We start from the raw sequence: 56,862 nt of genomic DNA, 5'->3' as shown, positions 1-56,862 counted from the left end.
GCGGCCATGCACGCAGACCTGGGAGGTTCAGTTCGTGGGCGTAGCGCGGGGAGCCGATCGCCGGGTTGCGGCCGATCCTCTCGTAAGCCTGCGACAAGGCATCGATGAAGCCCAGCGCGGCCTGCGCTGCGTCTTCGCTCAAATAGTGTTCGATCGCCTCGTCCACATCCAGGTTGGCCCGCGCGCGTGGCACGGCCGGCTTGGATTTCACCGACGGCTGCTCGACTTCGACCCGCCGCGTGCGCGATCGCGCAAGGCGTCGAAGTAGGCCGCATCGGCCGGCGCAGCCGCGGGCGAGGCCGCCCCTTCCAGCAGCAGGTTGCGAAGTTCGAGGCGGTCTGCATCCTTGCGGATCAGCTCTCGCACGTATTCGCTGCTGGTGCCGTAGCCGCGCTGCACGACTTGCTCGTCCACGAAGGACTTGAGCGAGTCGGGAAGCGAGATGTTCATCGTGCCCATGGGGCGTCATCGTAGTCGTTTTGCCAAATTTTGGCAAAACGCGTCGATCCACCGTTCGCACTCTTCGAGACCCGACCGAAGGACGCCTGACCAGAATCTGACCATTTAGTGTAACTAAAGTATACAATCGCTACTTCAGATAACGACGGTCGGGTCGACGGGCCTGAATCTTTCCGAGGAGTGACTGTTGACCCATCTTCCACTGGATCGCGCGCGCTCGCCGCAGACGAATTTCGCGCCCGCTGTGACCTGCCTTCAGTTCGATGACGAAAGCGCTGCGTGTGCCCATCGTTTGGCGCAGCTGACCGCCGCTCCTTTGCCATCGGTTCTGTTCGGCGTCTTCGCAGGCATGGTCCACTGGTTGACCCAGCAACCCGATTTGCGGGTCGCCGTTGCCACGCAGGACGCGACGGGCAGCGCCCTCCCCGTGCGCTTCCGGGTCGACGACGCCATGGATTTGCGCCAACTCGCCGCACAGGCCGTGGACGCGCTGCGTGGCGGCAACGAGCACGCCGCGTTGCTGCCTGGTGTCTCCGGTCCAGCGCATCCACCTGGCACGTCGAGCCCGCGAGCCATCTTTCACTTTTCGGCGGACGCGATGGAGACCGGGGGATTGACCTTCGACCTGTTGCTGCACGCATCGATCACGCCTCGAGGATTGCAGCTGAGCGGCCACTACGACAGCGCTGTGCTGGATCGAGCCACGGTCGATCGCTGGCTCCAGATCTACCGCTCGGCCATCGTGCGGTGGGCTTCCGATGCGCATGCGGAGATCGACCTCGCCGCGGCCTTCTCCCTCGGTGAAAGCGACCGCGCATTGCTTGCGTCGTTCAACGCCACGTCGGCAGCGCAGGAGCCTGGACTGCGCATCGAGACACTGATCGCGCGTCAGGTGGCCGCAACTCCCGAGGCCATCGCAGTGACGGCGGCCGGTGGAGTGCAATTGAGCTTCGAGGAGCTGGCCCGACGGGCCAATGGGCTCGCGGCTGTACTCAAGGATCATGGCGTCGGTGCCGGCGACCTCGTCGGCCTGTCCTGCGACCGCAACGAGCACATGCTGGTGGGGCTCTTTGGCATCTTGCAGGCAGGCGCCGGCTATGTGCCGCTGGACCCTTCGTTCCCGGCGGATCGCTTGACCTTCATGACGGAAGACGCGCAGCTGCGCGTGATGGTGGTGGATGCATCGACCGAGGGTCTCTGGTCCGGCACGTCGCTCGCCGTCGTGCGTGCAGACGAAGTCACGCCCAGCGCGACCCGGCCGGCGCCCCACCACGACGCCGAGGCAGTCGCCTACGTCATCTACACCTCGGGCTCCACGGGCCGACCCAAAGGGGTGCGCGTGCCGCATCGCAGCGTGTGCAACCTCCTGTCGAGTCTACGCAGCGTGCCGGGAATCCGCACCGACCACGTGACGCTCGCGGTGACGACGCTGTCGTTCGACATCGCCGTGTCCGAATTGCTTCTGCCGCTGACTGTCGGCTCGCGCATCGTCGTTGCCGACAAGGTCCAGGCCATGGACGGGTCGCTGTTGCGGTCGCTGGTCGAGCGAGAGCGAGTGACCTTCATCGATGCCACGCCATCGACCTGGCGCCTGCTGCTTGCTGCGGGCTGGCCCGGTTGCGCGGACATGCTCGCGATCTGCACCGGCGAGCCCTTGCCGCCGGACCTCGGCCGCAAGCTGCTGCCGATGGTGCAGCAGCTCTGGAATGGCTACGGCCCGACCGAAACGACGGTTTGGTCGAGCTTCCATCGGGTCGAGCAGGTCGACGGGACTGTGCCGATCGGGCGTCCGCTGGCGAATACGCAGTTCCACGTGCTCAATGCAGCGCTGCAAGCGCTGCCGGTCGGCGTTGTCGGCGAACTCTTCATCGGTGGCGCCGGGGTGACGCTTGGCTACCTGAATCGCGCCGACCTCACGGCCGAGCGCTTCCTGCCGGATTCCTTCAGCAACGAGGAAGGCGCCCTGCTCTACCGGACCGGCGACCTGGGCCGCTGGCGTGCCGACGGCGTGCTGGAGTGCCTGGGCCGCAACGATCACCAGGTCAAGATCCGGGGCTACCGCATCGAACTCGGCGAGATCGAGAGCGCCCTGTCGTTGCACGCCGCGATCGACCAGTCGGTGGTGATCGCACGCGAGGACCAGCCCGGCAACGTCCGCCTGGTGGCCTACTTCACCTCGAAGCGGGCACCGGGCATAGAGGCGCTGCGCGCGCACCTCGCGACGCGGTTGCCGCCCTACATGGTCCCGAGCGCGTTCGTTGCCCTCGATGCGCTTCCCCTGCTTCCCAACGGCAAGCTCGATCGCCGCTCGCTACCGGCGCCGCCGACGGCGCGCCCCGAACTGTCCGAGCCCTATGAAGAAGGCCGAAGCCCGACCGAACGTCACGTGTGCGACGTCTTCGCAAGGTTGCTGGGCATCGACCAAGTCGGTCGCACGGACAATTTCTTCGACCTCGGCGGCGACTCGATTCTGGTCTTGCGCGCGTTGGCCGAGCTGCAGAAGACCAGCGCGCAGCCGCTATCGGCCAACATGTTCTTTCAGCAGCCGACACCGGAGGCCCTCGGAGCGCACCTGGATGCCGGCACGTCCGCGCAACCGTCCATCAGGCCGGAGCCGACTCGAGAGAAGCCCTCCTCCGGCAACGATGAGCCCATCGCACTCATCGGCATGGCGGGCCGCTTCCCCGGCGCGACCAGCGTCGAGCAATTCTGGGACAACCTCTGCGAGGGGCGCGATTCGATCAGCTTCTTCGACGACGCCACGCTCGATCCTGCGGTCAAGGCGGTGCTGCGGGACAACCCCAACTACGTGCGAGCGCGCGGCGTGATCGACGACGTCGAGTGGTTCGACGCCGCCTTCTTCGGCATCAACCCCAAGGAGGCGGAGCTGATGGATCCACAGCAGCGTCTGTTTCTGGAGATCTGCTGGGAGTGCATGGAGCGCGCGGGCTACACGCCCGATCAGTACCCGGGTCCGGTAGGGATCTTCGCCGGCATGAACAACGCCACCTACTTCTTGAACCATGTGCAGAAGCAGCCCGACAGGGTGGACGAGTTCGGCGCGTTCCAGGTCATGCTCGCCAACGAGAAGGACTACATCGCCACGCGCGTGGCGCACCGCTTGAACCTGACCGGGCCTGCGATCGCCATCCACACCGCGTGTTCGACTTCGCTCGTTGCCGTCGCCCAGGCTTTCCACGCGCTGCGCGCGGGTCAATGCGACGCAGCATTGGCCGGCGGCATTGCGATCACCTGTCCGCCGCGCAGCGGCTACCTCCACGAAGAGGGCGCCATGTTGTCTCCCGATGGCCACACGCGCAGCTTCGACGAGCGGGCGCAGGGCACGGTGTTCAGCGACGGTGCCGGCGTGGTGATGCTCAAGCGGCTGAGCGACGCGCTCGCTGCCGGCGATCCGATCTACGCGGTGCTACGGGGCGCCGCCGTCAACAACGATGGTGGCGCCAAGGCCAGCTTCACGGCGCCCAGCATCAACGGTCAGGCCGCCGTCATCTCGGCCTCGCTCGCGTCGGCCGGCGTGGACGCCCGAAGCATCTCTTACGTCGAGGCGCACGGCACGGCCACCCCCATGGGCGACCCCGTCGAGATCGAGGGCCTGACGCGGGCGTTCGCACGCCACACGTCCGACACCGACTTCTGCCGCATCGGGTCGGTCAAGAGCAACGTGGGCCATCTGGTCACGGCAGCCGGGGTTGCGGGGCTGATCAAGACCGCCCTGGCCTTGCACACCGAGCGCATCCCGCCCACGGCGCATTTCACGCGACCCAATCCCCGCATCCGCTTCGAGACCACGCCCTTCAGGGTCAATGACAGTCTGCATCCCTGGCCGCGCGTGGATGCGCCCAGGCGCGCCGGCGTGAGCTCCTTCGGCGTCGGCGGCACCAACGCCCACGTGATCGTCGAGGAGGCGCCATCACGTGCCGACTCGGACATCTCGGCCGCGCCTCAGCTGCTGGTGCTTTCGGCCCGCACGCCCACGGCGCTGGCTGCGGCCCGCACGCGGCTGGCCGCTCACCTCGAGGCGCATCCCCGCATCTGCCTGCCCGATGTGGCCCACACGCTGCGCGTCGGTCGCAAGACCTTCGCCCATCGCGCATGCGTCGTCGCACGGTCACCCGCCGAAGCGGCCGCCGCGTTGCGCGCCGCAGACGGATCAGGTGGCTTCAGTGGAACAGCGGCCACATCCAGACCCCAGCCCGTCCTCCTGTTTCCTGGCCAGGATCCGCAATACCACGGCATGGGCCGCGCGCTGTACGCGCAGGAGGCGGTTTTCCGCGCCGCCTTCGACGAGTGCCACTCGGCTTTCGAGCGCGTGCAGGGCTTCGACCTCCGGGCGGGCGTGTTTTCCGATGCCCCTGCGGCGCCCTCTTTCGCGCAGGCAGCGACCTTTGCGATCGAATATGCGCTCGCGCGCCAGTTGCTGGCGCTGCAGGTGAAGCCGGCAGCCATGCTCGGCCACGGCGTCGGCGCTTTCGTTGCCGCGGTTCTGGCCGGCGTGATGCAGCTCGACGATGCGGTCAAGCTCGTGGAGCTGCGCGCCGACTCGATGCACACGCGGCGCACCGAGATCATGCTGTCCGTATTCCAGCCGGTCGCGGAGCTGTCGGGAATGCTGCCGGAAGGCGTTTCGCTGGCTGCCGGCAACGGTCCCACGGGCTGCCTTGTGGCCGGACCGATCGATGGACTCGAGCGCCTGCGTGCATCGCTCGAAGCCCAAGGGATCGAATCCAGACTCTATTTGGCATCGCGCGCCGTTGACCTGACCGGCGCCGCCGGTACGCCTTGCGAATCGCAATCGCCCGACATCCGTCTGTCGCCCCCCAGTCTGCCGCTCTATTCGACATTGACCGGCAGACTCCTGACACCCGAGGAAGCCATCGACCCCAGCTACTGGGTCCGCCATTTGCGCGAGACGGTGCGCTTCTCGCCGGCGCTGTCCGAGGTCACGAGCCATCTCGGGCATCCGTTGTTCATCGAGATCGGTCCGCACCACACCGTGCCGACGCTGAGCAGGCTTCGGCCCACCGACGAGGCTCCGTCGCCCGCCATCGCCTTGCTCGGCCACGGACCCCAGGACGAATGCAGAGCCTGGCGCCTTGCCGCTGGCCGCATCTGGGCAACCGGTGCAGAGATCGATCTCGTCGCGCTCGATGAGCGTGCAAGCAAGCATCGCGTGGTGTTGCCTACCTATCCGTTCGAACGCCATCGCTTCTGGCTCGACACGACCGCCGCCGCGAAGACGCCGCTCGATCTGCGCTCAAACGATCCTGCGCCAGTGGCCGTAGCGCCAGCTGCGGAGGCGACGCAGGATCCGGCAACTGCAGCCGTACCTGGCCACGACAGCCTCCTGCGGCAGGTTGTGGAAGGTCAGATGCAGTTGATGCAGCAGCAACTCACGATGCTGGCGGCGTTTCCCCGGAGCGGGGCTGGCCCGGGCTGAGGTGTGGCGTGCGGATCGCGTCGGCCACGGCCTCGATCCCCGAATCGCTGAGGTCGGCTGCCGCGACCCGCGCGCGCTGCGGCCATCGGCCGAAATGCCGCGCCTGCGACCGCTCGTAGTGCGGGTCGTAATGCAGCGCCATCAGCTCCGCGAACAGCGGCTCCAGCGCGCCCTCGCGTGCCCATTGCTGCCAGCGCTCCACCACCGCCTTGCCCTGCAGCTCCTTGAGCTTGCCGAGCTGGCCGGTCAGGGCCTCGCGGTCGTCGCCGAGGTAGGCGTAGTCGCGCAGCAGGTAGGCCAGCCGCGCGGCCGGGTCGGCCTGCACCTCGATGCACTCGGACTCGCGCATCCGCGCCACCAGCGGCAAGGGCACCGACAGCCGGCCGATGCGGGCGCTTTCGCCCTCCACATACAGGGGCCGCGAAAGATCCAGCGCATCGAAGCAGGTCGCGATCCGGGTCTCGAACTGCTTCTGCGACGGCTGCGGCACGCCGGGCAAGGCGCCCAGCAGCGAGCCCTTGTGGCTGGCGCAATGCTCGAGGTCGAGCACCTGCTCGCCGCGCGCGGCCAGCGCCTGCAGCACGCGGGTCTTGGCGCTGCCGGTGGCGCCGCAGATCACGCGCAACTGCAGCTGCGGGCAGGTCGACTCGATCTGCGCCAGCACGTGATGGCGAAAGCTCTTGTAGCCGCCGGCCAGTTGCTGGGCATCCCAGCCCACCAGCCGCAGCCAGGTCACCATCGAGCCGCTGCGCAAGCCTCCACGCCAGCAATAGACCAGCGGCCGCCAGTTCGCGGGGCGGTCGGCGAAACGTTCGCGCAGGTGGCGCGCGAGATTGGCGGCGACCATCGCGCCGCCGACCCGCCGGGCCTCGAAGGCGCCGGTCTGCTTGTACAGGGTGCCGACGATCCGGCGCTCCTCGTCGTCGAGCACCGGGCAGTTGATGGCGCCCGGAATGTGGTCGAGCGCGAACTCGGCGGGCGAGCGGGCGTCGATCAGGGTGTCGAAGGCGTGCATGTCCGCCACGCGCGTCGGCGGGCGGTGCCGCTTGTCGTCCTCACGCATAGGCCGGCCCCAGTCCGCGCCGCAGCCGGGCGCTCGCCATGTCCACCAGCGCGACCAGGCCGAACATCGCGATCAGCACGGTCATGGCCTGCTGCTGCTGGAAGATCGACAGGTGGAAGTAGAGCAGCTGGCCCAGGCCGCCGCCGCCCACGAAGCCCAGTACGGTGGCCATTCGGATGTTCATCTCCCAACGATACAGTGTGTAGGCCACCCATTGCGGCAGCACCAGCGGCAGGCTGCCGTAGCTGAAGGCGGCGACCGCGCCGGCGCCGCTCAGCGCCAGCGCGCGTTCGGGCTCGCGCGGCGCATTCTCCAGGCTCTCGGCGAACAGGCGGCCCAGCACGCCGGTGGTGTGCAGCGCCAGCGCCAGGGCGCCGGCAAAGGGGCCGATGCCGGCCGCCAGCACCATCAGGGCGGCCCACACCAGCTCGGGCACGCTGCGCAGGAAGTTGAGGGCAAAGCGGCACAGCTGGCGCAAGGCGAAGCCCGAGCGGCCCGAGGCCGGCAGCGCGAGCAGCGCGCCGGCCGCCGCCGCCAGCAGCGTTCCGAGCGCCGACACCGCGAGCGTCTGCAGCGCTCCCCACGCGGTCTTCGACAGAAAGGCCGGAGAAACGTCGGGCGGGAAGAACTCGGCGATGAACCGGCCCATGAGGGACAGCGACTCGGCCGTGAACAGCGCGCCGTAGTCGACCGCGAGATAGACGAAGCTCGCGGCCACGGCGGCCAGCACCAGGGCCGTCACGGCCCAGCAGCGCAGGCAGCGCGGCGGCGAAGCAGCCATTGCGCTCATCCCAACAGCCTCCGCAATGCGTTGCTCAGCGCATCCGCGAGCAGCACCAGCACCAGGAACACCCCCAGGATGCTGCTGGCCTCGCCGCCGTTGAGCATCTTCATCGACTGGTCCATCAGCTGGCCGAGGCCGCCGGCGCCCACGAAGCCCATTACCACCGAGGCCCGCACCGCGCATTCCCAGCGGTACACGGTGTAGGAGGTCAGCTCCTGCGCGCAGTTCGGCAGCAGCGCGTAGAACAGGGTCGACAGCCGGCCGCTGCCGCTTTCGAGCAGCGCCCGCGCCGGCGCCGTGTCGGTCGACTCGAGCACCTCGGCGTACACCTTGCCGAGCATGCCGCCGTAGGTGATCGCGAGCGCCAGCACGCCGGCCGCGGGACCGAGGCCCAGGGCGCGCACGAAGATCAGCGCCCAGACGATCTCGGGGATCGCGCGCAGCATCATCAGCACCGAACGTGCGAGCTGCCGCAGCACCGCGCCGCGAACGCGGCCGGGTCCCGGGCCGATGCGCGACACCGACAGCGCGCGGGTGGTCACGAAGGCCAGCGGCGCGCCGATCAGGAAGGCCAGCGCGGTGCCGGCCGTGGCCATCGCCAGGGTCTCGAGCGTGGCCCTGGCCAGCAGCGCCAGGAAGGCGGGCGCGGTCTCCGGCGGCAGGAAGCCGCCGAGGAAGCCGCCGATCACCTGCAGGTGGCCGGCACCGAACAGGGCCGAGGGATGGAACTCCGACAGCTGCAGCAGCGGCCAGGCGATTGCCAGCGCGGCCAGCCCACCGACCAGGCGCCGGCGCGCCGCCGGGTCGCGCAGCGTTCGTGCGTCCGTCATGCGTAGAGCGCCTTCAGCATCGCCGGGTCGACCTCGCCGACCGGCCGGTCGAACACCACCCGCCCTTCGCGCATGCCGACGATGCGCGGGAACCAGCGCAGCGCCAGGTCGACCGCATGCAGCGAAGCCACCAGGGTCGCGCCGCTCGTCTCGCTCTGCTGCACCAGTTGCTGCAGCGCGGCGTCGGCCAGCGTCGGGTCGAGGGCCGACACCGGCTCGTCGGCCAGCAGCAGCGCCGGACGCTGGTACAGCACGCGGGCAATGCCGACGCGCTGCAGCTGGCCGCCCGACAGGCGGTCGCAGCGCTCGAAGAGCCGGTCTTCGAGCGCCAGCCGCGACAGCGCCTCGTGCGCCCCCTGCAGGTCGGCCGGACGCAACAGCGAGCCGAGCGCGCGCAGCGTCGACCACTGGCCGAGGCGCCCCGCGAGCACCGCGGTCACGACGCGCAGCCGCGGCGCGATCGGCGGGGCCTGGTGCACGGTCCCGATGCGCGTGCGCAGCCGGCGCAGCGCCGGTGCCGGCAATTGCCACGGCGACTCGCCGAGCACCCGGACCGCGCCCTCGCCGGGCCGCAGCGCGGCGCCCAGCACGCGCAGCAGCGTGGTCTTGCCGGCGCCCGAGGGGCCGATGACGGCGAGCCGTTCGCCGCCGCCGGCCGCCAGTGAGACATTCCTCAGCGCGCGGTGGCCGTTCGGATGCACCAGGCCGACCGCCTCGAGCGCGAAGCTCACGCGGCCGGTCCGGCCACAGGCCGCAGCCGCATCACTTGACCAGGCCCGCCGACTTGGCGGCCGCCTCGATGCCGTCGTAGTTGGACGACTGGGTCGGGATGAACTTGCTGGCCCGCTGCAGATCCATGATCTCCTTGTGGGCCGGGTTCGCCGGGTCGAGCTTCAGGAAGGCCTCGGTCAGCTTCTTCGTCACGACCGGGTCGAGGCCCGGGCGCACCGTCCAGTTGTAGTCGTAGTAGGTCGGCGTGGTCGCCAGCACGCGCACCTTGGCCGCGTTCGGATTCTTGTTCTCGACCAGCTTGTCCCAGACCGAGGCATTGAGCACGCCGGCCTCGGCCCGCGACGCGGCCACGAAGGCCACCGTGGCGTCATGCGCGCCGGAATAGGCCACGGTCTTGAAGTCCTTCTCGGGATCGATGCCGGCCTGCAGCAGGAAGTAGCGCGGCATCAGGCTGCCCGAGGTGGACGACGGCGCGCCGAAGGCGAAGGTCTTGCCCTTGAGGTCGGCCAGGGTCTTGGCGCTGCTGTCGATCGGAACGATGAACTTGCTGGTGAAGACCTTGTCTTCCGCGCGCTGCACGATCGGCACCGCGCCGCCGTTGGTGCGGATGCGGGCCTGCACGAAGGTGAAGCCGCCGAGCCAGGCGAGGTCGAGCTTGTTGGTCGCCAGCCCTTCGACCACCGCCGCATAGTCGGTCACGGCGGTGAACTGCACCTCCATGCCGGTTTCCTTCTGCAGGTAGTCGCCCAGCGGCTTGAACTTGCGCTGCAGTTCGGTCGGTGCCTCGTCCGGGATGGCGGAGACGCGCAGCACCTTGACCTGGGCCAGGGCGCCCATGGCAAAAGCGGACAGGGCCAGCACGAGGGCGAGGCGGGAGAGTGTTTTCATGGGGGGTGCGAAGCAGGCGCCTCGGAAAGAAAGTCGACAGCCTTCGATTGTAGAAAGACGCAAGCGCGGGCCGCTTCGATAATGGGCCTCCGACCGATCCGCGCTACACCCATGACCGACATCCGCCCCCCCTCCCCCGTCAACCCACTGGCCCCGCTGCGCCTCACGAGCTTCTCGCACGGCGGCGGCTGCGGCTGCAAGATCGCGCCCGGCGTGCTCTCGCAGATCCTCAAGAGCGGTGCCGGCGGCCTGATGCCGCCGGAGCTGATGGTGGGCATCGAGACCGCCGACGACGCCGCGGTCTACCGCCTCAACGACACCCAGGCCCTGGTCGCGACCACCGATTTCTTCATGCCGATCGTCGACGACCCGTACGAGTTCGGCCGCATCGCCGCCACCAATGCGATCAGCGACGTCTACGCCATGGGCGGCAAGCCCATCATGGCGCTGGCGCTGGTCGCGATGCCGGTCAACCAGCTGCCGCTCGAAGCCATCGGCGAGATCGTGCGCGGCGGCCAGGACGTCTGCCGCGCGGCGGGCATTCCGATCGCCGGCGGCCACACCATCGACTCGGTCGAACCGATCTACGGGCTGGTGGTCATGGGCCTGGTCGACCCGGCCCACGTCAAGCGCAACGCCGACGCGCGCGCCGGCGATGTGCTGGTGCTCGGCAAGCCGCTGGGCGTCGGCGTACTGTCGGCGGCGCTCAAGAAGGAACAACTCCCTGACGCCGGCTACCGGCAGCTGATCGACAGCACGACCCGGCTCAACACGCCCGGCATCGCGCTGGCGGCGCTGCCCGGCGTGCACGCGCTGACCGACGTCACCGGCTTCGGGCTGGCCGGCCACACGCTGGAGCTCGCGCGCGGCGCCGGCCTGACGGCCGTGATCGAGTGGTCGAAGGTGCCGCTCCTCGATGGCGTGGAAGCGCTGGCCGCCAGCGGCTTCGTCACCGGCGCCTCGGGCCGCAACTGGAGCGGCTACGGCGCCGAGGTCGACCTCGCGGCCGGCCTGCCGGCCACCGCGCAGGCGCTCGTGAGCGATCCGCAGACCTCCGGCGGGCTGCTCGTGAGCTGTGCGCCCGAGGCGGTCGATGCCGTGCTGAAGATCTTCCGCGACGAGGGCTTCGGCGCCGCGGCGGCGATCGGCCGCACCGAAGCCGGGCCCGCGCGCTTGCGCGTGCTGGACTGAAGCGGCACCGCCAGCAGCGCGCAGGCGCTGGCCACGAACCAGACCAGCGGCCACCCCTGCGATGACAGCAGATGCGGAATCGTCAACGGCGTGAGGAAGCAGATCGCGAAGACGCTCGTGTTCGCCATTCCCAGGGCCGTGCCTGCGCGCGCGGCGCCCGCGAGCACCGCGAGCTCGGTGTAGGCCACCCCGTGCCAGGCCGAGACGCAGACGCCGCAGGCCGCCAGCAGCAGGAGCCAGGCGATGCGCAGGGCCGCGGAGTCGCCGGCCATGCCCTGTTGTCCGGCCCAGGTCGCCGCACCCAGCACGGCAAAGAGCAGCACGCTGAGCACACTGCATCCGTGCAGATAGGCGGGACGATTGCCGTGCCGATCCGTCCAGCGGCCGCTCCAGACGCGCAGCGCCATCGCGCCGACCTGCACCGTGGTCATGGCGGCGGTGATCGACGCCAGCCCCAGGTGGGCAAAGTCGTGAAGAAAGACGGTGCCGAAGGACAGCACCGCGAATTGCGGCGCACAGAGGATCCCGATGCCCGCGACCAGGCGCCAGACGCGCGCATCCCGCAGCGGACTGGCTGGCCTGCGGGCAGGCGCCGCCGTCGCGGTCGACGCTGCACGGGGCGCGGCCGGCGGCTCCTTGATCCACGCCCATGAGAGCAGCGCGCCGGCGCCGCACAACAGCGCCAGCAGCCCGTACAAGGCCGTGAAGCCGAGGTGCAGCGCCACCATCGGCAAGAGCAGCGCGCCGACGCCGCCGCCCAGCGGCACGGCCGTCTGGCGGATGCTCATCGCCAGCCCGCGCTCGCCGTCCGCGAACCACGTCATCACCGCGCGGCCGCTGGCACCGTTGACGCTGCCGCCCAGCAGCCCGACCAGCAACAGCCCGGCGCCCAGCCAGCCCAGGCCGGGCACGTGCTGCGGCGTCGGGGCGGCGAGGAGCGCCATCGCCAGCAGCGCCAGCGCCGTGCCGCAGAGGCCGGTCAGCAGCACCGGGCGATCGCCCCAGCGGTCGGTCAGCAGGCCCCAGGGCAATTCACTGACGGCAATGCCCAGGCCCATCAGGCCGAGCACCAGGCCGAGGCTTGCGTTGTCGAGCCGGTAGCCGCTGCGCATCCACACGGCGGTCATCGGGATCCCGCTGAAGGCGACCGAGAAGGCCGCGTTGGCGGCCACCCCGGCGGCCAGTACTTTCCAGCGATGAGAAGCGGACAGAAGAGGTTCGAAGGACATCGTGCGCCGCAGTGTGCGGCGTTCGAAGCGTTCTGAAAATCAGATAATATTCAAGCAATCGTCCCAAAATTCAGGATTGTCATGGCCCCCGTCATGTTCGACCTCGAGGTCCTGCGCAGCTTCTCCACCGGGATCGCGCTGGGCAGCTATGCGCGCGCCGCCGACAAGCTGGGGCGCTCGACCTCGGCCGTGAGCGCCCAGCTCAAGAAGCTCGAATCGCAGGCCGGGACCGCCCTCTTCCGCAAGGCCGGGCGCGGCCTCGAACTCACCGACGCCGGCCAGACCCTGCTGGCCTACGCCCACCGGCTGCTCCAGATCAATGACGAGGCGGCGGCCGCGATGCGCAGCGTCGATCTGCAGGGATGGGTTCGCCTGGGCCTGCAGGAAGACCTGGGCGAGACGCTGCTGCCCGGCGTGCTCGGCCGCTTTTCCCGCGCGCATCCGAAGGTGCGCATCGAGGCCTGCGTGGCGCGCAGCGCGGACCTGCGCGAGCGCCTGGATCTGGGCCAGCTCGACCTCGCATTGGTGTGGGAAGTCGGCGGCCGGCAGCCGCTCGCGCACGGCGAGCGGCTGCTGCGCCTGCCCTTGCAATGGCTCGGCCCGAGCGCGCCCGACGCGCGCGAGGCGCCTTGGTGGACCGAGCGCCGGCGGCCGCGCAAGGCCCCGCCGCTCGAAGCCCTGCCCCTGGTGCTGCTCGATGCGCCATGCCCGCTGCGCGACATCGTCACGACGGTGCTCGACCGCGCCGGGATTCCATGGCGCCATTCGTTCAACAGCGCCAGCCTGGCGGCACTCTGGGCCGCGACTTCGGCCGGGCTCGGACTGTCCGCGCGGACGCCGCTCGGGCTGCCGCCGCACATCGCCGTGATCGACCGTGCCGGCACCGACCTGCCGGCACTGCCGCAGGTCGCGCTGGCGATGTACCGGGCGCAGGCGCAGCCCGATGCGCCGGTGGCCCGCCTGGCCGAGCTGCTGCGCGAGGCGGTTCAGTCCGCCGTGCCGGGCGCCTGAGCGGCGGCGACACCGAGCCGCTTCGCGAGCCGCACCAGATTGCCGCGGTCGATCCCGAGCGACTTCGCGGCCGCGCTCCAGTTGGAGCCGCTGTCGGCCAGCGCCGATCGCACCAGTTCGCTCTTGAGCCGGTCGACCGCGTCGCTCAGCGGCTCGCCCTCGCGCAGCCGGCGGCGCCCGGCGGCCGGCGTGACGTCCCGGGCCTCGGGCGCTGCCGTGGGCCGAGCCGCTTGCGGCCCCGCCTCCAGGTCGAGATCCTCCGCCGTCAGGCTCAGGATCCGCAACCGCTGCGGATGGCGCGCCCGCGCCTTCAGCACGCTGCGCCCGAGCAGGTGCTCCAGTTCGCGCACGTTGCCCGGCCAGCCATAGGCCAGCAGCGCGGCCTGCGCGCTGGCGTCCAGCCTGGCGGCGCCGAAGCCGAGCCGGGACCGGTTCTCTTCGAGGAAGAAGCCGCTGAGCAGCAGCACGTCGCGCCCGCGCTCGCGCAAGGGTGGCACCCGCAGCGGGTAGGCGCTCAGGCGGTGATAGAAGTCGGCCCGCAGCCGCCCGGCCCTCACCTCCTCGGCCAGGTCCCGGTTGCTGGCCGCGATCAGGCGCACGTCGACGCGGTGCTCGCGGTCGGAGCCCAGCCGCTGCAGCTGGCCGCTCTGCAGCACGCGCAGCAGCTTGGCCTGCACCGGCATCGGAAGCTCGCCGACCTCGTCCAGGAACAGCGTGCCGCCATCGGCCAGTTCGAACTTGCCCGGCCGGTCGGCGGAAGCCCCGGTGAAGGCGCCTTTCACGTGGCCGAAGAGTTCGCTCTCGACCAGCGTCTCGGGCAGGGCCGCGCAGTTGAGGCTGATCATGGGGCGCGCCGCGCGCCCGGAGCCGGCATGGATCGCCTCCGCCACCAGCTCCTTGCCGACGCCGGTCTCGCCCTGGATCAGCACCGAGAGCTCACTGCCGGCGACCAGTTCGATGTCGGCCAGCAGCTGGCGCATGGCCGCGCTGCGGCCGATCAGTTCGCGCGCCCGCGGCGCGGCGGCGAGCCTGAAGCCCTCCGCGCGCAGGCTTTCGAGCGCGACGCGATCCTCGAGCTGCTCGATGCGGCCGGCCACGGTGACGATGGCCGCCGCCAGGCTCGCGAACAGCTGCAGCGCCGCCAGGTCCCCGCGCGAGAAGCGGTCCGGCTTCAGCGCATCGAGCGTGAGCAGGCCCCAGATCCGCTGGTTGAGCCGGATCGGGCAGCCGACGCAGTCGTGCACGTCCAGATCGCCGTGCACGCCCTCCACCAGGCCGTCGTACGGGTCCGGCAGCGGGCTGTCGGACGGAAAGCGCAAGGGCCCGCCGGCGCCCAGCAGCGCCGCGAAGCGCGGGTGCTCTGCGATGCGGAAGCGGCGCCCCAGCGTGTCGCGGCTCAGTCCGTCGACCGCCAGCGGCAGCAGGCTGCCGTCCTCCAGCCGCAGCAACGCGGCCGCATCGCAGGGCAGCAGCACGCGCAAGGACTGCAGCAGCCGGCGATACAGCTCCTCGCCGGGCAGGCCGGCGCCCATGTCCGCGACCAGGGGCGCGACCGCCTCGAGCAGCTTGTCTGCAGTCATTTGGACATGGCGTGAGGTCATGATGACTCGATTTTATTCATGTCAAAAAGACATCAACGACGCCAAGTCCTTGATTTGCAAGGCCACCGGGCCTGGAACGGGGATTGCAAGGAACACGGCATCCATTGAACCCCAAGGAGCCCCTTCCGTGCTGACCGCGCAACAAAAGTCCATCGTCACCGCCACCGTCCCGCTGCTCGAAACCGGAGGCGAGGCGCTGACGACCCACTTCTACCGGATCATGCTCGACGAGCATCCCGAAGTGCGGCCGCTCTTCAACCAGGCCCACCAGGCCAGCGGCGAACAGCCGCGCGCCCTGGCCAACGGCGTGCTGATGTACGCGAAGAACATCGACCGGCTCGAGGCGCTCGGCGAACTCGCGGGCCAGATCGTCAACAAGCACGTCGCGCTGCAGGTGCAGCCCGAGCACTACCCGATCGTCGGCGCCTGCCTGCTGCGCGCGATCCGCGAAGTGCTTGGCGCCGAGATCGCCACCGACGAAGTGATCGCCGCCTGGGGCGCGGCCTACGGCCAGCTCGCCGACATCCTGATCGGCGCCGAGAAGCAGGCCTACGACGAGCGCGCCGAAGCGCCCGGCGGCTGGCGCGGCGCGCGGCCGTTCGTGGTGGTGAAGAAGGAGGTCGAGAGCGAGGAGATCCATTCGTTCTACCTGGCGCCGGCCGACGGCCAGCCGATTCTCGATTTCAAGCCCGGCCAGTACATCGGGCTGCGGCTCGTGGTCGACGGCAACGAGATCCGGCGCAACTACTCGCTGTCCGCAGCGCCCAACGGCAAGACCTACCGCATCAGCGTCAAGCGCGAGACCGGCGGCCTGGCCTCCGGCCACCTGCACGACCAGGTCGGCGAAGGCAGCACGGTCGAGCTGTTCCCGCCGGCGGGGGCTTTCACGCTGGAACCGAGCGATCGGCCGCTGGTGCTGATCAGCGGCGGCGTGGGCATCACGCCGACGCTGGCGATGCTCGAGGCCGCGCTGAAAACGACGCGCGCGGTGCACTTCATCCACTGCGCGCGCACCCGCGGCGTGCATGCCTTCCGCCATGTCATCGATGCGCTGGCGCACAAGCACCCGCAGCTCGAGCGCTTCTACTGCTACGACGAGGTTCACGACACCCAGGCCGCGGCCGATGCACCGGACGCCGTGGGCCGCCTGGACGTGCAAAAGCTCGCCCAGTGGCTGCCCGCGACGACGCGCGACATCGATGCCTACTTCCTCGGTCCGAAGCCGTTCATGCAGCAGGTGAAGACCGCGCTGCGCACGCTGGGCGTGCCGGACCGGCAGACGCGCTACGAATTCTTCGGGCCGGCCTCGGCGCTCGAATAGCGGCGGCCGGGACCCTCATTCGGAGGGGCGGTCGAGATAGAGCCGCAGCAGTTCGTTGACCGAACCGACGCCCAGCTTCTCGAGCAGGCGGCTGCGATGCTGCTCGACCGTCCGGTGGCTGATGGCCAGTTCCTTGGCGATCAGCTTGCTCGGCAACCCCTTGAGGGCCAGGGCCATGACCTCGCGCTCGCGCCTGCTCAAGGCCTCGACCCGTTTCGCGATCGACGGCTGCGCATCCTGGGCGGGCGCGCGCGGTGCCGCATTGCGCCGCAGCGCCTCGTCGATCGCATCGAGCAACTGCTGCTCGCGATACGGCTTCTGAACGAAGTCCACCGCACCGTCCTTGACGGCCTTGACCGCCATCGCGATGTCGCCGTGGCCGCTGATGAAGACGATGGGGATGCGCGCGCCCATCGCCATAAGGCGCTCCTGCAGCGCCAGCCCGTTCATGCGGGCCATGCGCACGTCCAGCACCAGGCAGCCCGGGCGATCGGGATCGAACACCTCGAGGAAATCCAGCGCCGAGCCGAAGGTCTCGGTCGGCAGGCCGACCGACCCCACCAGCTCCCGGACCGAATCCCTGTAGCCTTCGTCGTCGTCGATGATGAACACGGTGGGCTCGGCCATGGCCTCAGTCCGCGGGCGGGGTGACGGGAAGGGTGAAGCGGAACAAGGCTCCGCCGCCGGGATTGTGCGACGCCCACAACCGGCCTCCGTGCGCCTCGATCAGCTTGCGGCAGATCGCCAGGCCCACGCCCAGGCCGCTGGACTTGGTCGAATAGAAGGACTCGAAGACCCGCTCCAGGTCGCCTTCGGCGATGCCCGCGCCACGGTCCCCGACCTCCACCTGCACCTCGTCGCGCTCGTTCAGCGCGATGGCGATGCCGATTTCCCTCGCGCCGCCGGCCCCCGGAAGCTCGATCGCCTCCATCGCATTGCGCAGCAGGTTCAGGACCACCTGCTGCAGGTGGATCTCATCGACCACCACCACCGGCAAGCCGATCGCCGCCGCCGACCGGATGCGGATGTCGCGCAGCTCGCAATCCATCTTCACCATGCCGACGCATTCGGCGATCGCATGCTCGATGTCGATGGGCTTGGCGTCCAACTCGTGCCGCTGCGCCATGCTGCGCATGCGCGTCACCACGTCGCCGGCGCGCGTGGCCTGGCCGATGACCTTGTCCAGCAGGTCCATCACCCGCCCCAGGTCGGGCGCCGGTTCGGACGCTCGGCGGCGTGCGGCCAGCGCATAGTTCTCGATCGCGCCGAGCGGCTGGGTGATCTCGTGGGCCAGCGCCACGGACATCTCGCCCGCCGTATGAACGCGCACCAGGTGGGCGAGGCGCTCGCGCCAATGCGCCGCCTCCACCTCCGCGGCGAGCTTGCGGCGCTCGGCGGCCTCGCGCGCCTGCAGGCTGCCGAAGACCTCGGCGAGCAGGCTGACGCCCGGCGTCAGCGCATCGGGCCATTCGTTCGGGCGCTGCATGCTCGCGATCGAGAGCGCGCCGACGATCGTGCCGGAGACGGAAATCGGAACCACCAGCAGCGAGCAGACGCCGATCGCCGCCAGTGCGGCCCTGTCGGCCTGCGCTTCGCGCGGCAGATCGGCGACGCGGCCCAGGCGTACGATGCGTCCCGCCGCGACCCGGTCGCCGATCCAGGGAAGCACGGGCGTGTCTCCCAGGCCCATCGGGGGCGCGAAGCCCTCCGCGTGCCAGCGCTGCGTGCCGCCGAACTGGGGCTGGCCCGCGACCCGCCGCCAGAGAGCGACCTGCTCGGCCCCCATGAACTGGCCGATCTGCCGCAGGCCGATACCGATCGCCAGGCTCTCCTCGCCCGGCTCCGCCAGCACCAGAGAGGCCAGGATGCCGCTCGCGAGCCGCTCGAAGCCGATCGCGTTGTCGAGTTCCTCCTGCGCCCGATTGCGCGCCAAGGCGCTGCCGAAGACATCCGCCAGCAGCCGCATCCGGGTCAGCAGGGCGTCCGGCCAGATCCGCTCCTCGCGCAGGCAGCCGAAGCTCAGGCCGCCGTGCAGTTGCCCGCCGACGACGATCGGCATGGTCACGTGCGACTTGACGCCGATGCTGCGAAAGGTCTCCCGGTCGAGCTCCGCTTCCGGCGGCAGGTCGTCGAGGCGCGTGAACACGATCGGCTTGTTGGCCAGGGCCATCGCCAGGACCCAGGGGGTCATCTCGCGCGCCGACAGGGCAGGCGGCACCGGCTCGATGCCGTCGACCGCGAACGAATGGGTGATCTCGACCCGGCCGCTCAGCGGGGACACCCGGCTGAGGGTGGACCGGTCGATCCCCAGCGCGGACACGATGCGCGCCAGCCCGTCCCGGATCGCCGCATCGATACCTTGCGGCGGCAGCCCGATGAAGCTCGCCGAGAGATCCGACAGCAGGCGCTCGAAGCGCAGCAGGTCATGCACGGAGACCGCGGCCCGCCCGGCATCGGAGGGGACGGCGGGTTCAGCGACGGATCGCATACGGGCCCACGCGGGACGCGGCGCCAGGGCCGGAAAGCGTTGCGTCGCCGGCTGTTTCACCGAGCCGTAGCGCGCAGGCCAGTTGCTCCTCGCCGACTCTCGATCTCTTCATCGCTTCTCCTTCCTGCCCTCGCGGACCGGTCGAAGAAGCCACCTTAACTCCAGTTCCGGAAAGTCCGAAATCCGGAGCAGCCGTCGCGGCGCTCAGGCCCCCGCCGGCAACCGGCTCATGAGGAGCCTGGCCATCGGCGACGGCGTGCGGCCGTTCAGCGTGACGACGCCCATCTCGGACGCACTGATGGGCAGCCCTTTCACCTCCAGCGCCCGCAGCCGGCCGGCCTCCACTTCCTGCGCAACCGCCGCGTGCGGGGCGGCCAGCACGGAGTCGCAGTCGAGCGCGATGTCCTTGAGCAGTTCGACGTCGTCGCACTCGAGCGCCAGCGAAAGCTCGGCGGCCGAGGGCAGGCCCAGCAGCTGCGCGATCACGCCGCGCACCTCGGCGGGCAGCCGCACCGACAGCACCCCGCAGGTCCACAGTTGCTGCAGCGTTACGGCTCTGAGGCGGGCGAGCGCATGCCCGGCGCGCACATAGAAGCCGCCGGGTTCGTGCCGCAAGGGGCGCACCTCCAGACCGCTGTCGATCGGCAGGTCGCGCGTGTCGGCGACGAAGAACTCGATGTCCTCCTCTCGCAGCCGGGCCAGCAGCAGTTGCCAGTTGCTGATCTCGACCCGCAGGTGGATGGCCGGGAACTCGCGCCGCATCGACGCCAGCAGCGGCGCGAGAAAGGTCGCGGCCGGAAACGGGCCGACGCCGAAGGCGGTGTCGCCGAGCTCCAGGCTGCGGTAGAGCGCGATGTCGCGTTCCAGGCAGCGGTTGTCGAACACCAGCTGGCGTGCACGCGCGACGATGAACTCCCCGGCCGGCGTCGGCACCACGTCCTGGTTGCCGCGGTCGAACAGCACCAGCCCGAGCTCGGCCTCGGCCGCCTGGATGCTGCGGGTCAGCGCCGGCTGGCTCAGGTGCACCTGCTCGGCAGCGCGGACGAAGCTGCGCCGGTCGGCCACGGCGACGATGTGCGTCCAGCGCTTGAGGTCCATGCGACTCCTCCGCGGCGAATTGCAATCAGTGCATCGAGATTAGCTTCACTATGCATTGGACTCAATAGGGATTTGCCGGAACACTGCGGCCACAAGCAAGGAGACAGACAGTGAACCTCGTCCAGAACATCGTCCTCGTGGCGATCATTCTCTTTTTTGCGCTGCTGGAAATCGGCTCCCGCAAGCACAGGCAGTTCCACGCCACCGCCGACGACACCAAGCTGGAACTGTTCATGTTCCTCTCGCTGCTGGCCTTCTCGCAGCCCTTCATCTTCGCGGTCACCGGCAAGCTGTGCGCGCTGGCGATGCCGGCGCAGCGCGATGCCTGGGCCCATCTGCCATGGTGGGCGATGGCCGCGATCCTGCTGGTCGCCGACGACATGACGCAGTACTGGTGGCACCGCGTCTCGCACTCGCCGCTGCTGTGGCCGCTGCACCGCGCGCACCACACGGCGCACTACATGAGCATCCGAATCACCTACCGCAACAACTTCTTCTACTACCTGATGATGCCGGGCCTGTGGGCCTCGGGCGTGCTGGTCTACCTCGGCTTCGGCAACGCCTACCTGGTCTACATCGTGGTCAAGCTCACGGTGATCCTGGGCGCACACAGCGCGGTGCCATGGGACGCGCCGCTGTACCGCATCAAGTGGCTGCATCCGCTGGCCTGGGTGCTCGAACGCACCGTTTCCACGCCGGCCACCCACTGGGCGCACCACGCGCTCACCAACGACGACGGCATCGGCCACTACAAGGGCAACTTCGGCAACCTGCTGTTCGTCTGGGACCTGCTCTTCGGCAGCGCCAAGATCACGCGCCGCTATCCGCCCAAGGTCGGGCTGCAGGACGACCTGGTGTTCGGCAAGGAGCGCTGGTTCGTCGAGATGTTCTACCCGCTGATCCATTCGCGGCGCGCGCACTCCGCCCTGGTGCCCGGGGGCCGGGCCTATGCCGAGGCCGAGGTCGACGGCGATGCCGCCGCGCATCCGCCGCACGCCGTGGCGGGCAAATCATGAATGCCTTCGTGCGGGAGCAGATCCTGGACCCGTCGCTGGTGCGGATGCGAGAGGCCTTCGATCGCCAGCGGGCCGCCTTCGGCACCGACATGAGCCCGTCGCGCGCAGTCCGGATCGACCGGCTCGACCGCCTGCTCGCGATGACGCAGCGCATCGCGCCGGCGATCGAGCGGGCGGTGTCGGCCGATTTCGGCCACCGCCCGGCGCAGGTGACCCGGCTGGCCGACGTGATGATGGTGCAGGCGGCGATCAAGCACGCGCGCCGGCGCCTCGGGGCCTGGATGAAGGCGCGGCGCGCGCCCACCGCCCTCGCCTTTCGCCCCGGCTTCGGCCGCATCGTGCCGCAGCCGGTCGGGGTGGTGGGCGTGGTCAGTCCCTGGAACTACCCGTACCAGCTGGCGATGGGCCCCGCGATCGCGGCGATCGGCGCCGGCAACCGCGTGATGATCAAGCCGTCGGAGCTGACGCCACGCCTGGCCGAGCTGATGCGCGAGGCGGTGGCCGAGCACTTCGCGCCCGAAGAGCTGACCGTCGTGACGGGCGGCGCCGAACTCGGCACGGCCTTCGTGGCGCTGCCTTTCGACCACCTGCTGTTCACGGGATCCACCGCCGTCGGCCGCCAGGTCGCGATGGCGGCCGCCGCCAACCTCACGCCGGTCACGCTGGAGCTGGGCGGCAAGTCGCCCGCCATTCTCGGTGCCGACGCGGACCTGGAGCGGGCGGCCTCGAGGCTCGTGATGGGCAAGCTCTTCAACGCCGGCCAGACCTGCATCGCACCGGACTACGTGGCGGTCCCGCGTGGCGCGGTCGGCCCCTTCGTCGAGGCCATGCGCCGCGCCGTCGCGAAGCAATACCCGCGCCTCGCCGGCAATCCGGACTACACGAGCATCGTCAGCGACCGGCATTTCGCGCGGCTGCAGGCCTTGCTCGCGGATGCGCGCCAGCGCGGCGCGCGCGTCGTGCCGCTGCACGCCGAAGGCATGGGCGGCGGCGGCGGCAGCGGCACCCGCATGCTGGCGCCGGCGTTGGTGCTCGAGCCCAGCGAGGACATGTCGATCATGCAGGAGGAGATCTTCGGTCCGCTGCTGCCGGTGCTGGCCTACGACACGCTCGACGAAGCAATCTCCTACATCAACCGCCACGACCGCCCGCTGGCCCTCTACTGGTTCGGCGGCGCCGGCGCGGACCGCGACAAGGTTCTCGCCGGAACACTCTCGGGTGGCGTCACGCTCAATGACTGCATGTGGCATTTCGGCCAGGAAGAACTGCCCTTCGGCGGTATCGGCGCCAGCGGCATGGGCGCCTACCACGGCGCCTTCGGCTTTCGCACCTTCAGCAAGGAGAAGCCGGTGTTCCATCAATCGAAGCTGTCGGGCACTGCGCTGCTGCGCCCGCCTTACGGGCGGACCTTCGAACGGATGAGCAGGTTGTTGAAGCTCATCACCTGAGGCAGCGAGAGCGGACGGCTATCGATGCGACGACTTCCTGTCGACGAAGGCCTTCATGTAGCGCTGCGGTTCCCCGGTCGCGAATGCGCTGGCGAACTCGTCCACGCCGTTGCTGGTCGACGTTTCCAGCGGCGCATGCGGGCCGGCATCAAGCCTCAGCCCGCGTGGCCCCCCAGATAGGCCGCGCTGACGCGCGGGTCCGTCGCCATGGTGGCTGCGTCGCCACTCAGCACGATGCGGCCGCTGTCCATCACGTAGGCATGGTCGGCGACACGAAGTGCCGCGCGCGCGTTCTGCTCGACCAGCAACACGGCCGTGCCTTCGGCGCGGATGTCGCGCACCAACTCGAACACCTGCCGCACGACGATCGGCGCCAGGCCCATCGATGGTTCGTCCATCAGCAGCAGGCGCGGCCGGCTCATGAGCGCGCGGGCGATGCACAGCATCTGCTGCTCGCCGCCGGACATCGAGCCGGCCTTCTGCGCGATGCGCTCCTTCAGGCGCGGAAAGCGCGCGAGCATGCGCTCGAGGTCGTGCGCGAACTCCGACGCCGGGCGCTTGCCGGCGCCCAGCTTCAGGTTCTCGAGCACGGTCATGGCCGAGAAGATCTGCCGGCCTTCGGGCGCCTGCGCCAGGCCACCGGCCACCACCTCGTGCGGCGGCCGGTTCGTGATGTCCCGGCCCTCGAAGCTCACCTGGCCCGACGTGACCTTGTAGACGCCCGACAGCGCGCGCATCAGCGTGGTCTTGCCGACGCCGTTGCTGCCGAGCACGCTGACGATGCCGCTTGGCGGCACCTCGATCGACACGTCGTGGAGGATGGTCTGCTGTCCGATGCGGACGCCGAGATTGCTGACGCGCAGCAGCGCTTCGTTCATGCGGGTTCTCCTATCGGCTCGGCGGCTTTCACGGCGGCCGGCGCGTCTTCCTCGACGTCGCTGCCGAGGTAGGCGTCGAGCACCTTCGGGTCCTTCGAGATCACGCCGGGCGGGCCGTCGGCGATCTTCTGGCCCGAGGCCATCACCATCACGCGCTCGCACAGGCTCATGACGAAGCCCATGTCGTGCTCGACCAGCAGGATGGTCATGCCTTCGGCCGACAGGGTCCGCACGAAGCCGGCGAGTTCGGCGGTCTCGGTGTCGTTCAGGCCGGCCGCGGGTTCGTCGAGGATCAGCAGCGTCGGCTGCAGCGCGAGCGCCCGCGCGATCTCGAGGTACTTGCGCTTGCCGTAGGACAGGTTGGCGGCCAGTTCGCCGGCCAGCGATTCGAGGCCGGTGCGCTCGAGCGCCTGCATCGTGAGGCGGCTGATGCGCTCGGAAATGGCGCGCCGCGCGAACAGGCTGTTCCACGGGCTGTGGCCCACGTGGCCGAGCGCGCCGATCGACACGTTGTCGAACACCGTCACGTTCGGCAGGATGCGCAGGTTCTGGAAGGTGCGCGCGATGCCCATGCGCGCCACCTCGTGCGGCTTGCGCGCGGAGATCGAGCGCCCTTCGAAGCGCACGTCGCCGGAAGACAGGCGCGTGTAGCTGGTGATCAGGTCGAACAGCGTGGTCTTGCCCGCGCCGTTGGGGCCGATCAGGCCGACGCGTTCGCCCTTGGCGATGTGGCCGCTGAACTCGCCCACGGCGGTGAGGCCGCCGTAGTGCCGCGAGACGTTGTCGATGTCGAGAAGATGGGTCATGACGTTTGCCTTTGCCTTCCGCTCAGCGCCAGCCCAGCTGCCCGGTGCTGCGCCAGGCCGCGCCGAAGCGCTTGCGCACCAGCTCGATGGCCGAGACCTCGCCGAAGATGCCCTTGGGCCGGAACATGATCGACAGGAACATCACCAGGCCGACGACGATCATGCGGAAATCGCCGATCGGGCGCATCAGCTCGGGCAGGCCGATCAGCAGCACCGCGCCGATGATGGCGCCGGGCACGCTGCCGAGGCCCCCGACAACGATCATGGAGATGATCAGGATCGACTCGGAGAAGCGGAAGTCGGCCGGCGACACGTAGCCCGTGCTGTGCGCCCACAGCGCACCGGCCACGCCGGCGAAGAAGCAGGAGAAGCCGAACACCTGGACCTTCAGCCGCACGACGTTCAGGCCCATGGCCTCGGCGCATTGGTCGTCTTCGCGCACTGCGCGCAGCGCATTGCCGAAGTAGGAATGCGAGAGCCGGTGCACGACGGCCACGGTGGCCGCCAGGCACAGCGCCGTGACCAGGTAGGCCGCCATGTCGCTGTTGGCCGGCAGGCCCGGCAGGTGCAGCGGCGGGATGCCGCTGATGCCCATCGGCCCGCGGGTGAAGTCGACCCAGTTGAGCAGCGTGACGTGGATGATCTCGCCGACGCCCAGCGTGGCGACGGCGAAATAGATGCCGACCAGCCGCATCGTCGGCAGCGCGAGCAGGATGCCCGCGCACGCCGTGACGATGCCTGCCACCGGCAGCGTCAGCCACACCGGCCAGTGCAGGACCGTCCCCAGCAGCGCCGCGGTGTACGCGCCGATGCCGTAGAAGGCCGCATGGCCGAGCGACAGCAGCCCGGTGGTGCCCGTGATGAGGTTGGCGCTGAGCGTCAGGATCGAGAACACGCAGATGGTGGTCGCGATGCGGAAGATGTAGCCGCCGCCGACCAGCAGGCCGACCGCCGGCACCGCCAGCATCAGCACGGCCAGCAGCGCGAGCGTGAAGGTTCGGGAAGATTTCATGGGGAGAATGCGTGCACGGTGCTCAGGCGCGCTCGCGCCCGCCGCCGAACAGGCCGGTCGGGAAGAACACGAGCGTGATCAGCAGGAACAGGTAGGCGACCATGTCGCCCCAGCCCTGCGCGAAGAAGGTGGTGGTCAGCGCCTCGGCCATGCCGAGGATCAGCGCGCAGACGACCGCGCCACCGATCGAGCTGAGCCCACCCATCACCATCGCGACGAAGGCCTTGACGCCCGGCGTGAAGCCCATCGACGGAAAGATGGATCCCTGGTACAGCCCGACGACGAGCCCGGCCACGGCGCCCATCATCGAGCCGATGACGAAGGTCGCGACGATGGTGCGCTCGGTGTTGAGGCCGACGTACATCGCGCCCATCGGATTGTTGGCCACGGCCCGGATCGAGAGCCCGATGCGGGTGCGGAACAGCAGGAAGTACAGGCCCGCCAGCATGACGATCGACAGTCCGAAGATCACGAACTGGCCGCTCGAGAAGGAGATCGGACCGATCTCGATCGGCGTCATCAGCAGGTACGCCTGCGGAATGGTCTGCATGCTCGCCCCGAAGAACTTCTCGACCAGCTCGCGGATGACGATCGACAGCGCCAGCGACGACAGCAGCGTCGCCTCGCGGATCGCCTTCGACTTCAGCGACGCCTCGTCCCGGAAGCGGCGGAACGGCCGGAAGGCGATGCGCTCCAGGCTGAAGCCCAGCGCCGCGCCCACGGCCAGCACGAACAGCAACACCGCGAACAGCGGCGGCGCCGTGCTGGTGATGAACAGCAGGCCGGCGTAGGCGCCGAGCATGTAGATCTCGCCGTGCGCGAAGTTGACGACGTTGAGCACGCCGAAGATCAGCGTGAAGCCGATCGCCATCAGTGCATAGACGAGCCCGAGGCTCAGCCCGTTCGCGAGCTGCTGCACCAGAATTGCATCGAACATATTCTTCCTTGAAGTGCGCGGCGCAGGGATCGGCCCCGCCCTCCGCGTACGGCCGACGGCCCTACTTGGCGACGACGGTGAAGGCGCCCGAGCGGACTTCCATGCGGGTCAGGCCCTTGGACGGTTCGCGCGTCTTCGGGTCGAAGGTGGTGTCGCCGGTCACGCCCGGGAAGCCCTTGGTGGCGGCGAGCGCGTCGCGCACCTTCTGGCGCGTCGGGTTCGGGCCTGCCGCGACGATCGCCTCGAGCATGATGTTGGTGGCATCGAAGGCCTGCGCCGCGAACATGCTGGGCTCGGCGCTGTAGTGCTTCTTGTAGTCGTCGACGAATGCCTTGACCTTCGGCGCGGGGTTGCTCGCCACGAAGGTGGTCGGGAACTTCACGCCGTCCGCGCTCGGTCCGGCCAGCTCGATGAGCTTGGGCGCGTACATCGACGAGGCGCCGTAGATCGGCGTCTTGACGCCCAGCTGCGTGCGCTGCTGCAGGAACGAGGCGCCTTCCTCGTAGAACATGAACATCACGATCGCATCGGGCTTGTCGCGGCTTTGCTTGGTGATGATCGAGCGGAAGTCGCGGTTGCCCGGATTGAAGAACTCGGTGCTCGTGATCTGCGTGCCCGAGGCCTTGGCGGCTTCGGTGAAGGCCTTCACGGCGCTCAGGCCCCAGTCGTTCTGGATGGCGACGACCGCGTACTTCTTCAGGCCGTTCTCGGCCAGCCACTTGGCGATGAAGGGCGACTCGATGTCCATCGTCGTGATGTTGCGGAACTGCCAGTCGCTGATCTTCAGGAAGTCGGGGTGCGACGCGGTCTGCGACAGCTGCGGCAGCTTCTGCTGCGCATAGACCTGGCCGGCGGCCATCGACACGGTGGAGTTGAAGTCACCCAGCACGCCCACGACGGCCGCGTCGTCGGCGAACTTCTTCGCGATGTTCACGCCTTCCTTGGCGTCGCTCTTGCTGTCCTCGAAGCGGATCTCGACCGTGCCGCCCTTGAGCTTGCCGGCCTTGTTGAAGTCTTCCAGCGCGAGGTTGGCCGAGTTCTTGAACAGCGTGCCGTACTGCGAGTTCTCGCCCGACAGCGGCAGCTGGTAGCCGATCACGATCTTGTTCTGCGCGAAAGCAGCCGACGCCGCCAGGGCGAGGCCCGCGGCCAGCAGGGCGGGCGTCGCGGTGCGGAGGATGGATTTCATGGAAGCTCCTGGAAAGAGGAAGAACGGGAGATGAGAAGGTGAACGATCCGTCATTCGGCGGACGCTTCGGCAGGCGCCGGAAAGATCGGCTCGCCGAGGTTCAGCATCAGGCGGTTGGCCCAGGCGAAGAGCGCCACCGAATGGACCAGGTCGAGCACTTCCAGGTCGCTCAGGCCCACGGCCTTGAGCGCCTGCACATGCTCGGCCGACAGCGCGTCGGGCCGCAGCGTGAGTTCGGCCGAGAACTGGACGATGGCCTTCTCGCGCGCGCTGGTGCCGGCGGTGGCCGGGTCCTCGAAGACCTGTTCGATCACGTCGCTGCGCTTGGCCAGTTGCTCGAAGCGCTGCGCATGGACCGAGGTGCAGTACACGCAGCCGTTGATGCGCGACTCGACCGTGGCGCCAAGCTCGCGCTCGGCACGCGGCATGCCGCCGGGCGCGAACATGATCGCGTTGAAGGCGATGGAGCGCTGCAGCAGGATTTCCGGCTGATGCGCCAGCAGCAGGAAGTAGGCCGACTGCTTGGCCGTCGGGCTCATCTCGTCGAGGGCGGCGATCTGCTCGGGCGTGGCGCTTTCGAGCTGCACGGTGTCGAGCCAGGAGGCCCAGTCGAGCACTTCGTTGGTGAAGCCGTTGATCTGGATGACGCCGCTCATTGCACGCCCTCCGCGGCCGCCATGGCGCGCAGGCCCGCGACCACGCGCACCTGGTACGAGAGGAAGGCGACGAGCTGCGCCAGCGCGACGATCGCCGGCGTGCTCAGGCCGGCGCGGACCAGCGCCTGCACCGCCTCGCGATCGCCCTCGATCGGGCGCTCGATCAGCTTGGTGGTGAAGCCGAGGATGGTTTCGATGCGCGCGTCGCCGAGCCCGGCGGTGCGGCCGGCATCGACGGCGTCGATCAGCGCCGGGTCGGCCTTCTCGGCGACCAGGCGTTCGCGGTAGTGCGCGCTCAGGCTGGCCGACTTCGACAGGCGGCAGGCGTGAAAGGCGGTCAGCAGGCGCTCGACGACCGAGATGCCTTCGACCTCGGGCGTGAACATGCCTTCGTAGCTCGCCTGCGTGGCGGCCACCACCTTGGCGCGTTGGTGGCGCACGGCGTGCGTGGTCTGCGATGGCGCGAGCGGCACCGCGTGGTCGATCACGTCGACGGGGAGAGAGATTGTCATGTGTGGTCTTGGAGGGTTGATCGTCGAAGAAAGAGAAACGCGCGCGCTCAGGCAGGCACCCACTCGTTGCCGAGGAGTTCCGGATCGTCGTAGGCCTCGAGCCGCGCGAAGTGGTGCTCGAAGTCTTCACGGTAGAACAGGCTCGCGATGCCGTTCGCCAGGCGTCGTGCGCCGTCGCTGATGGCCGGGATGTCGCCGGAGACCGCGCCGTGCGAGAGCACGGCCGGATAGCAGAAGCAATGGATGCGGTCCAGGCCTGGGCAGGCGCCCGGGGTCTTTTCCTGCAGCTCGAAGACCGGGCCGAGGTCGGGCGAGTCGGCCAGTTCCTGGTCGCCCTGGCCGGGCGCGTGGGTGAAGCGGTCCTTCCAGGCACGTACGTGCGGCGCGATGGCCGCGTACTCGGGGCGCACGCTCCAGTCGATGCGAAAGCCGGTCGACACCACGAGGAAGTCGAGGACGAACTCGCCCTTCGGCGTGCTCACTCGCAGCGCCGGTCCGTCAGGCTCGACCGACAGGATCGGGCAGCCGAAGTTGAAGCGTGCGTTCGCGTGTCGCGACACGCGCAGCGTGCTGCCGTGCGGCGGCGGCACGTTCGATGCGTTGATGTAGTGGCGCAGGCGCCATTTCAATTCGTCGGGCAGGTCGAAGTGGCCTTGCGTCAGGCCCGGCACGCCGGCGCCCTTGGACTTGTTGATGCGCGGCAGGTCGTCGCGCCGGATCAGCAGGTCGACGCTCCTTGCGCCCGCTTCCAGCGCCGTCGCCGCGCTGTCCATGGCCGAAGAGCCGGCGCCGACCACGCCCACGCGCAGTCCTTCGAGGCGACCGTAGTCCATCACGTCGGAGGAGTGGGCCCAGCGCGCGCGGTCGAGCGTCTGCGCGAAGGCCGGAATGGCGGGGCCGCCAAGCCCGTCGCGGCCGGTCGCCAGCACCACGCGGCGCGCCAGCGCGCGCGACGTGCCACCCGGCGTGTGCAGTTCGAGCAGCACCTTGCCGTCGGCACGCGGTGCAATGGCGGCGATGGCGGTGTCGTTGCGCACGTCGACCGACATCACGCGGCGGTACCAGCGCAGATAGTCCATCCATTGCAGGCGCGGGATCTTGTCGAGCCGGCTCCAGGCATCGGCGCCGAACTGCGCCTCGAACCAGGCACGGAAGGTCAGTGCCGGCAGGCCGAGCGCCGGGCCGGTGAGCTCCTTGGGCGAGCGCAGCGTCTCCATGCGCGCAGTGCTCGCCCAGGGACCTTCGAAGTCGCGCGGCGCGCGGTCGAAGACCACCGCTCGGATGCCCTGCTGCGCCAGCGCAGCCGCCGCGGCCAGGCCGGCCTGGCCCGCGCCGATGATGGCGACGTCGAGCACGGACACGCCGTCTTCCGCCGCTTGCGGCGGCATCCAGTCACGTGCCGGCCAGCCCAGGCATTCGAGGTCCTTGGCCAGCTGCCGCTCGAGCGCGGCCAGTCCGCCGAGTGCGGCCTGGCGGTCGGAAAGAGAGGACGTGGTCATGGGAGAAATGAACAGGTCATGCGGTTCTCAGCAAAAGAGAAGGGATGCCTTGCAAAGGCAATGTCTATGCCACGTAGTAAGTTATGAGCGAATGATCGGACTTTAATAAATATAACTTTGCGCTATATCCATATAGCCAGGAAAATTATTCCAATCAAGCGCGGGATGCCGATTGTGCGCGAACAACGTTTGCCCCGCCGCGACCGCTACGCGCCAAAAAATTCCCTCGGTCCGAACGGAAGTGCAGCGGGCAGTTCTTGCGCGCGCGGCGGCGTACGCCTGAAATGGGTGCGGCGGGCGGTGCGCGCGATGCACGATTCCATGCGCGCGAACCGCGGGTGCATCCAGTCGGCAAGAACAGTCCAACTTCTCTCGCCGAAATTTGCCTTCTCTGTCCGAATGTCAGCAAAATATTACTCATCCGCCTCAGAATATTGGATTTGGGTACCCCAATGGACAAGATCGACAAGGCCATCCTGGACGTACTGCAGGTCGATGCAAGCGCCTCGCTGCAGCAGATCAGCGAGCAGGTGAGCCTGTCGGCCACGCCCTGCTGGCGGCGCATCCAGCGGCTGGAGCGCGAGGGCTACATCCGCCAGCGCGTGGCGTTGCTCGACCCCGGCAAGCTCAACGTGGGCGTGACGGTGTTCGTCGCCATCCGCACGAGCCAGCACAACGAAAAATGGTTGAAGCGCTTCAGCAGCGTGGTGGCGGCCATTCCTCAGATCGTCGAGTTCTACCGAATGAGCGGCGACACCGACTACCTGCTGCGGGTGGTGGTGCCGGACATCGCGGCCTATGACGCGGTCTACAAGCGCATGATTCGCGAGATCGAGTTGTCCGACGTGAGTTCGAGCTTTGCCATGGAGCAGATCAAGTACACGACGGCGCTGCCGCTCGACTACGCCTGACCTCGCCGCAGGGCCGCCGAGGCGCGCCGCGTGGGGGAGCGCAACGCCGAGTCGGGGTGAACAGGCCCTAGTTCATCCATGTGCCACCGTTGACGTCGAGCGCGTGACCCGTCACGTACCGGGCATCTCGCGAGCAGAGGTAGAAGGCGGCATCTGCAACTTCGGCCGGTTGGCCAAGACGTGCCAATGGAATGCGAGCGGCAAGCTCGGCCCATCGCTCGCGCGGGATCATGGCGCCCTCGATCGCACCGGGCACCACCGCATTCACGCGGACGCCGTCGGCTGCAAGCTCGATCGCGAGGGATTTCACCAGCGACAGCACGCCCGCCTTCGAAGCGCAATAGTGAGGCTTGGTCCCCTGGGGCGATGCCGTCAGGGCAGCGTATCCCGTGCGGGCTGCGCGCGACGAGATCAGCACCATGGCGCCACGGCCGGCACGCAGCACGGGGATGGCCGCCTGGGCCACCAGGAATGCGCCGGTAAGGTTCACTTCGAGCAGGCGACGCCACTCGTCGAGGCCGATCTGCTCGATCGGCTTGGCTTGCGCAGTGATGGCCGCCGAATGAACGACCGCTGCGACGTCACCCAGCGAACCCGCGTTCTGCATCAACGCTCTGCAATCCCGCTGGTCGGTGATGTCCATCTGGAAGAAGCTGGCCCCATCGGGCAGGGACTCGGTCGGCGGTCGTATGTCGGCCACCAGGACGCGATGGGTTTCACTGAACCGGCGAGTGCATGCCCAGCCGATGTTGCTCGATCCGCCCACGATGATGGCGACAGGTTTCATGGATTCTCCAGTGATTTGACGAGCCGGTAGTCCGAGGCAGGGACATGACTGGCACTCGGATCAAGGTGTCCAAGAAATGCACCGAGTCCCAGTGACGGGCACTGCCGAAGAAACAGATATCGCTCCAACGATGCAAGCGATTGCAATAGGGATTTTCAGCGGGTTCTTCGATGACACGCGCCAGGGCAATCCCGAACGATATGCACGCGTTTGCGGCTGCGCTACGATGACCGGGACGAGTCGATCGCCGCCTTCCGCTTTGCACGATGCCCCGAACCATTTCCAAGCCTTCGCCCGAGCCCGAGATTTCCCCGGTACTGACGCGCAGCGCGTCGCTGGCCGACGTGGCAGCGCTGGCCGGCGTGTCCACGGGCACCGTTTCTCGCGTGCTGTCGAAGCCCGAAATGATCAGCGCCGAAACCCGCACGCGCGTCCTCGCGGCAGTGGATCGCCTCGGCTACCTGGCGAACGGGGCTGCTCGGGCGCTTGCGATGAAGAGGACGATGACAATCGGCGCCATCGTTCCCCGCTTCGGGGGGTCGTCGTTCCCGACAATGGTTCAGGCGCTCGAATCGAGGCTGGCGGCGCACGGCTACACCCTCCTGCTCTCCGCACCCGAACACAATCGCAGCAAGGAACCAGCCATCCTGCGGACCCTGCTCGAACGCGGTGTCGATGGCGTGGCGCTGCTGGGCGAGGAACAATTGGTGCATGCGCTCCCGATGCTCACTTCTTCGCGCACGCCCTACGTGGTCATGTGGGCACCGCCTGACATCGACGAGAACGCCATCGGGTTCGACGAGCACACTGCGGCCGGTCTTCTTGTGGACCACCTTGCTGGGCTGGGGCACCGCCGCATCGGTTTCATCGGAGGATCGACCGTTGGCAACCAGCGTGCCCAGCGCCGCGTCAGCGGCGTCGCCATGGCCATCGCAAGACATGGCATGACGCTCTGCAAGGAGGCCATGATCGAAACCGAGTACGGATTCGAATTCGGAGCGCTGGCAATGACCAGGATCATCTCGACGCTGAAAGGCAGGCAGGCGGTCTCGGCCGTCGTCTGCGGCAACGACTACCTGGCTGCCGGCGCCCTCTCGGCACTGGACCACGCGGGCATTTCAGTCCCTGGATCGCTTTCGGTCGCGAGCTTCAACGACAACGACTTCAGTCCCTACCTCCATCCGCCCTTGACCACCGTGCGGCTGCCGATACGGGAGATAGGGGAGCAGGCAGGTGAAAACCTGATCGCGCGCCTGCGGGGAGAGCCGAGCGTGCCGGGCAGGCACCTCGATGTCTCGCTGGTCGTTCGCAAGAGCACCGGCAGACGGGCCGCGAACCTCGCCTGAGCAGGCGCCCTTCGATCCCGCGCACGGCGTCCGGGCGGCCCATCCCCGGCTCTGCGCCGACTCGAAAGCCCGGCCGCTCAGTACCTCGCCACCACCGGACCCCGTTTCTCCTTCGGTGCGTCCGCCATCGCTGCCGCGAGGTCGTCGAGGTACTGGCCCACCACCGGCTCGTGCGTGAGATTGAGCATGTGGTGCAGCCCGGGCGGCTCCGTGACATGGCCGGCGACCCAGCCCCGCCGCGCGAGTCCCGAACCGATCGCTGCCATGTCGTGTTCCGGCGATCCGTATGCGAGGATGGACAACTGCGGATTGCCGAAGGTCGCAAGGCCCATTTCAGCCACGCCTTCCTGCAGCGCGCGCCGCGTGGCGAGTACGCGCTCGGCGATGCGGCAGTAGCCGGCTTCGCCGAGGTAGTTCATGACGGCCCACGCGGCGGCAATGGCACCGCCAGCGCGCGTGCCGACCAGCGTATTGGTGAAGTACTGGCCGCGCGGCCACTGGTCGAAGTACCACCCCATGCCGGCAAAGCGGTCGGCATCGCGGAAGAACAGGGTCGAGGCGCCCTTCGCCGTATAGCCATACTTGTGCAGATCGGCCGATATCGACGTCACGCCCGGCACCCGGAAATCCCAGTCGGGCAACTGCACGCCCAGTTTCTGCGCGAAGGGCGCGAAGTAGCCCCCGACGCAGGCGTCGACGTGCATCCACACATCGCGTGCGCTGGCCGCCGCCGCGATCTCGCCGATCGGATCGACCACGCCATGCGGAAAGGCCGGCGCGGAGCCGACGACCATCACCGTGTCCGAGGTGATCGCGGCGCCGATCGCCTCCGGGTCGGCCGTGAAGTCGGCACGCAGCGGTGTGCGGATGGGCGTCAACCCCATGAAGTGCGCCGCCTTGTCGAACGCCGGATGTGCGCTGGTCGCCATCACGAGTTGCGGCGTGCCCATCGACGGGTTCTGCCGTCGCGCCTGGTCGCGCGCCGCCTTCACGGCCAGAAAGATGCTCTCGGTGCCCCCGGTCGTCATCGCACCACGCGCCAGCGGGCCGCCGTGCAGCAGGCCCAGGCCCATCGCAACGACTTCGCTCTCGAAGCGCTCCAGACTGGCGAAGGCGCGCAGGCCGAGGCCGTTCTCCGAGAAGTACATCAGGTACGCCTGCTTGGCCACTTCGAGCACGTCATCGCCCGCGTAGTGGATGAACATCGGCACGCGGCCGCCACGCCAATCGACGTCGGCCTTGCCGGCCTCCTGCAGCTGCGCCTTCAGCGCCGGCCAGGCGACGCCTTCCTTGGGCAATGTGGTCATCTTCAGCCTTCCTTGCCGCCCCAATGGACGATGCGGTTTTCAAGAGCACGCGCGCACAGGTCGAGCATGTAGCCGAGCACGGCCATGACGAGTGCGCCGACGAGCACGACGTTGGTCAGCAGGAAGTCCGACGCCGACATCGCCATGTAGGCAATGCCCGCACTGGTGGCGATCATCTCGGCGCCGACGAGCATCGTCACACCCAGCCCGATGCACACACGGACGCTGGTGAAGATGCCCGGCAGGCTGGCCGGGAAGATGACGCGCCGGAAGATCATGCTGCGCGACGCGCCGAGCGCCATGGCCGCCTGGATCTTGCGGCGCCCCACCCCGCGCACCGCCTGCATCGCGCTGATCGACAGGATCGGGAACAACGCCAGCACGATGATCACCACCTTGGCCAATTCGCCGATGCCGAACCAGATGATGAGCAACGGCAGCAGCGCGAGCTTGGGCATCGGACGGCTGATTTCGATGGGCGGGTCCAGCACCGCCTTCACCGTTTCGTTCATGCCCATCCACAGGCCGAGCGGCACCGCGACCAGCACCGATACCGCGAAGGCAACGCCGAAGCGGAACAGGCTGATGCCCAGGTGAAACCACAGGCTCTTGCCCTGGTAGCCGTTCTTCACCAGCATCAGGAACGTGTCCCACACCGAACCGGGTGACGGCAGGAACAGCGGTGCGACCAGCGGCTTGCCGGCGACCGGCGTGGTCACCAGGACCCAGAGCACAAGCAGGCCGACAAAGGATGCGAGGTTGATCCACAGGGACCTTCGCGACCGCACGGAGCGCGCATTGCCGCTCATCGCTCGACCTCCTGGCGTTGGGCCGCGAGCGACTCCTCGCGCAGCAACGCGAAGATCTCGGCCTTCATGCGCGCGAACTCCACGCTCGCCACCACCGCCGGGTCTTCGCTCAGGGCGAACTGCGGCGACAGCCTGGCCTTGATGCGGCCCGGCCGCGCCGACATCACGACGATGTCGGTCGCCAGGAACAAGGCTTCCTCGATGCTGTGCGTGATCCACAGCACGGTCTTGCGCGTGCTCTGCCAGATGCGCTTGATCTCCTCCTGCAGCAGCTCGCGCGTCTGCGCATCGAGTGCGGCAAAAGGCTCGTCCATGAGCAGGATCTCGGGGTCGTTGGCCAGCGCACGCGCGATGCCCACGCGCTGCTGCATGCCACCGGAGAGTTCGTAGGGGTAGCGCCCTCCGAACGCCGAGAGACCCACCATCTCGAGGTAGCGGTCCGCGATGCGCCCAGCCTCCGCCGACGACCTGCCGGTGGCCAACGGACCGAAGGCAATGTTGTCGCGCACGTTCATCCAGGTGAAAAGCGCGCCTTGCTGGAAGACGACACCCCGGCGCGGATCGGGTCCGCGCACCGGCACGCCGTCCATCAGGGCACGGCCGGTCGTGGGCGTCTCGAAGCCGGCCAGGATGTTCAGCAAGGTGCTCTTGCCGCAGCCCGAGGGCCCGACCAGGCAGCAGAAGGCGTTCTCGGCGATGTCGAGGTCGATCGGCTCCAGGGCTTGCACCGCATCCGGGCCGGTGCCGAACCGCTTGGTCACGTTGTCGAAGCGCGCCTTGACCCCTGGCCGGCCCACGGAGGCGCCGCCGTCGGCGAGATGATGCTGCGCCATCAGGCGAGCTGGGCGACGAAGCTGCTGTCGATCAGCCCGTTCATGTCCTTCGGCAGCGCATTGATCTGCCCCGTTTCGTTCAGGAACTGGGCCTGGACCTGTAGCGTCTTGACGACCGCCGAGTTCTTCTCGCCGGGCTTGCCGAGCCATTGGCTGGTCAGCTGCTCCTTGGCCGTGACCGGATAGAAGGTATTGAGCGAGCGCATCACGGCCGCCTCGTCGACCCCGAGGAACTTGGTCATCGTGTCGACCACTTCCTTCGGGTTCTGCTTGAACGTCGCCGCGATCTGCTCGAAATCCTTCAAGAAGGCGAGCACCAGGTCGGGGTTCTTCTTCTTGAACTCGTCACGCACCAGGAAGGCATCGAACATCACCAGACCCGCAGCGGCGTTCAGGTCCCCGGTCTTGAAGAGCACGGTGCCGCCGTCTTCCAGTAGCCGGGGAATCACCGGCACCCAGATATAGCTCGCATCGATCTCGCGGCGCGTCCACGCCGAGGCGATGGTGTCTGCGCGCATGTTGATCAGGTGCACATCGTTCACGCCGAGCCCGGCCGTCTTGAACGCGGCGAGTGCCGCGAAGTGCACCGATGTATTGAACGGCAGCCCGACGCGCTTGCCCTTCAGGTCGGCCATCTTCTTGATGTTGGCGCTGTTCTGCACCACCAGCGCCTCGCTGTCGATGATGTTCTTGTAGATGTAGACCAGTGACGCCTGCACGCCGTTGGCGTACCCCACGACCATCGGGCTGGAGCCGAGGTTGCACATGTCGAGGCTGTTGCCCGCCATTGCCGAGATGACCTCGGAACCCGCGCGCACGGTGACGAACTCCACCTTCGTGCCAGGGCCGAAGGTCTTCGCCGCGAGGCCCTTGGCGCGGATGTAGTTCTGCGCGTCGATGCTGCCGAAAGTGCCCAGGTTCACCGTCCGCTGCGCTTGGCCGAAAACGGGTCCGGCCGCCATCAACGCCCCTCCAGCCATCGAGCCGACCATCATGTGGGCCGCAGTCAGACCGAAATCACGGCGGGACAAATTGAGCTTCATTGGGACCTCGCGCAAAGGACGGGAAACGAAGAACGGAGACCGACTCCGGGCTTGCGCGAAGAATAAGGCCGATTGAATATATTCTTACCAGGGTTTTTGCGGGTCCCGCCGGATTACTTCGCCGCCCTGGCGGCGGAGCTCAAGGCTTCAGGAGCCGGATCAGGAACTTCGCGCCCTCGGTGAGGTCCTCGCGAATGGCTTCTGCCAGCGCATCGCCGTCGCGCCGCCTCAGGGCGTCGATGGCCCGCAAATGCGCCTCGTGGCCCGTCAGGCCGCCACAGTACTGCGGGAACAGCAGATTCAACGTCGGGCCCACGCGGAGCAACAGACTCTCGATGATGCCCACCAGCACGCGCTCTTGAGAGGCACGATATATCGACAGATGAAAATCGGTGTTGGCGGACAGCGTCTCATGCGCCTTTCCGGCATGGATCGCCGCCAGATGCGCCGCCACCACCCGGTCCAGCCGGTCCATCTCGACATTGTCCATGCGCGCCGCAGCCGTCCGCGCCGCCATCGGTTCGAGTTCGAGACGGATCTTCAGGATCTCGCGGTAGGTCTCGACATCGAGCCGCGGGACACGAATGGTCCGTGCGTTCTCGATCGTCAGCGCCCCCTCGGCGACCAGCCGTTGAATCGCCTCGCGCACCGGCGTCAGGCTGACGCCGTATTCGTCGGCCAGGCCGCGCACCGTCAGCACCTGCTCGGGCAGCAGCCCGCCGGTCATGAGCGCATGCTGGAGACGGCGATAGGCCTGGTCGGCCAGGGTGTCCGCACGCGTGCTGGCGTCGTCGTCGGCCGGTTGGCGGGTCAGTGGGATGACGGGCATCGTTCGTGCGCGGGGGCAGCCGCGAAAGCCGGGAAAACTCGGCCTGAATATACTCTGTCCGCCTACCGCCTACCGCCTACCGCTCTCCGGCGCCCGGCCGAAGGAGCCGATGGCCCTCACTTCGGATGGGACGCCCAGCGCGGTGCCGCGAGCACGGCGAGTGCCACCGATGCGATACGCGCCAGCAACGAGTCCGAACGCGATGTCAGGACGATCGGCACGCGCGCGCCCAGCACCACGCCGGCGCATTCGCCACCGCCGATGTAGTTGAAGCTCTTGTAGAGCATGTTGCCGGCGTTCAGGTCGGGGACGACCAGCAGGTCCGCATCGCCGCTGACCTGGGAGGCCATCTTCTTGATGCGTGCCGCCTCGGCCGAGATCGCGTTATCGAAGCCGAAAGGCCCTTCCACCAGGGCGCCGGGCCAGTCGCCCCGCGCGGCCATGTCGACCAGGGCCTTGGCATCGAGCGTCGCCGGGATCGCCGGATTGATGGACTCCACCGCGGCCAGGATCCCGACCTTGGGCTGCGCGACGCCCAGCGACTGCAGCAGCTCGACCGCGTTGCCGAGGATGTCCCGCTTGGTCTTGAGATCGGGTGCGATGTTGACGACGCAATCGGCCAGGCCGAGCAGCTTGGGGTAGCGCGGCAGGTCGAACAGGAACACGTGGCTGATGCGGCGCGCGCCGCGCAGGCCGGTCTCTGCGTGGACCACCGCGGACATCAGTTCGTCGGTGTGAAGCGATCCCTTCATCAGCACGCTCACCCCACCTTCGCGGGCCAACGCCGTGGCGCGGCGCGCGGCATCCGCCTGATGCCAGCCGCTCTCCACGATCTCGAAGCGAGCGATATCGATGCCCGCCGCCTGCGCCGCTTCGACGATACCGTCGCGCGGGCCGACCAGCACCGGCACGGCAAGCGCCTCGTCGGCGATCCGCGCCGCCGCGTCGATGGCCGCGCCATCGCACGGGTAGACCAGCGCGATGCGCTGGGGCGCTGCGGCCGCGCACACCCGCGCCCGACGAATCAGCTCGTCGAGTCGGGGGTGCATCGTGGTGGCGCCGGTCTCGGTAGTCGCGAGAAGCGCTGAAGTCATGGTGCGATGACCGTCAGCGCGGGCTCAGACGTAGTCCTTGTACTTGTCGAGGAAGCGCACCGGCTTGGCCAGCGCATCGCGGCGGAACGGGTCGCCCAGCTCGCGCGTGCACATGATCTCGATGACGCAGGTCTTGCCTTCGTTCATCTGCATGTCGATGGCCTTCTTGAGGGCGGGACCCACGTCCTCCAGCTTGTCGACCACGATGCCTTCGGCCCCCATCGACCTGGCGATGCCGGCGAAGCTCTCGCTCTCCAGTTCGCCCGCGATGAAGCGACGGTTGTAGAAGTCGACCTGGTTCTTCTTCTCGGCGCCCCATTGGCGATTGTGGAAGACCACGGCCGTCACCGGGATGTCGTGGCGTACCGCCGTCATGATTTCCACCATGCTCATGCCCCAGGCACCGTCGCCGGCGTAGGCCACCGCCGGGCGATCGGGTGCGGCGCACTTGGCGCCAATCATGGTCGGCAGCGAATAGCCGCAGTTGCCGAAGCTCATCGGCGCGAAGAAGCTGCGCGGCTCCTCGAAGCGCAGGTAGCTGTTGGCCACCGCATTGATATTGCCGATGTCGGTGGAGACCATGACACGCGGTGGCATGGCCTTCTCGAGTTCGCGCAGGACCTGGCGCGGATGCAGGTAGGTGCCGCCGGTGGGCGTCTTCTCGCCCTTGGCTTCCTCGATGACGTCCAGGCTGTACGGGTCGCGCTCGTGGGTCCACTCGTCCAACTCCTTTTCCCAGGCGTCCTTCTCGGCCTTGATCGTCGCGGCCCGTTCGGCCTTCGTCGCATCGCAGGCGAGCGTCCTTTCCTTGATCAGCGCGAGCAGTGCCTTGGCCGTGGCCTTGGCATCGCCGTGGATGCCGACGGTGATCTTCTTCACCAGGCCGAGGTTGGTGTGGTCCGCCTCCACCTGGATGATCTTCGCGTCTTTGGGCCAGTAGTCCATGCCGTGCTGCGGCAAGGTGCCGAAGGGGCCCATGCGCGAACCGAGCGCGATCACCACGTCGGCCTGGGCGATGAGCTTCATCGCCGCCTTCGAGCCCTGGTACCCCAGCGGGCCCGCCCACAACGGGTGGCTGGCGGGGAACGAGTCGTTGCGCAGGTAGCCGTTGGCCACCGGCGAACCCAGGCGCTCGGCCAGGGCCTTGCACTCCTCCACCGCGTCGCCCATCACCACGCCACCGCCCGAGAGGATGACCGGAAACTTGGCCGACGTCAGCAGCTCGGCCGCGGCCTTCAGGCTGTTTTCGCCGCCCGCGCTGCGCTCGACTCTCATCGGCTTCGGAATCTCGCACTGGATTTCGCCGTAGAAGTAGTCACGCGGAATGTTGAGCTGTGTCGGGCCCATCTCGGAAATGGCGCGGTCGAAACAGCGCGCGGTGAACTCGGCCATCCGCTTGGGATTCACCACATGACCCTGGTACTTGGTGAACTCCTGGAACATCGGGAGCTGGTTGGCTTCCTGGAAGCCGCCGAGGCCCATGCCCATGGTGCCGGTCTCGGGCGTGATCATCACGACCGGGCTGTGCGCCCAGTAAGCGGCGGCCACGGCCGTCACGCAGTTGCTGATGCCCGGGCCGTTCTGGCCGATCACCACGCCATGGCGGCCCGACACGCGCGCATAGCCGTCGGCCATGTGCGCGCCCCCCTGCTCGTGCACCACCGGGATCAGGCGGATGCCCGCGGGCGCGAAGATATCCATGGCGTCCATGAAGGCCGAGCCCATGATGCCGAACATGTCGGTCACACCCTGCGCGACCATCGTCTCGACGAAGGCTTCGGACGGGGTCATCTTCTGTACGCCGCTGACAACGGAGCGTGCATCGGCGGGGGCTTGTTTCGTCATGTGTCTTGCTTCCTTCGAAGGTCGGGCATCGACCGGTTTCACAAATCGGAACACTCTGTTCCGATTACTGTGGCGGCGAATATAGGACGGCGCAGCGCTCGCGTCAAACATTTTTCAAAAATCGGAACGCCGCGTACTGTTTTTTCTAAACTGACTATGATCGCGAACCATGAACATCGTCAATATTTCGGACGCGGGCGCGCCCACCACCCCGGCCGACACGGGGGCCGACACACCTGCCATGCGACTGTTCGCGCTGCTTGAAACGATCGCCGCGAAAGACCAGCCTTATTCGCTACAGGGCCTCGTCGCCCAGACCGGGCTGCCCAAGCCGACACTTCACCGGATGCTCCAGCAGCTGGAAGCCGGCGGCCTGCTGCAGCGCGAGGTGGCCGGGCGCCACTACTACGTCATGGGCACGCGGCTGCGGCGGCTGGCCGAGAACCTGTTGCTCAACGACAGCCTGCATGGCGCGCGGCACGCCGTGCTGCGCCACCTGGTCGAAGAGGTGGGCGAGAGCTGCAACATCACCGCCCTTTCCGGCAGCGAGGTGGTGTACCTCGACCGCGTCGAGACGGCGGCGCCCTTGCGCTTCTACCTGCACCCTGGCTCGCGCGTGCCGGTGCACTGCTCGGCCAGCGGGAAGATCTTCCTGGCGCAGATGGACGCAGCAAAGCGCCGCCGCCTTCTTGCCAACGCGCAGCTCGACGCCTACACACCCAAGACGCTGACGGAACTGGCGCAGATCGAGCGCGAGATCGCCAAGGTGCGCAAGGACGGTTTCGCCATCGACAACGAGGAGTTCTTGCCCGGCCTGCTGTGCATCGCTGCGCTGGTTCCCGGCGGCAGCGGTCCGTCGAACCTGTGCGTCGCCGTGCAGGCGCCCGTGATGCGGCTGGACTTGTCCAAGGCGAAGGCGCTGATGCCTGCGCTGCAGCGGGCAGCCAAGGCGCTGAGCCGCATCGCCGCCGACGCCTACCCTGAAAGTCAGGCACACGCCTAGTCGCCGTCGACACACCGACGACATCACCACGAGACCACCCCGTGACCGACATCACCGCCCTCCGACCCCAACGCCTGCTGAGCGTGCGCGAGACCTTCGGCATCGACAGCAACATGAAAGTGCCCGCTTTCAGCGAACGCGACGAGCACGTGCCCGAGATCGACAGCGTCTATCGGTTCAACCCCGACGTCACGCTCGCGATCCTCGCCGGCTTCATGCGCGATCGGCGCGTGATGGTGCAGGGGCTCCACGGCACCGGCAAGTCGACGCACATCGAACAGGTGGCCGCGCGGCTGAACTGGCCTTGCGTTCGCCTCAACCTCGACGGCCACATCAGCCGGCTCGACCTGGTCGGCAAGGATGCGGTCGTGCTGCGGGACGGCCAGCAGGTGACCGAGTTCCAGGAAGGGATCGTGCCGTGGGCGCTGCAGCGGCCGGTGGCATTGATCTTCGACGAGTACGACGCGGGGCGGCCCGACGTGATGTTCGTGATCCAGCGCATCCTCGAGCGCGACGGCCAGTTCACGCTGATGGACCAGAACCGCGTGTTGCGGCCCCACGCCTTCTTCCGCCTGTTCGCCACTGCCAACACGGTGGGCCTGGGCAACCTGAACGGGCTGTATCACGGCGCCCAGCGCCTGAACCATGCGCAGATCGATCGCTGGAACATCGTCGCCTCGCTGGACTACCTGGCCGCCGACGAAGAAGTGGCGATCGTGCAGGCGCGGGTCCCTTCGCTCGCCGATGACGCCGGCGGCGCCATGGTGCGCTCGATGGTGGCGGTGGCCGACCTCACCCGCAAGGGCTTCGAAGCGGGCGACCTCTCGACCTTGATGTCGCCGCGTACCGTCATCACCTGGGCGGAGAACGTCGAGATCTTCAAGGATCCGGCGCTCGCCTTCCGGCTGTCCTTCGTCAACAAATGCGACGAGGCCGAGCGCCCCCTGGTCGCGGAATACTTCCAGCGCTGCTTCGACCTGGAGCTGAAGGAATCGCATCGGCTTTCCGTTTCCTGATGCGCCAGTCATGAGCGAACCGCAGCGACGCATCCGCCGGGAACAGAAGGTCGCCGAACTGTGCGCGGCGGTGGTGCGGGCACTGAGCGGCGAGCGCGAGCTGCATTTCCGCGGCCCTCGCTTGCACCGCGGCCGCAACGCGCTGCCGTGGTTCGCGCCGCATCTGCATCCATCGTCCGAGACCGACGACTTCGCCTCCTTCCGCGGGGTCTCCGACGGCCTGGCGCTGCGCCTGCTCCACTCGGATGCGGTGCTGCACGAGCGGCTCAAACCGGAGGCATCGATCGAGCGCTTCGTCTTCGACATGCTGGAGCAGTTCCGCGTCGAGGCGCTGGCGCCCGACGCGATGCCGGGCATGCAGCACAACCTGCGGCACAGGCATGAGTGTTGGTCGCTGGCCTTTCTCCAATCCGGCACGACGGACACCGCGCGCGGACTGCTCGTCTACGCGGTGGCGCAAATCTGCCGTGCGCGCGTCACTGCGCAGCAGGTCGTGGAAGCCACCGAGGACATGATCGAAGCCACGCGCTTCGGCCTCTCGTCGCTGATCGGACACGCGCTTGCCGGCCTTCGCCGCGATCGCCACGATCAGGCAGCCTACGCCGTGCATGCGCGCGACATCGCCCGCACGGTCGCCGGGCTGGTCAAGGACGCGGGCGACGACGACGCCGACCCGCGCGCCACCGTGGCCGGCGACAAGCGCAGTCTTTTCAGCCTTGTCGAGGACATGGACGAGGAGATCAGCGAGCACGCCACCAGCCCGGCGTCGGGCCGCAGTGCGGTGCTCGACGATGCGGCGGGCGCCTACCGCGTGTTCAGCACCGCCTATGACGGCGAACATGAAGGCGCCACCTTGGCCCGCAGGGAAGTCTTGGCACTCCACCGCGAGCAGCTCGATCGCCGCATCGCCGGCCAGGGCGTGAATGTGGCGCGGTTGGCGCGCGAACTCCGGTCACTGCTCGCAAAGCCCATGCGCGACGGCTGGGCCGGCGGGCAGGAGGAAGGACACATCGACGGCCGGCGCCTGGCGCAGCTGATCGCCTCGCCCACCGAACGCCGCCTGTTCCGCCATGAACGCCAGGAACCGGTGGCCGACTGCGCCGTCAGTTTTCTCATCGACTGCTCGGGCTCGATGAAGCAGTACGCCGAATCGGTCGCGATGCTTGTGGACGTGTTCGCACGCGCGCTCGAGCAGGCCGGCGTGACGAGCGAGATCCTCGGCTACACCACCGGCGCATGGAACGGCGGCCGGGCCCGCCGCGATTGGCAACGCTGCGGGAGGCCGCCGCATCCGGGCCGGCTCAACGAACGCTCCCATCTGGTCTTCAAGGGCGCCGAAACACCGTGGCGCCGCGCACGACCCGGCATCGCCGCCCTGTTGAAGGCCGATCTGTTCCGGGAAGGCATCGACGGCGAAGCGGTCGACTGGGCATGCCAGCGGCTGCTCGCGCGCAGCGAGGAAGGGAAATTGCTCCTGGTGATCTCCGACGGCTCACCGATGGACAGCGCCACCGAGCTCGCCAACGACGCCCACTACCTCGAGCACCATCTGCGCGACGTGGTCGCGCGGCACGAGCAGCTTGGCCGCGTCGCCATTGCCGGCGTCGGCGTCGGGCTCGATTTGAGCCCCTACTACAGCCACAGCCACATGATCGACATTGCCGCGTCGACCGGCAATACGGTGTTCGCGGAGTTGCTGGGGCTGATCGCCCGGCTGCGGCGCCCGCGTCGCGCGTCAGGCGCGTCGCTGGGGCCCGCGCATCAGCTTGCCCGGTAGCGCACCGGTGCGTGCACCGTTTTCCATGATGGTCACCCCCGCCTTGAGCGTCGCGCGGTAGCCCTCTGCGGTCTGCACCAGCCGGCGCCCCCCCGCAGGCAGGTCGAAGGCGACGTAGGGCGGCGGAATCCGAAGGCGATCGAAATCGATGATGTTCACGTCCGCCAGATAGCCGGGCTGCAACAGGCCCCGGTCTTCCAGGCCGTAGATGCGCGCAGTGTCCCTGGTCTGACGCTGCACCATCAATTCGAGCGGCAGCGTCGGGCCGCGGCTGCGGTCGCGCGCCCAGTGGGTGAGCATGTAGGTCGGCATGCTCACATCGCAGATGTAGCCGCAGTGCGCGCCCCCGTCGGCCAGGCTCATCATCGTGCGAGGATGCTGCAGCTCGGTGTGCAACTGGCTCAAGTCGTTGTAGGCGTAGTTGAAGCTCGGGAAGTAGATGATTCCCTTGCCGTCGAGATCCATCAGCATGTCGTAGGCCACTTCCAGCGGCGTACGACCATCGCGCTGCGAGATGGACGCGATGCTCTTCTCCTGCGGCGGCTCGTAGTCGGGCTCGGCGCCCAGCGCGTACATCTTGTGGAAGCTCTGCGTCAGGTAGGCGGTGCGCGTATCGTATTGCGCCGATCCCATCAGCGCCGCCATGTCGGTGAGTTGCGCGCGCACCGCCGGATCGCGCAGGCGCGCCAGTTTCTCGGCCCAAGGCAGCGGTGCGATCAGATGCCACAAGGGGTGCGACATGAACGGGTGCGTCGAGCCCTGCCACGCCATCAGGATGCCGGCCGGCCGGCCGGCCACCGCACCGTAGAGCGGCACGTTTTCCTTGTGCGTCTCGTCGAGCGCGGCAAGCAATCGCTTCCAGGTGTCGGGCGTCTGGTCCGTCTGCACCAGTGCAAAGGCGACGGGCAGGTTGTTGTCGCGCGCGAGCTGCGTCATCCAGGGCAACTCGATTTCCATCTGGTAGTGATTCGACGTCATCTGGAACACGCCATGGCCCACTTCCCCGAGCGCGCGGGCAATGCCGAGGATCTCGTCGGGCGAGGCGAAGGTGCCCGGCGGGTACTTGCGCTCCTGGTACTTGTGGATGATGGTGCGGCTGGTCGAAAAGCCCAGCGCGCCGGCGCGCATGCCCTCGCGCACCAGTTTCACCATGGCCTGGATGTCGGCCGGCGTCGCCTCGTCATGGGTGATGCCGCGCTCGCCCATGACATAGGTGCGCAGCGCCGAATGCGGAATCTGCGCGCCGACGTCGAGCGCGCGCGGCATGCGCTCCAGCGCGTCGAGGTACTCGGGAAAGCTCTCCCATTGCCAGTCGATTCCTTCGGCCAGCACAGTGCCGGGGATGTCCTCGACCCCCTCCATCACGCTGATGAGCCAGTCGCGCTTGTCCGGATGCACGGGCGCGAAACCGACACCGCAGTTGCCCATCACCACACTGGTCACGCCATGGTCGGTCGAGGGGCTGAGGTACGGGTCCCAGGTGACCTGGCCGTCGTAGTGCGTATGCACGTCGACCCACCCCGGCGTGACGATGGCCCCGTCGGCGTCGATCTCCCGCTTGCCGGCACCGAGCTTTCCGCCGACCTCGGCGATGCGGCCGTCGGTGATGCCGATGTCGCCTGCGAAACGTGCTTGCCCGCTGCCGTCGACGATGGTCCCGCCGCGGATGATGGTGTCGAACATTCTGATGGCTCCGTTCAATCCAGTTTGATGTTGGCGGCCTTGATGACCTCGCCCCAGCGCTCGCTGTCGTTCTTCACGATGGCGGCAAAGGCGGGGCCGGAAGCGCCCGAAGGCTCGTTGCCCTGCGTCTCGATGAGCTTGACCATCTCGGGCGAGCGCCCGATCTTCGCGAGCAGGTCGCCGATCTTCCTGGCGACGGCCGGATCCATGTTTCCGGGGCCGAAGATGCCCTGCCAGCCGACGATGTCCAGGCCTTGCACGCCCTGCTCGGCGATGGTGGGCAGGTCGGGCAGCACGGGCACGCGGGACGGCGTCGCAGTGCCCAGCCCCTTGGCCTTGCCCGCCTTGATGAGCTGCACCGCAGTGGCGGTGCCGTCGAAATAGAGCTGTACCTCGCCCGCCGCCAGCGCGCGCGATGCATCGGCCGTGCCTTTGTAGGGCACGTGCGTCATCTTCGTCCCGGTGCGCATCTGCAGCAGTTCGCCGTTCAGGTGGGATGTCGATCCCTGAGAGAACGATGCGTAGTTGAGCTTCCCGGGATTGGCCTTGGCGTAGCGCACCATTTCCTGCACGTTGTTGAAAGGCGCATCGGGCGGTGCGATCAACACCGTGGCGGACTTGACCATCTGCGCCAGCGGCGTGAAGTCCTTCACGGGGTCATAGGGCAGTTTCGCGTACAGATGCGGGTTCTGCGTGTGCGTGATGACGATGGTGTAGAGCAGCGTATGCCCGTCTGCCGGCGCACGCGCCACGTCTTGCGCGCCGATGAAGGTGCCTGCACCCGGCTTGTTGTCGACAATGACGCTCGCTCCGTTCAACTCGTCGCTCATCAGCTTGGCGATCACGCGCGCCGTCGCATCGGATCCGGAACCCGCGGGAAACGGCACGACGATGCGGATCGGCTTCCCGGCAATGGGCCAGGTTGCCGACTGGGCGAAGGCGGCGGGCGCGACGAGGCCTCCCGCCGCCATGACGGCAGAAGCCGCCATGGCAAGCAGGAAGCGGCGATGGCGAGCGATCGATTCCATTGACTAGTCTCCAGACAGGGGGCGCGCACCTTGAGGCGCATCAGGCATCGCAAGCAAATGCAAGCGGTTGCATTCAGCATAGCGGAATTTCACTTTTTCAAATTCGGGGTTTGCACGGAGACGGGGACGAAGACGTGCACGCGCTTGCAGGCGTGTCTGGCCGGCCGTGCCGGCACGATGCCATGACCGTGCCCAGGAGTTGACAGCGCACCGCCCCGTGCATACAGTGATTCCTAATGTTCGAACAACGTTCTATTATTTAGAACATCAGGATTTATGGATTCCACATTGGCCAAAGGCCTTGCCGCCCTCGAATGGATCACCCGTCGGCAGCGCGACTGCCGCGTCGTCGACCTGGCCCAGGCGTTCGGAATGGCGCGCAGCAACGCCCATCGCACCTTGCAGACACTGGTCGAATGCGGCTGGGCGACGCAGGACCCGGCGACCAGCGCCTACCGTCCGAGCCTGCGCATCTTCGAACTGGGCGCGCTGGTGGCGGAGGTGTCGGACATCACGGCGCTGCTGCGGCCGCATCTCGCAGCGCTGGCCCAGGCCAGCGGCGAAACCATTCACCTGGCCACGCTCGATGGCGCCGAGATCGTCTATCTCGACAAGTTCGACAGCCCGCTGCCGGTCGCGGCGTACTCGCGTATCGGCGGTCGGGCACCGGCCTATTGCGTGGCATCGGGCAAGGCGCTGCTCGCCGCAGCGCAATGGGACGAGGCCGACCTGCGCGAGCGCCTGGGCAGCCTGGTGGCCCACACGCCCCAGAGCATCGTCGACATCGCCGCACTGCAGGCCGAGCTGGCGCGCACGCGCACCCGTGGTTACGCAGAGAACCGCGAGGAGTGGCGCCTCGGCGTCTGCGGCCTCGGGGTCCCCGTCTTCAATGCACGTGGCGAAGCGGTCGCCGCACTGGGCATGAGCGTGCCCTCGATCCGCTTCACACGCACTCGGGCACGCGAACTCGCCGAGCAGGTCATGGCCTGCGCGCGCGAAGCGAGCGGCACGCTGGGTTACCGGCATGGGCCGGCGCCTGCGACGCGCCTTCGAAAGGCACCACACCACAAAGATGGAGACGTGAAGAATGAAGCGATACGCCACACTGCTGCAGGTCGGCCTCCTGGCCGCCGCGGCCCTTTCGACTAGCCTGGCGACACAGGCACAGAACGGCAGCGACTACCCCAACCGGCCGATCAAGCTGGTGGTCCCCTACCCGCCTGGCGGCGGCACCGACGTGATCGCGCGCATCGTGCAGGAGCGCTTCCAGAACTTGCTCGGCCAACCCGTGGTGATCGAGAACAGGGGCGGCGCGGCCGGCTCGATCGGCACCGAAATCGCGGCGAAATCCGCACCGGACGGCTACACGGTGCTGTTCACCCTCTCATCTCACACCATCAACCCGAGCATCTATCAGAAGCTGCCTTTCGACACCGCCAAGGACTTCGAGCCGGTCGCCATGGTGGCTTCCCTCCCGCAGATCCTGGTCGCCAACATGCAGTTCGCGCCCAACAACGTGGCGGAGGCGGTGGCATTGGCGAAGGCCAAGCCGGGCACCGTCTCGTTCGCATCGGTGGGCAACGGGTCGCCGGGCCACCTGGCCGGCGAACTGCTCAAGCTGCGCACGGGCACGCAGATGTCGCACATCCCCTACCGCGGTGGCGGCCCGGCCGTCAACGACGTGCTGGGTGGGCAGGTGCCGCTGCTTTGGGTGTCCATTCCCGCCGCTGCACAGTTCGTCAAGGCCGGCAAGCTGAAAGGGCTTGCGGTCTCGACCGTCAAGCGCAGCGCCGCATTCCCCGACGTGCCGACGATGCAGGAAGCCGGCATCGCCGACTTCGAAGTCGATTCCTGGTATGCCATGTTCGTCCCGGCCAGGACGCCGAAAGCCGCCATCGACAAGCTGAACAAGGCCATCAACGCGGTATTGCGGGAGCCCGACATCCGCGACAAGTTGCTGGCGCAGGGCAGCGAAGGCGTCGGCGGCCCGCCCGAGGCGCTGGGTAAAGTGGTCGACCTCGAACTGGTTCGCTGGTCGAAACTGGCGAAGGAAGCCAGCATCAAGGTCGACTGAGCCGCCCCTATCTCTGTTCGAAGACAACGCCCAACCAGACAGCAAGCACATGGCACCTCAGAATCCCATCCCCTCGACCGGCCCGGTGGCCGACCTCGTCGCGCGCGCGCGCGCCGCACAACGCATCTACGAAACCTGGTCGCAGCAACAGGTCGACATGGCAGTCACGGCCGCGGGCTGGGCCATCGTCGAGCCGAGCCGCAACCGCGAACTGGCCGAACTCGCGGTCGCCGACACGGGGGTGGGCAACGTCGAAGACAAGGTCCGCAAGAACCATCGCAAGACCTTCGGCCTGCTGCGCGACCTGAAGGGTGCGCGCTCGGTGGGCGTCATCTCCGAGAACCACGCCACCGGCATCGTCGAGATCGCGCGACCGGTCGGCGTGGTGTGCGCCATCACACCGTCGACCAACCCAGGCGCAACGCCGGCCAACAAGATCATCAATGCGCTCAAGGGGCGAAACGCGGTGATCGTCGCGCCCTCGCCGAAAGGATGGACGACCGCTGCGAGGCTGATCGAGTTCATCCATGCACAGTTCGACCGCATCGGTGCGCCGCACGACCTGGTGCAGCTCTTGCCCGCACCGGTCAGCAAGCCCTCGACTCTGGAGCTGATGAAGCTGTGCGATCTCGTGGTCGCCACCGGCTCGCAGGCCAACGTGCGGGCGGCCTATGCCAGCGGTACCCCGGCCTTCGGCGTGGGCGCCGGCAACGTCGCGAGCATCGTCGACGAGACCGCCGACCTGGCGCTCGCGGCCGACCGGATCCTGCGCTCCAAGACCTTCGACAACGCCACCAGTTGCTCGGCCGAGAACAGCCTGGTGGTGGTCGATGCGGCCCGGCCTGGCCTGCTGGCCGCGCTCGAGGAACGCGGCGCCGTGATGCTCGACGCTGCGCAAAAAGCGGTGCTTCAATCGCTGATGTGGCCCGACGGCAGGCTGTCGGCCGCGGTGATCGGACAGTCGGCCCGCGTCATCGCCGAACGAGCGGCCGCCGCCGATGCGCCCGGACGTGACGCCTGGCTGGCCATTGCGCAGCGCGAGCCGCGCGTCCTCATGGTGCCCGAAGAAGGCGTCGGCGGCGATCATCCGTTCTCGGGCGAAAAGCTCAGCCCGGTGCTGACGGTCTACGGGGCGCGCGACTTCGATGCCGCCTGCGCCATCGTCGAACGCATCTACGGATACGAAGGCGCCGGGCATTCCGTCGGCCTGCACAGCGCCCGGCCCGAGCGCGCGATGCACCTCGGGCTCACGCTGCCGGTGTCGCGCGTGATCGTCGACCAGGCGCACGCCCTCGCCACCGGCGGCAACTTCGACAACGGCCTGCCCTTCTCGCTCTCGATGGGATGCGGCACCTGGGGGAAGAACAATTTTTCCGAAAACATGAACTACAGGCACTACCTGAACATCACGCGCATCTCGCGGCCGATCCCCGAACGCATGCCGAGCGAAGACGACATCTTCGGCGCATATTTTGCGCAGCATGGTGCGGCGTGAGTGCGCGTTCCGCAAATGAAGCGCTGCGTGCCGGCACCGTCCGCGCGCTGATCGATGCCCAGGCCGGGTCGCGGCCGGAGGCGGTGTATGCGATCTCCGCGCAAAACGACGGCCGGACGATCCGCTACGCCGAGCTGGCGCGCGGCTGCCGTTCGGTCGCCGGCCTTCTGCAGCAGCAAGGCGCCCGCCCCGGCGACACGGTGTCGCTCGTCATGCCCAACGGCTTGCAGACCTTGCGCCTGTTGCTGGCCGCGATGCATTCGGGCATGTGCGTGAACCCGGTCAACCTGGTGGCGCAACCCGAACAGATGCGCTACGTGCTGCAGCACTCGGACTGCCGGGTCGTCTGTGTGGCGCCCGAGTGGGAAGCGCGCGTGCGCGCCTTGCTCGAAGGCGTCGGCCGCGAAGTCTCCGTGTGGGTGGTCGACCCCGACGCTGCGGCACTGCCCGGCGAAGCAGACATGCCACCGGTCGACCTGGCGCCACCCTCGCCCGATGCGATGGCGCTGCTGATGTACACGTCCGGCACCACGGGCCAGCCGAAAGGCGTCATGCTGACGCAAGCGAATCTTGCGGCCAATGCGCTCGCCATCAGCCGGGAGCACGGCCTCGACGCCCACGACCGCGTGCTGGCGGTGCTTCCGCTGTATCACATCAACGCCTTCATGGTGACCATGCTCGCCCCGCTCGCCCACGGCGGCAGCCTCGCATTGCCGCAGCGCTTCTCCGCCGGCCGCTTCTGGCAGCAGGCGGCGCAGACGCAGTGCACCTGGATCAACGTGGTCCCGACGATGATTTCCTACCTGATCGAAGGTGGAGCTCCCCCGGATGGCGAAACCGCCGGCATCCGCTTCTGCCGCTCGGCGTCGGCCGCGCTGTCGCCCGAGCACCACCGGGCCTTCGAGGCGATGTTCGGGATCGGCATCGTCGAGACGATGGGACTGACCGAGACTGCGGCGCCATCATTCTCCAACCCGATGGGACCGACAGAGCGCAAGCTGGGCTCGGTCGGGCGCGCCACGGGCTGCGAAGCGCGCGTGATCGATGCGGCATCGAACGTGGTGGCCGACGGCACCACCGGCGAACTCGCCATCCGCGGCCCCAACGTGATGCGCGGCTACTACAAGAACGACGAAGCCACCCGCGCGAGCTTCACGCCCGACGGCTGGTTGCGCACCGGCGACCTCGGCCACCGCGATGCGGACGGCTTCTTCTTCGTCACCGGCCGCATCAAGGAGTTGATCATCAAGGGCGGAGAGAACATCGCGCCGCGGGAGATCGACGAAGCACTGCTGCGGCACCCGGCGGTACGGGAGGCCGCCGCGGTCGGCATCCCCGACCGCCACTATGGCCAGGAGATCGGGGTGTGCATCGTGCTGCGCGGCGACCCGCCGTGCGACGAGGCCTCGCTGCGCGCCTTCTGCGAGGCTGCGCTCGGCCACTACAAGACGCCGAGGCACTTCCGCTTCGTCGACGACCTGCCGCGCGGCCCGTCCGGCAAGGTGCAGCGGCTCAAGCTGGCGCCGCTGTTCGAATGAGCGCGCTGCTCGCGCCGCCGGTCGATTTTTTCCTGCTCGCCTACGGCCTCGCTATCGTCTTCGCGGCGGGCATCGTGCGAGGCTTCGCGGGCTTCGGCTTCTCGGCCATCTCCGTGGCGGGCCTGTCGCTGATCGTCTCCCCGGCCAAAGTGGTGCCGGCCATCTTCGCGCTGGAGATCCTCGCGAGCGTGAGCCAGTGGCGCGGCATCGCGCGCGACATCGACATGCACTGGATCGGCTGGCTGGCGTTCGGCAACCTGCTCTTCATCCCGATCGGTGTGGCGCTGCTGGCATGGCTGCCCGAGGCGCCCTTGCGCCTGCTGATCGGTGCCCTGCTGCTGACCGCGGCCCTGCTGCTGCGCGGTGGCCACAAGGCCACGCTGGCGCCGACGCGCGGCGTGCGATTCTTCGCGGGCGTGATGTCTGGCTTCATCAACGGTGTTGCGGCCATCGGCGGCATCGCGCTGGCGGTGCTCCTGAGCACCACCCGCATGCCGCCTGCCACACTGCGCGCCACGATGATCGCGCTGCTTCTCTTCAGCGACGTCGTCGCGCTCGCCAGCGCGGCGCTGATGCCGGATGCCGCGCATGCCGGTGGCAGCCTGCTCGGCTCCGACACCTGGCGCTGGGCGATGTGGCTGGCGCCCGTGATGCTGGCCGGCATCTGGGTCGGGCACCGCTCCTTTGCGGGTGTGTCACCGGAGCAGTTTCGACGGCATGTGCTCAATCTGCTGATCGGGCTCGCCGCAGTGAGCATGCTGCGCTCGCTCTACGGCCTGCTGGCCTGAAGGGCGAACGCAGCCAGCTGCCTCACTGTGCCTTCGAGTCGATGATGTTCAGCGACTCCCCGAGCGAACGATAGAGCTGGAAGTGCTTCTGCACGAACTGACGCGTCTCGCTGGGGGACTTCACGTACGGCAGCGAGCCGGTCTGTGCCGTCGCTGCCTGCCACAACGGGTCATCGGCGATCACCTTCATCGCGGCCACGAGCCGAGCCCGCGCGTCGGCGGCGAGATTGGGCGGCGCATACACCGCGCTCCATCCCACGATCCCCTCCATCTCGGCGTAGCCGAGTTCGCGCGCCGTCGGCACGTCGGGCATGGAGGCCATGCGCTCCGGGTTGGTCACCATCAGCGCGCGCAACTGGCCACTCTTGATCAGTGCAAGGAAGGAGCCCAGACTGCCGCAGGCGAACTCGGTCTGGCCGGCCACCAGCGACATCGACGCCTCGCCGGTGCCCTTGTAGGGAATCTGCGTGGGCGTCTGGTCCGTGAGCTTCAGCAGCCTGAACAGCTGACGCGGCCCCATGTCGTTGGTCGTCAACACGCCGGCCGTGCCGAAGTTCATGGCCTTGCCCTTCACCTTCATCGCATCGACCAGGTCGCCGAAGGTGCGGTAAGGCGACTTTCCGTTCACGACGCAGCCGTAGGGATTGACCTCGAGGGTCCCGATGAACTCGAAGTCGTCCCACTTGTACTTGGTGGTGGTCGGCATGATGGCCGGCAGGATCGCCTGCGAGCCGGTGCGCGCGAGCAGCAGCGTGTAGCCGTCGGGCGGCGACGCCAGGGCCTGTACCGAACCGATCACGCCACTGGCACCGACCTTGTTCACAACCACCACCGCCTGCGAGAGGGCGCGCTGCGCCGCCGCGGCGAAGTTCCGCGCGGCAAGGTCGGCGTCGCCGCCCGCACTGTAGGGCGAGATCACGGTGATAGGCCGATTCGGGTAGGGGTCCTGCGCCACCGCCGGCGTGGCGGCGAGCATGGCGACGATGGTGAGCGCCGTCCACGCACCGGCACCGAGTCGCCGCGATGAGAACGGATGTTTGAAGCAAGCAATCGAACGCATGGGGATGTCTCCTGGTTGGAATTTTTCTTTGTCTGCAGGGGCACGACGCACCGGTCTCACCCGGCGGCGGACTCTTTGCTGCGCTGGTCCTCCAGCAACATCACGCAATCGACGGCCACGGGGCCGCGCGCACCCACGAGGACCGGATTGAGATCGAGTTCGGCCAGCACGGGGGCCATGTGCGCGGCCCAGCGCGAGAGGCGCTCGAGCATCGCGGCGATGGTATGCCTGTCGACCCCGGGCTGGCCGCGCACGCCGTCGAGCAGCGCACTCATGCGCAGCTCGTCGAGCATCGCAAGCGCCTCGTCATGGTCGAAGGGCGCGTGCCGGAACACCACGTCCTTCAGCACCTCCACCAGCACGCCGCCCGAACCCACCATGACCACCATGCCGAAGACCGGGTCGCGCTGCACGCCCATGACCAGTTCGACGTGGCCCTCGGCCATCCGCTGCACCACGACCCCTTCGAGACGCGCCCGAGGCTCGGCCGCCGCGGCGCGTTGCATCAGGGTGCGGAATCCCTCGCGCACCGCCTCTTCGTCGTCCCGCCGCAGGAGCACGCCGCCGACCTCCGTCTTGTGCGTGATGTCGGGCGATTCGATCTTCAACGCGACCGCGCCGCCGGCGGCCTGCCAGAGGCGCACCGCATCGTCCTCGCTGCGGGCCAGGGCGACGGGTGCCATCGGAATGCCGGCCTCGCTCAGCCAGGCCGCCGCCTGGACCGTGGCCTGCACGCCGTCATGGCCCGTCGGAGGCGGCAGTGCACGGACCTCGGTGGCCGGCGCCGAGGCGGCAAGGCGGCGCCGCGAGGCATGGTGGCGAACCAGCGCGGCGGCGGCCTCCACGGCGCGCTCACCCGCGGTGTAGACGACGATTCCCATGGCGCGCAGGCGCGTGAGTGCCTCGGCCGGGGCCGCCACCCAGCACACGAAGAATGGCTTGGTCGTGCGCGCCTGGATCTCGCCGAAGATCCGCACCAGCGTATCGACGTGCGCGGTCATCAGCTGAAGCCAGACGATGCCCACATGCACCTTCGGGTCGTCCATCAGCGCCACCACCGACTCGCTCAACAGCTCCGGCCGGGCCACGAACTGACCCGTCACGTCCACCGGGTTGCCGGCGGCACCGAATGCCGGCATGACTTCCGCGAGACGCGCGCGCGCGGCCGCCCCCAGCTCGGGCACCGTGAGACCCATTTCCTCGGCGCGGTCGGCCATCATCACGCCGGCGCCGCCGGACTGCGTCGCGATGCCCAGGCCGTTGCCTTCGGCGACGCGCGGCTGGCTCAAGGCCTCGAGCATGTCGAGCATCTGTTCCTCGTTGCGGGCGCGCAGCACGCCGTACTGGCGGATGACGGCGTCGAATACCGCGTCCTCCACGGCCAGCGCACCGGTGTGCGATGCGGCGGCGCGCGCACCGGCGGCCATGCGGCCCACCTTGGTGATCACCAGCGGCTTGCCCAGCACCTGGCAACGCCGGGCCAGCCGCACCAGCGCAGCGCCGTCGTCCAGTCCCTCGAGGTAGCCGGCAGCCACCCGGATGCGGGGGTCTTCCACCACCCTGCCCATCAACTCGCTGAAGGCGAGGTCGGCCTCGTTGCCGGTGTTGATGAAGTAGCCCAGCCCGAGCCCGCGTTGACGAACCAGTGCGGCGATGGCCGTGCCGAACGCGCCGGACTGCGTGACGAATCCGATCGGGCCCGCGCCGGTCTCGCCGTCGGCGTACTGGCTGAAGGTGGCATAGACCTTGTCGAATGCGTTGATGAATCCCAGGCAATTGGGCCCGCACAGCACCACGCCGCAATCACGGGCGCGCTGCGCCAGGGCATCCTCCTGCACACGGCCCTCCACGCCCATCTCGCCGAAGCCCGAGCTGAAGATGACGGCGGCGCGGATGCCGCGCCGCGCCAGCGCCTCGATGCAGGCGATGACCTCGCTGGCAGGCACGGCCACCACGGCGAGGTCGGCGGCTTCCGGAAGACTGTCGATGGTCGGATAGCAGGCCATCCCGGCGATCTCCCGGTACTTCGGATTGACCGGCAGGATGCGCCCCGCATACCCCTTTTCCATCAGGTGCTTGAGCGGCCGGCCATTGATCTTTCCAAGGTCGGCGGAGGCGCCGATCACCGCGATGGATCGCGGGTGAAGCATGCGGTGCACCGCATCGGCGCGGTCGGAGGTCGAGAGTGTCATGGCGTGGATCTGGAGGTCGGTTCAGTTGAATGCGGAGATGCCGGTCTGGGCGCGGCCCAGCACGAGGGCGTGGATATCATGCGTTCCCTCGAGCGTGTTGACCGTCTCGAGGTTCATCACGTGGCGGATCACGTGATAGCCGTCGGAGATGCCGTTGCCGCCATGCACGTCGCGCGCGGTGCGCGCGATGTCCAGCGCCTTGCCGGCGCAGTTCCGCTTGAGCAGCGACACCATTTCGGGGCTGGCCTGGCCTTGGTCGCGCAGGCGGCTGAGGTGCAGGCAGGCATGCAGGCCCAGC

The 56,862-nt window shown here is 68.2% G+C and carries 49 protein-coding genes and 2 pseudogenes (2 of these 51 running past the window's edge); 16 read left to right on the top strand and 35 right to left on the bottom strand.

What is annotated here, in order from left to right; all coding sequences use genetic code 11:
* The 3 genes from AB4Z46_RS10690 to AB4Z46_RS10680 all read right to left on the bottom strand — a co-directional run.
* On the bottom strand, window positions 1-211 hold the 5' portion of the coding sequence (locus tag AB4Z46_RS10690; protein ID WP_442283465.1) for a type II toxin-antitoxin system RelE/ParE family toxin. Its footprint begins 110 nt before the window's first position; the window shows 211 of its 321 coding nt (coding positions 1-211); the start codon lies at window positions 209-211; its stop codon lies beyond the left edge, outside the window.
* On the bottom strand, window positions 208-459 hold the full coding sequence (locus tag AB4Z46_RS10685; RefSeq protein WP_442283464.1) for a type II toxin-antitoxin system ParD family antitoxin: 252 nt from the start codon (window positions 457-459) through the stop codon (window positions 208-210). Before AB4Z46_RS10685 ends, AB4Z46_RS10690 begins: the two co-directional genes overlap by 4 nt.
* A 130-nt stretch (window positions 460-589) precedes the next feature.
* Window positions 590-970 carry a hypothetical protein gene (locus AB4Z46_RS10680; RefSeq protein ID WP_442283463.1) on the bottom strand — a complete coding sequence of 127 codons (381 nt, stop codon included), beginning with the start codon at window positions 968-970 and terminating at the stop codon, window positions 590-592.
* A 102-nt stretch (window positions 971-1,072) separates the two neighbouring features.
* On the opposite strand from AB4Z46_RS10680, the gene AB4Z46_RS10675 reads away from it, so the two are divergent.
* Window positions 1,073-5,917: a hybrid non-ribosomal peptide synthetase/type I polyketide synthase gene (locus AB4Z46_RS10675; protein ID WP_442283462.1), complete on the top strand. Its 4,845-nt coding sequence runs from the start codon at window positions 1,073-1,075 to the stop codon at window positions 5,915-5,917.
* Here AB4Z46_RS10675 and mnmH read toward each other — a convergent pair.
* The 5 genes and pseudogenes from mnmH to AB4Z46_RS10650 all read right to left on the bottom strand — a co-directional run bounded on the left by mnmH (window position 5,871) and on the right by AB4Z46_RS10650 (window position 10,214).
* A complete protein-coding gene (mnmH, locus tag AB4Z46_RS10670; RefSeq protein ID WP_442283461.1) occupies window positions 5,871-6,980 on the bottom strand; it encodes a tRNA 2-selenouridine(34) synthase MnmH in 1,110 nt (369 codons plus the stop codon). The genes AB4Z46_RS10675 and mnmH overlap by 47 nt on opposite strands.
* Window positions 6,973-7,770: a phosphonate ABC transporter, permease protein PhnE gene (gene phnE / locus AB4Z46_RS10665; protein WP_442283460.1), complete on the bottom strand. Its 798-nt coding sequence runs from the start codon at window positions 7,768-7,770 to the stop codon at window positions 6,973-6,975. Before phnE ends, mnmH begins: the two co-directional genes overlap by 8 nt.
* Window positions 7,767-8,594 (bottom strand): PhnE/PtxC family ABC transporter permease, encoded by an 828-nt coding sequence (locus AB4Z46_RS10660; RefSeq protein WP_442283459.1) that lies wholly within the window; start codon window positions 8,592-8,594, stop codon window positions 7,767-7,769. Before AB4Z46_RS10660 ends, phnE begins: the two co-directional genes overlap by 4 nt.
* Window positions 8,591-9,259: pseudogene (locus AB4Z46_RS10655) on the bottom strand (phosphonate ABC transporter ATP-binding protein); the annotation flags it as partial. The pseudogene AB4Z46_RS10655 and the gene AB4Z46_RS10660, both read right to left, overlap by 4 nt.
* A 97-nt stretch (window positions 9,260-9,356) precedes the next feature.
* Complete coding sequence (locus AB4Z46_RS10650; RefSeq protein WP_442283458.1) at window positions 9,357-10,214, bottom strand: putative selenate ABC transporter substrate-binding protein; 858 nt, start codon at window positions 10,212-10,214, stop codon at window positions 9,357-9,359.
* A gap of 111 nt (window positions 10,215-10,325) precedes the next feature.
* Here AB4Z46_RS10650 and selD point away from each other — a divergent pair, with 111 nt between their 5' ends.
* Window positions 10,326-11,405 (top strand): selenide, water dikinase SelD, encoded by a 1,080-nt coding sequence (gene selD / locus AB4Z46_RS10645; protein WP_442283457.1) that lies wholly within the window; start codon window positions 10,326-10,328, stop codon window positions 11,403-11,405.
* Here selD and AB4Z46_RS10640 read toward each other — a convergent pair.
* Window positions 11,405-12,634: pseudogene (locus AB4Z46_RS10640) on the bottom strand (MFS transporter); the annotation flags it as partial. The gene selD and the pseudogene AB4Z46_RS10640 sit on opposite strands and share 1 nt — an antisense overlap.
* A gap of 81 nt (window positions 12,635-12,715) precedes the next feature.
* Between AB4Z46_RS10640 and AB4Z46_RS10635 the strand changes: the two are divergent.
* On the top strand, window positions 12,716-13,645 hold the full coding sequence (locus AB4Z46_RS10635) for a LysR substrate-binding domain-containing protein (RefSeq protein ID WP_442283456.1): 930 nt from the start codon (window positions 12,716-12,718) through the stop codon (window positions 13,643-13,645).
* Here the strand turns inward: AB4Z46_RS10635 and norR are convergent.
* Entirely contained in the window at window positions 13,621-15,225 is a 1,605-nt protein-coding gene (gene norR, locus AB4Z46_RS10630; protein ID WP_442283455.1) for a nitric oxide reductase transcriptional regulator NorR, read from the bottom strand. The two genes, AB4Z46_RS10635 and norR, sit on opposite strands and share 25 nt — an antisense overlap.
* A 148-nt stretch (window positions 15,226-15,373) precedes the next feature.
* Here norR and hmpA point away from each other — a divergent pair, with 148 nt between their 5' ends.
* Window positions 15,374-16,567 (top strand): NO-inducible flavohemoprotein, encoded by a 1,194-nt coding sequence (gene hmpA / locus AB4Z46_RS10625; RefSeq protein WP_442283454.1) that lies wholly within the window; start codon window positions 15,374-15,376, stop codon window positions 16,565-16,567.
* Between the two features lie 15 nt (window positions 16,568-16,582).
* On the opposite strand, the gene AB4Z46_RS10620 is transcribed toward hmpA, so the two are convergent.
* The 4 genes from AB4Z46_RS10620 to AB4Z46_RS10605 form a co-directional block, all read right to left on the bottom strand.
* The gene (locus tag AB4Z46_RS10620; RefSeq protein WP_442283453.1) at window positions 16,583-17,194 is read right to left on the bottom strand and encodes a response regulator transcription factor; all 612 of its coding nucleotides are present in this window, start codon (window positions 17,192-17,194) and stop codon (window positions 16,583-16,585) included.
* 4 nt (window positions 17,195-17,198) lie between these two features.
* A complete protein-coding gene (locus tag AB4Z46_RS10615; protein WP_442283452.1) occupies window positions 17,199-19,055 on the bottom strand; it encodes a GAF domain-containing sensor histidine kinase in 1,857 nt (618 codons plus the stop codon).
* Complete coding sequence (locus tag AB4Z46_RS10610; protein WP_442283451.1) at window positions 19,039-19,167, bottom strand: hypothetical protein; 129 nt, start codon at window positions 19,165-19,167, stop codon at window positions 19,039-19,041. Before AB4Z46_RS10610 ends, AB4Z46_RS10615 begins: the two co-directional genes overlap by 17 nt.
* A gap of 92 nt (window positions 19,168-19,259) precedes the next feature.
* Complete coding sequence (locus AB4Z46_RS10605; protein ID WP_442283450.1) at window positions 19,260-20,153, bottom strand: LysR family transcriptional regulator; 894 nt, start codon at window positions 20,151-20,153, stop codon at window positions 19,260-19,262.
* Between the two features lie 110 nt (window positions 20,154-20,263).
* On the opposite strand from AB4Z46_RS10605, the gene AB4Z46_RS10600 reads away from it, so the two are divergent.
* Window positions 20,264-21,169, top strand: a complete 906-nt coding sequence (locus AB4Z46_RS10600; protein WP_442283449.1) for a sterol desaturase family protein — start codon at window positions 20,264-20,266, stop codon at window positions 21,167-21,169.
* Window positions 21,166-22,617, top strand: coding sequence for a coniferyl aldehyde dehydrogenase (locus tag AB4Z46_RS10595; protein WP_442283448.1), 1,452 nt, complete (start codon window positions 21,166-21,168; stop codon window positions 22,615-22,617). Before AB4Z46_RS10600 ends, AB4Z46_RS10595 begins: the two co-directional genes overlap by 4 nt.
* Before the next feature lie 155 nt (window positions 22,618-22,772).
* On the opposite strand, the gene AB4Z46_RS10590 is transcribed toward AB4Z46_RS10595, so the two are convergent.
* The 8 genes from AB4Z46_RS10590 to AB4Z46_RS10555 all read right to left on the bottom strand — a co-directional run bounded on the left by AB4Z46_RS10590 (window position 22,773) and on the right by AB4Z46_RS10555 (window position 30,106).
* Window positions 22,773-23,483 carry an ABC transporter ATP-binding protein gene (locus AB4Z46_RS10590; RefSeq protein ID WP_442283547.1) on the bottom strand — a complete coding sequence of 237 codons (711 nt, stop codon included), beginning with the start codon at window positions 23,481-23,483 and terminating at the stop codon, window positions 22,773-22,775.
* An 8-nt stretch (window positions 23,484-23,491) separates the two neighbouring features.
* Window positions 23,492-24,301, bottom strand: coding sequence for an ABC transporter ATP-binding protein (locus tag AB4Z46_RS10585; protein ID WP_442283447.1), 810 nt, complete (start codon window positions 24,299-24,301; stop codon window positions 23,492-23,494).
* A gap of 22 nt (window positions 24,302-24,323) precedes the next feature.
* Window positions 24,324-25,313, bottom strand: a complete 990-nt coding sequence (locus AB4Z46_RS10580; protein WP_442283446.1) for a branched-chain amino acid ABC transporter permease — start codon at window positions 25,311-25,313, stop codon at window positions 24,324-24,326.
* A gap of 22 nt (window positions 25,314-25,335) precedes the next feature.
* Entirely contained in the window at window positions 25,336-26,250 is a 915-nt protein-coding gene (locus AB4Z46_RS10575) for a branched-chain amino acid ABC transporter permease (RefSeq protein WP_442283445.1), read from the bottom strand.
* A gap of 61 nt (window positions 26,251-26,311) precedes the next feature.
* Window positions 26,312-27,439: an ABC transporter substrate-binding protein gene (locus AB4Z46_RS10570; RefSeq protein ID WP_442283444.1), complete on the bottom strand. Its 1,128-nt coding sequence runs from the start codon at window positions 27,437-27,439 to the stop codon at window positions 26,312-26,314.
* 50 nt (window positions 27,440-27,489) lie between these two features.
* Entirely contained in the window at window positions 27,490-28,095 is a 606-nt protein-coding gene (locus tag AB4Z46_RS10565; RefSeq protein WP_442283443.1) for a peroxidase-related enzyme, read from the bottom strand.
* A complete protein-coding gene (locus AB4Z46_RS10560) occupies window positions 28,092-28,607 on the bottom strand; it encodes a CMD domain-containing protein (protein WP_442283442.1) in 516 nt (171 codons plus the stop codon). Before AB4Z46_RS10560 ends, AB4Z46_RS10565 begins: the two co-directional genes overlap by 4 nt.
* A gap of 47 nt (window positions 28,608-28,654) precedes the next feature.
* Window positions 28,655-30,106: an FAD-dependent oxidoreductase gene (locus AB4Z46_RS10555; protein ID WP_442283441.1), complete on the bottom strand. Its 1,452-nt coding sequence runs from the start codon at window positions 30,104-30,106 to the stop codon at window positions 28,655-28,657.
* A 452-nt stretch (window positions 30,107-30,558) separates the two neighbouring features.
* Between AB4Z46_RS10555 and AB4Z46_RS10550 the strand changes: the two genes are divergently transcribed.
* Entirely contained in the window at window positions 30,559-31,017 is a 459-nt protein-coding gene (locus AB4Z46_RS10550; protein WP_442283440.1) for an Lrp/AsnC family transcriptional regulator, read from the top strand.
* 67 nt (window positions 31,018-31,084) lie between these two features.
* Here AB4Z46_RS10550 and AB4Z46_RS10545 read toward each other — a convergent pair whose 3' ends face one another.
* Entirely contained in the window at window positions 31,085-31,783 is a 699-nt protein-coding gene (locus AB4Z46_RS10545) for an SDR family NAD(P)-dependent oxidoreductase (RefSeq protein WP_442283439.1), read from the bottom strand.
* Window positions 31,784-32,070: 287 nt separating this feature from the next.
* On the opposite strand from AB4Z46_RS10545, the gene AB4Z46_RS10540 reads away from it, so the two are divergent.
* Complete coding sequence (locus AB4Z46_RS10540; RefSeq protein ID WP_442283438.1) at window positions 32,071-33,150, top strand: LacI family DNA-binding transcriptional regulator; 1,080 nt, start codon at window positions 32,071-32,073, stop codon at window positions 33,148-33,150.
* A gap of 77 nt (window positions 33,151-33,227) precedes the next feature.
* Here the strand turns inward: AB4Z46_RS10540 and AB4Z46_RS10535 are convergent, their stop codons facing one another.
* From AB4Z46_RS10535 to xsc, 7 genes are all read right to left on the bottom strand, one after another.
* Window positions 33,228-34,457: a pyridoxal phosphate-dependent decarboxylase family protein gene (locus AB4Z46_RS10535; protein WP_442283437.1), complete on the bottom strand. Its 1,230-nt coding sequence runs from the start codon at window positions 34,455-34,457 to the stop codon at window positions 33,228-33,230.
* A gap of 2 nt (window positions 34,458-34,459) precedes the next feature.
* Complete coding sequence (locus tag AB4Z46_RS10530; protein WP_442283436.1) at window positions 34,460-35,266, bottom strand: ABC transporter permease; 807 nt, start codon at window positions 35,264-35,266, stop codon at window positions 34,460-34,462.
* Window positions 35,263-36,099, bottom strand: coding sequence for an ABC transporter ATP-binding protein (locus tag AB4Z46_RS10525; protein WP_442283435.1), 837 nt, complete (start codon window positions 36,097-36,099; stop codon window positions 35,263-35,265). Before AB4Z46_RS10525 ends, AB4Z46_RS10530 begins: the two co-directional genes overlap by 4 nt.
* A complete protein-coding gene (locus AB4Z46_RS10520; RefSeq protein WP_442283434.1) occupies window positions 36,099-37,142 on the bottom strand; it encodes a taurine ABC transporter substrate-binding protein in 1,044 nt (347 codons plus the stop codon). Before AB4Z46_RS10520 ends, AB4Z46_RS10525 begins: the two co-directional genes overlap by 1 nt.
* A gap of 139 nt (window positions 37,143-37,281) precedes the next feature.
* The gene (locus AB4Z46_RS10515) at window positions 37,282-37,971 is read right to left on the bottom strand and encodes a GntR family transcriptional regulator (RefSeq protein ID WP_442283433.1); all 690 of its coding nucleotides are present in this window, start codon (window positions 37,969-37,971) and stop codon (window positions 37,282-37,284) included.
* 116 nt (window positions 37,972-38,087) lie between these two features.
* A complete protein-coding gene (locus AB4Z46_RS10510) occupies window positions 38,088-39,065 on the bottom strand; it encodes a bifunctional enoyl-CoA hydratase/phosphate acetyltransferase (RefSeq protein WP_442283432.1) in 978 nt (325 codons plus the stop codon).
* 24 nt (window positions 39,066-39,089) lie between these two features.
* Complete coding sequence (gene xsc, locus AB4Z46_RS10505; RefSeq protein WP_442283431.1) at window positions 39,090-40,910, bottom strand: sulfoacetaldehyde acetyltransferase; 1,821 nt, start codon at window positions 40,908-40,910, stop codon at window positions 39,090-39,092.
* A 169-nt stretch (window positions 40,911-41,079) separates the two neighbouring features.
* On the opposite strand from xsc, the gene AB4Z46_RS10500 reads away from it, so the two are divergent.
* From AB4Z46_RS10500 to AB4Z46_RS10490, 3 genes are read left to right on the top strand one after another with little or no spacing between them, the layout of a single operon-like run.
* On the top strand, window positions 41,080-41,913 hold the full coding sequence (locus tag AB4Z46_RS10500) for an IclR family transcriptional regulator (protein ID WP_442283430.1): 834 nt from the start codon (window positions 41,080-41,082) through the stop codon (window positions 41,911-41,913).
* Between the two features lie 41 nt (window positions 41,914-41,954).
* Window positions 41,955-42,929, top strand: coding sequence for an AAA family ATPase (locus AB4Z46_RS10495; RefSeq protein WP_442283429.1), 975 nt, complete (start codon window positions 41,955-41,957; stop codon window positions 42,927-42,929).
* Between the two features lie 10 nt (window positions 42,930-42,939).
* Window positions 42,940-44,706, top strand: coding sequence for a cobaltochelatase CobT-related protein (locus AB4Z46_RS10490; RefSeq protein ID WP_442283428.1), 1,767 nt, complete (start codon window positions 42,940-42,942; stop codon window positions 44,704-44,706).
* Here the strand turns inward: AB4Z46_RS10490 and AB4Z46_RS10485 are convergent.
* Window positions 44,665-46,389, bottom strand: coding sequence for an N-acyl-D-amino-acid deacylase family protein (locus AB4Z46_RS10485; protein WP_442283427.1), 1,725 nt, complete (start codon window positions 46,387-46,389; stop codon window positions 44,665-44,667). The two genes, AB4Z46_RS10490 and AB4Z46_RS10485, sit on opposite strands and share 42 nt — an antisense overlap.
* Window positions 46,390-46,403: 14 nt before the next feature.
* Window positions 46,404-47,417, bottom strand: a complete 1,014-nt coding sequence (locus AB4Z46_RS10480) for a Bug family tripartite tricarboxylate transporter substrate binding protein (protein ID WP_442283426.1) — start codon at window positions 47,415-47,417, stop codon at window positions 46,404-46,406.
* 288 nt (window positions 47,418-47,705) lie between these two features.
* Between AB4Z46_RS10480 and AB4Z46_RS10475 the strand changes: the two genes are divergently transcribed.
* Genes AB4Z46_RS10475 through AB4Z46_RS10455 form a run of 5 tightly spaced genes read left to right on the top strand, consistent with a single transcriptional unit; the run spans window position 47,706 to window position 53,312 of the window.
* Window positions 47,706-48,566: an IclR family transcriptional regulator gene (locus AB4Z46_RS10475; protein WP_442283425.1), complete on the top strand. Its 861-nt coding sequence runs from the start codon at window positions 47,706-47,708 to the stop codon at window positions 48,564-48,566.
* Window positions 48,505-49,491 (top strand): tripartite tricarboxylate transporter substrate binding protein, encoded by a 987-nt coding sequence (locus tag AB4Z46_RS10470; protein WP_442283424.1) that lies wholly within the window; start codon window positions 48,505-48,507, stop codon window positions 49,489-49,491. Before AB4Z46_RS10475 ends, AB4Z46_RS10470 begins: the two co-directional genes overlap by 62 nt.
* Before the next feature lie 49 nt (window positions 49,492-49,540).
* Window positions 49,541-50,986: an acylating sulfoacetaldehyde dehydrogenase gene (gene sauS / locus AB4Z46_RS10465; protein ID WP_442283423.1), complete on the top strand. Its 1,446-nt coding sequence runs from the start codon at window positions 49,541-49,543 to the stop codon at window positions 50,984-50,986.
* Window positions 50,983-52,524, top strand: coding sequence for an AMP-binding protein (locus AB4Z46_RS10460; protein WP_442283422.1), 1,542 nt, complete (start codon window positions 50,983-50,985; stop codon window positions 52,522-52,524). The genes sauS and AB4Z46_RS10460 overlap by 4 nt, the downstream gene beginning before the upstream one ends.
* Window positions 52,521-53,312, top strand: a complete 792-nt coding sequence (locus AB4Z46_RS10455) for a sulfite exporter TauE/SafE family protein (RefSeq protein WP_442283421.1) — start codon at window positions 52,521-52,523, stop codon at window positions 53,310-53,312. The genes AB4Z46_RS10460 and AB4Z46_RS10455 overlap by 4 nt, the downstream gene beginning before the upstream one ends.
* A 22-nt stretch (window positions 53,313-53,334) precedes the next feature.
* Here the strand turns inward: AB4Z46_RS10455 and AB4Z46_RS10450 are convergent, their stop codons facing one another.
* The 3 genes in view from AB4Z46_RS10450 to AB4Z46_RS10440 are tightly spaced (at most 56 nt apart) and all read right to left on the bottom strand, a layout consistent with a single transcriptional unit that may run on beyond the window.
* The gene (locus AB4Z46_RS10450; protein WP_442283420.1) at window positions 53,335-54,372 is read right to left on the bottom strand and encodes a Bug family tripartite tricarboxylate transporter substrate binding protein; all 1,038 of its coding nucleotides are present in this window, start codon (window positions 54,370-54,372) and stop codon (window positions 53,335-53,337) included.
* A 56-nt stretch (window positions 54,373-54,428) separates the two neighbouring features.
* A complete protein-coding gene (locus AB4Z46_RS10445; protein ID WP_442283419.1) occupies window positions 54,429-56,564 on the bottom strand; it encodes an acetate--CoA ligase family protein in 2,136 nt (711 codons plus the stop codon).
* Window positions 56,565-56,585: 21 nt separating this feature from the next.
* Window positions 56,586-56,862: the final stretch of an acyl-CoA dehydrogenase gene (locus AB4Z46_RS10440; RefSeq protein WP_442283546.1), read on the bottom strand. The gene runs 899 nt beyond the window's last position; the window shows 277 of its 1,176 coding nt (coding positions 900-1,176); its start codon lies off the right edge, out of view; the stop codon is at window positions 56,586-56,588.

Origin of the sequence: Variovorax sp. M-6, from assembly GCF_052114385.1 — a bacterium.
GTDB lineage: Bacteria > Pseudomonadota > Gammaproteobacteria > Burkholderiales > Burkholderiaceae_C > Variovorax.
This window is presented reverse-complemented; position numbering and strand designations above follow the sequence as displayed.

Bases quoted from the DNA above. Each gene is read 5' to 3' on its own strand.
- AB4Z46_RS10685 (WP_442283464.1), bottom strand. From the start codon at position 459: ATGGGCACGATGAACATCTCGCTTCCCGACTCGCTCAAGTCCTTCGTG.
- mnmH (WP_442283461.1), bottom strand. From the start codon at position 6,980: ATGCGTGAGGACGACAAGCGGCACCGCCCGCCGACGCGCGTGGCGGAC.
- phnE (WP_442283460.1), bottom strand. From the start codon at position 7,770: ATGAGCGCAATGGCTGCTTCGCCGCCGCGCTGCCTGCGCTGCTGGGCC.
- AB4Z46_RS10660 (WP_442283459.1), bottom strand. From the start codon at position 8,594: ATGACGGACGCACGAACGCTGCGCGACCCGGCGGCGCGCCGGCGCCTG.
- AB4Z46_RS10650 (WP_442283458.1), bottom strand. From the start codon at position 10,214: ATGAAAACACTCTCCCGCCTCGCCCTCGTGCTGGCCCTGTCCGCTTTT.
- selD (WP_442283457.1), top strand. From the start codon at position 10,326: ATGACCGACATCCGCCCCCCCTCCCCCGTCAACCCACTGGCCCCGCTG.
- AB4Z46_RS10635 (WP_442283456.1), top strand. From the start codon at position 12,716: ATGGCCCCCGTCATGTTCGACCTCGAGGTCCTGCGCAGCTTCTCCACC.
- norR (WP_442283455.1), bottom strand. From the start codon at position 15,225: ATGACTGCAGACAAGCTGCTCGAGGCGGTCGCGCCCCTGGTCGCGGAC.
- AB4Z46_RS10620 (WP_442283453.1), bottom strand. From the start codon at position 17,194: ATGGCCGAGCCCACCGTGTTCATCATCGACGACGACGAAGGCTACAGG.
- AB4Z46_RS10615 (WP_442283452.1), bottom strand. From the start codon at position 19,055: ATGCGATCCGTCGCTGAACCCGCCGTCCCCTCCGATGCCGGGCGGGCC.
- AB4Z46_RS10610 (WP_442283451.1), bottom strand. From the start codon at position 19,167: ATGAAGAGATCGAGAGTCGGCGAGGAGCAACTGGCCTGCGCGCTACGG.
- AB4Z46_RS10605 (WP_442283450.1), bottom strand. From the start codon at position 20,153: ATGGACCTCAAGCGCTGGACGCACATCGTCGCCGTGGCCGACCGGCGC.
- AB4Z46_RS10595 (WP_442283448.1), top strand. From the start codon at position 21,166: ATGAATGCCTTCGTGCGGGAGCAGATCCTGGACCCGTCGCTGGTGCGG.
- AB4Z46_RS10585 (WP_442283447.1), bottom strand. From the start codon at position 24,301: ATGACCCATCTTCTCGACATCGACAACGTCTCGCGGCACTACGGCGGC.
- AB4Z46_RS10580 (WP_442283446.1), bottom strand. From the start codon at position 25,313: ATGAAATCTTCCCGAACCTTCACGCTCGCGCTGCTGGCCGTGCTGATG.
- AB4Z46_RS10575 (WP_442283445.1), bottom strand. From the start codon at position 26,250: ATGTTCGATGCAATTCTGGTGCAGCAGCTCGCGAACGGGCTGAGCCTC.
- AB4Z46_RS10570 (WP_442283444.1), bottom strand. From the start codon at position 27,439: ATGAAATCCATCCTCCGCACCGCGACGCCCGCCCTGCTGGCCGCGGGC.
- AB4Z46_RS10565 (WP_442283443.1), bottom strand. From the start codon at position 28,095: ATGAGCGGCGTCATCCAGATCAACGGCTTCACCAACGAAGTGCTCGAC.
- AB4Z46_RS10560 (WP_442283442.1), bottom strand. From the start codon at position 28,607: ATGACAATCTCTCTCCCCGTCGACGTGATCGACCACGCGGTGCCGCTC.
- AB4Z46_RS10555 (WP_442283441.1), bottom strand. From the start codon at position 30,106: ATGACCACGTCCTCTCTTTCCGACCGCCAGGCCGCACTCGGCGGACTG.
- AB4Z46_RS10550 (WP_442283440.1), top strand. From the start codon at position 30,559: ATGGACAAGATCGACAAGGCCATCCTGGACGTACTGCAGGTCGATGCA.
- AB4Z46_RS10540 (WP_442283438.1), top strand. From the start codon at position 32,071: ATGCCCCGAACCATTTCCAAGCCTTCGCCCGAGCCCGAGATTTCCCCG.
- AB4Z46_RS10535 (WP_442283437.1), bottom strand. From the start codon at position 34,457: ATGACCACATTGCCCAAGGAAGGCGTCGCCTGGCCGGCGCTGAAGGCG.
- AB4Z46_RS10530 (WP_442283436.1), bottom strand. From the start codon at position 35,266: ATGAGCGGCAATGCGCGCTCCGTGCGGTCGCGAAGGTCCCTGTGGATC.
- AB4Z46_RS10525 (WP_442283435.1), bottom strand. From the start codon at position 36,099: ATGGCGCAGCATCATCTCGCCGACGGCGGCGCCTCCGTGGGCCGGCCA.
- AB4Z46_RS10520 (WP_442283434.1), bottom strand. From the start codon at position 37,142: ATGAAGCTCAATTTGTCCCGCCGTGATTTCGGTCTGACTGCGGCCCAC.
- AB4Z46_RS10515 (WP_442283433.1), bottom strand. From the start codon at position 37,971: ATGCCCGTCATCCCACTGACCCGCCAACCGGCCGACGACGACGCCAGC.
- AB4Z46_RS10510 (WP_442283432.1), bottom strand. From the start codon at position 39,065: ATGACTTCAGCGCTTCTCGCGACTACCGAGACCGGCGCCACCACGATG.
- xsc (WP_442283431.1), bottom strand. From the start codon at position 40,910: ATGACGAAACAAGCCCCCGCCGATGCACGCTCCGTTGTCAGCGGCGTA.
- AB4Z46_RS10500 (WP_442283430.1), top strand. From the start codon at position 41,080: ATGAACATCGTCAATATTTCGGACGCGGGCGCGCCCACCACCCCGGCC.
- AB4Z46_RS10490 (WP_442283428.1), top strand. From the start codon at position 42,940: ATGAGCGAACCGCAGCGACGCATCCGCCGGGAACAGAAGGTCGCCGAA.
- AB4Z46_RS10485 (WP_442283427.1), bottom strand. From the start codon at position 46,389: ATGTTCGACACCATCATCCGCGGCGGGACCATCGTCGACGGCAGCGGG.
- AB4Z46_RS10480 (WP_442283426.1), bottom strand. From the start codon at position 47,417: ATGGAATCGATCGCTCGCCATCGCCGCTTCCTGCTTGCCATGGCGGCT.
- AB4Z46_RS10470 (WP_442283424.1), top strand. From the start codon at position 48,505: ATGAAGCGATACGCCACACTGCTGCAGGTCGGCCTCCTGGCCGCCGCG.
- sauS (WP_442283423.1), top strand. From the start codon at position 49,541: ATGGCACCTCAGAATCCCATCCCCTCGACCGGCCCGGTGGCCGACCTC.
- AB4Z46_RS10455 (WP_442283421.1), top strand. From the start codon at position 52,521: ATGAGCGCGCTGCTCGCGCCGCCGGTCGATTTTTTCCTGCTCGCCTAC.
- AB4Z46_RS10450 (WP_442283420.1), bottom strand. From the start codon at position 54,372: ATGCGTTCGATTGCTTGCTTCAAACATCCGTTCTCATCGCGGCGACTC.
- AB4Z46_RS10445 (WP_442283419.1), bottom strand. From the start codon at position 56,564: ATGACACTCTCGACCTCCGACCGCGCCGATGCGGTGCACCGCATGCTT.